The organism is Saccharopolyspora sp. 7B, from assembly GCF_020177435.1.
GTDB lineage: Bacteria > Actinomycetota > Actinomycetes > Mycobacteriales > Pseudonocardiaceae > Saccharopolyspora_C > Saccharopolyspora_C gregorii.
Map to the genome: position 1 here is coordinate 1 of NZ_JAIUKC010000064.1, position 44,135 is coordinate 44,135.

Here is a 44,135-nt window from a genome sequence, read left to right on the forward strand (position 1 = left end):
GCTTGGGCGGGGCCAGCGGTCCGGGGGCCGCGCGCCGCCGCCCCCGCCCCCCCCCGGGGCCCGGGGGGGCCCGGGGCGGCGGGCCGGGGGGGGGGGGGGCCCGCCCCCCGCCCCCCCCGGGGGGGGCGCGCGGGACTCGGAGGTCAGGCGGCCGCGCAGGTGCGCTCGTCGAGGACCCGCAGGGGCACCTTCAGGGGATCGCGGTTCAGGCCGTGCCCGCGCACGAACCAGTGGTGCAGCCACACCGTGGAGGCCAGCAGCACGAACGCCTGGTTCTCCTTGGTGCCGATGCGTTCCGGCGGGGCGTCGTAGACGCGGTTGACGAACTTGCGCACGAACCGCGCGTCCAGGGCGGGGATCTCGCCGAGCACGTCCGGGTCCAGCAGCAGGTCCCGGTAGTCGGGCCGGGAACGCACGAACACCGCGGAATCCGGTGCGCGGTAGGGGAACTTGCCCTTCTTCACGATGCGTTCCGGCAGCACGTCCGCGTAGGCCAGCTTCAGCAGGTGCTTCTCGTCGTAGGGGTCGCCGAAGCGCCCGTTGACCGAGTTCGCGCGGCGCACCACCGCCGGATCCAGGAACGGGCAGCGGTTCTCCACGCCGTGCGCCAGCGCCATCCGCTCGCCCTGGGTGGACAGCAGGTAGCCGGCCAGCAGGGTGCGGAACTCCAGCCACTGCGCCTTCCGCACCGGGTCCAGTTCGGCGTAGCCGGGTTCCTCGGCGACGAGCCGTTCCACCGCGGCCAGCGGATCGCCGGGTTCGGCGAGCAGCCGGGCCGCGAACCGGCCGTTCTGGAACCGCATCTGGTGCGAGAACAGGCCGGGCCGCTGCTCGGTGGAGAACTGCTGGTAGAGCCCCAGCATCCGGCGCTGCTCGTCGGCGCCGCTGAAGTGCGCCAGGTACGGGTGGAGCCGCCCCATCCGCTCCCGGCGGGTCTCGTCGTCGAGCGCGTCCCACTCGGACAGCAGCCGGGTGTCCTTGAAGATGCCGTAGCCGAGGAACGCCTCGTCGGCGCCTTCGCCGCTGAGCACCACCTTGATGCCCTCGCGCCGGACCTGCCGGGACAGCAGGTGCATCGGCACGAACGCGGTGCGGAACGCGGGCACTTCGGCGTGCCGGACGGCGTCGGGGAACGCTTCGGCGACGTCGGCGTCGGTGACGCGCAGCTTCGAGTGGTGGGTGCCGAGGTGCGCGGTGAGCTCGTCCTGCTCGGCGGACTCGTCGAACTCGGCGTCCTCGAACTCGATCGAGAACGTCCGAAGTGGATGGTCGGTGCGGCGGGCGGCGAGGTGCGCGATGATCGACGAGTCGAGCCCGCCGGAGGCGTACACGCCGACCTCCACGTCGCTGCGCAGCCGCACGTCCACCGCGCGTTCCAGGTCGCCGCGCACCAGCTCCACGGCCTCCTGCTCCGATTCCGGCGCCGGGCAGGCGGTCAGGTCCAGCGGCGCCCACCGGCCGCGCCGCTCCTGGTCGCCGCGCACCGACAGGTACTCGCCCATCGGGATCTGCTCGATCCCGCGGTAGCCGCTGTGCGCGGGCAGCGGCGTCCAGGTCGCGTAGAGCGAGGCCAGCTGGTCCGGGTCGAACTCGAAGCGGAACCCCGGGTACGCCAGGAACGCCTTCATCTCGGAGGCGAACAGCAGCGCGCCGTCGTGCCGGGCCACGAACAGCGGCCGCTTGCCGTACCGGTCCCGCGCCAGGTGCAGCTCATCGGTGACCGCGTCGTGCACGGCGAACGCGAACGCGCCGTTGAACTTCGGCAGGCAGTCCGGGCCCCACTCCGCCCACGCGTTCAGCACCACCTCGGTGTCCGACCCGGTGTGGAACGCGGCACCGCGCGCCCGCAGCTCGGCGCGCAGCTCCCGGTAGTTGTAGAGCTCGCCGTTGTAGCACAACCGGAATCGCCGGTCGGCGCTGAGCACGGGCTGCTGGCCACCGGCGAGGTCGATGATGCTCAGCCGCACCGTGCCCATCGCGATCCGGTCGTCGAGCAGGCAGCCCGCCTCGTCCGGGCCGCGGTGCTCGATCTGGGCGAGCATGTCGTGCATCAGGTCCGCGTACTCCCGCGGAGGGCGCGGGCTGCCGTAGAACCCGGCGATGCCGCACATGGCGTCACCGGCTTTCGAGCGCCCGCTCGCGGGCACCGTCGACGAAGGCGGCGATGCCGTTGAGCGACACCATGACGTTGCCGAGCAGCTCGTCCTCCTCGAACTGCACGCCGTAGCGCTCCTCGATGTGCGCCATCAGCGAGATGTAGCCGAAGGAGTCGAGGATCCCGGCCTTGAACAGGTCGGTGTCCTCGGTGGTCTCGGCGTCGAACTCGAACAGGAACTGCTCTTCGAGGTAGTCCTTCAACTCGTCCTTCATCGCGGTCCTCCGCATCGTCGTCGTGGTCGTCCCGGAACCGGCCGCTACGCGGCGAACGCGGAACCGGCGATCCGGGCCAGCGCGGGCCACTGCTCCCGGATGAAGAAGTGGCCGCCGGGGAACCGGTGGGTGCGCAGCGGCCGGGTGCTCTCCCGCTGCCAGGCGCCGAGGTCGTCCCCGGTGAACCACTCGTCCTCGCCGCTGAGCGCGGTGATGGGCACGTCCAGCGGTGGCACCCGCGGGTGCCGGTAGGCGCCGAGCGCGGTGAAGTCGGCGCGCAGGATGCGCTCGTAGAACGCCATCAGGTCCGCGTGCTCGCGCAGTTCGGCGGGCAGTCCGCCGAGGCGGTCCAGGTGTGCCCAGAACTCGGCGGTGGGCAGCCGCCAGGTGTCGCGCTCCCGGCTGGGGATGGACGGCCCGCTCTCGCCGGAGACGAGCAGGTGCGCGGGCTCGGGCAGGCCTTCGTCCCGGATCCGGTGGCACAGCAGGAAGGCGAGCCGCGCGCCGAGGCTGTGCCCGTACAGCGCGTACGGCCGGTCCAGCCGGTCGCGCAACTGCGCCAGCAGGTCTTCGACGATGGCGCCGGGGTCGGCCAGCAGCGGTTCGGAGATCCGGGCGCCGTGCCCGGGCCGTTCCAGCACCGCCACGTCCAGGTCGGTGCGCTCGGCGAGCCCGGCGTAGGCGCGTTCGTCGCCACCGGCGTAGGCGACGCAGAACAGCCGGGGCCGCGGTTCCGCGGCTTCCGGGGTGGCCTCGATCTGGCGGACCATGCGGGTGAGCACCTGGGTGTCGCCGACTTCCCGGCAGTCGTCCAGCGTGGTGTGCCGCAGCAGGTAGCGGACGCTGTCGAGCCAGCGCACCGACCCGGCGATCTGCTCGCTGATGGTGGCGGCGAGGTCCCGCTCGGCGTAGGGGCGGGCGGTGAGGTTGGCGATGACGGTGGCGCGCAGCGGCGCGAACCGGAATCCCTTGAGGAACGCGGCGAACTCGTCGCGGGCGGGTGCCATGTGCCGGGAGTGGAAGGCGGCGGAGACCTTCAGCCGCGCGACCCGCACGTCCTGCTCGCCGAGGACCTGCTGCGCGCGCTCGATCCGCTCCCGCGCCCCGGAGAGCACCAGCTGCGCATCGGTGTTGATGTTCGCGAGGTCCAGGTCGGTGAGCCCGTGCTCCACGAGCAGCGCGCGCAGTTCGGCGCGCGAGGTGCCCAGCACGGCGAGCATCGCACCACCATCGGCGCGGGACATCAGCTCACCGCGCTTGAGCACCAGCTTCAGCCCGGTCTCGAAGTCGAAGGCACCGGCCGCGTGCAGCGCGTTGTACTCGCCGAGGCTGTGCCCCAGCAGGTAATCCCCTGCCGGCGCACCGCGTTCCAGCGAGTCCACGTAGGACAACGCGTTCACCACGTACAGCGCGGGCTGGGTGCAGCGGGTGTCGTCCAGGCGACCGTCCGGGTTCCGCGCGCACAGCTCGGGCAGGTCGTAGCCGAGCACGTCGCAGGCGCGGGCGGTGAGCTCGGGGTGGCGCTCGAACAGCTCGGCGCCCATCCCGGTGCGCTGCGAGCCCTGGCCGGGGAACAGCACCGCGCTCACGCCGCCTCCACCACGCGGGTCCGGTGCACCGGCTCGGCTGTTCGCATCACGCGCCTCCTGAATGAGCGATCACCCCGATCGGGATCAATCTGGAGACCACGCTAGAGACGGCGCGGAACCACTCGCAATCTTCAGAACCACCATTCCGGCACGTCTAAGGAAATCACCAGGCGCACTTCTAGGGAAATCACCAGCAACTCCGCCGAATCGCCCGGAGACCACCGGCCGCCCGAGCTTCGCGCCTTCTCGGAGCACCGGGACCGGCGGAGAGCGCCTGCCGGCTCCCGAGCCTCCGGCGGACGGGCCCGCGGCAGGGGGCGACCCCGCTCACCTGCGCCCGTTTCCGCGCGGGGCGGCGGAATCCGGATGCGCACCGCGGTTCCGGCCCACCGCCCGCGACGCGCGACCCGGAGATCTCCGCCCATTCGGGCCCGCGGCATTCCCGGACCGGGACGAGGTGAGGATCGCACGTTCCGGGTGCGCCGATCCCAGGAGCGACCGGGCTCGATCAGCGGGCGGGCACAATTGCGGTCGAATCGCCCTACCGGCGGCGACACCGACCTTTTCCGCTCTCCAATTCCTTTCCATCCCAGGACCGGCCGAAACCGGCGGACGAGACCGTCGCGCCGAATGGAGCCGTCGCGGACTCGGCCGAACGGCCGCGGCGAACGGGAAATGAAGATCACAGGAAGATCCCGCAGCGAGACCATTCCGTTCCGGTAATCGTGAGCAACGGCCATCGTCGCTGGAAGCGCTTCCGGCGACGCTCGGTCATCCGATGTTCCCGGCACCGATCCCCGCGGTCTCCGCAGTTCACGGCGCCGAGAGGGGCGCGTTGGCAGCGCGGTCCGGGCTTGCTACCGTCGATCGAGGTCGCATTCCGGAACGCACTCAGCGAGGAGTGCACCTGGATTCTCCGCTTCGCCGAGCGGAAAACCGATGGCCCCACCGGCCGCAGGAGCGACGCGTCCCGCGGCACTCCGCTCGCCGATGGTCCCCTGACTCCCCGTCGTACCCCTTCCTGCCCGGAGGACAGCCCGTGAGTTCCGGTCCGCCGGACGAGCCGCCGCGCCGAGCGGCCGGACGCTTCCGGGTGCCGCCGCGCGGGAACGACGCCCGCCGCCGGAGCCGGTGCACCGCCGGTGCGGGTTGGCGCCACGACCTGCCCGCGCACGCCCGGTGCGCCCGTCCGACCCGCGCAGCGGCCTGCCGCGCTCCCGCGAGCTCACTCCCCGGAGGAACACCACATGATCGTCGAACTGCACCTGCTCCAGTCCGTCCCGGCCACCGAGCTCGGCCGGGACGAGGGGGAAGGGCCGCGGCGCGCGACCTTCGGCAACGTCGCGCGCGAGCAGCTCCCCTCCCGGTACCTGCGCCGGTCGGCGCGCGCCCTGCTGGCCGAGCAGGACCTGGCCCTCGCCTCCGCCGGCGTCTCCACCCGGCGGCTGATCGCCGACGCGGGACGCTGGATCGACGCGGCGAGCTGCGCCGACGATCCCGGCGCGGACACCGGGGACCTGGTGCGGGAGGCGTTCTACGAACTGGGCCTCGGCCTCGCGAGCGGCGAGCTGACCCCGTCGGTGGCGTTCACCGCGGACCGGGCGGGTGAGCGCCTCGCCCGGTTCTGCCTGGAGAACCGCGAGGACTACGCCGACCGCGCCACCCGCCGCAAGAAGATCATCGCCAACGCGGCGGATCCCGAGCAGGCGCGGCAGGACGAACTGGCGCTGGCGAACGTGAAGACTGCCGCGCAGCAGCGGGAGGCCGCCGAGCGCGTGCTCGCCCCCCGGCAGGCGATCGACGTGGCTCTGTTCGGCGGCACGATCTCCGACGAGGACGAGTTCACCGCCGAACCCGCCTGCGAAGTCGCCGACGCCCTGTCCACCCACGCCGCCGGGACCACCGCGGAGTCCGCGGAGCTCGCGGCGGCCTGCTACTACCGCTACGCCCGCCTGGACCTGGCGAAGCTCACCGCGAACCTCGGCGGGGACCGCGCCCAGGCCGAACGGGCCGCGCACGGCTGGCTGCGGGCGCTGGTGCGCGCCGTCCCCGATGCGCGCCCGAACGAGACCGCCGCCCGCACCCTGCCGGAGGTGGTGTTCGCGGTGGTGCGCGAGCACGGCTCCTGGAACCTGGTCAACGCGTTCCTCGACCCCATCGCCGGCGCCGATCCGCTGGCCGGCTCGGCGCGGCGGCTCGTGGAGTACTTCGGCCAGGTCCGCGCCTTCTACGACACCGGCGAGATCCGCGAGGTCCTCGGCGCCTCGGTCACCGGGGAGCTGCCGCTGGAACGCACCCGGCAGCCCGCCACCCTCGACGACCTCGCCACCCGAGCCATCACCGCGGCCCTGGGCTGACGGCTCACCGCAGCGGGCCGCCGGTGAGGTAGCGGGTGAGCATCGTGGTCAGCTCGTCCTCGAAGGCGGGGATGTCGATCGGGTCGGCCGACGAGATCAGCTGGTGCACCACGAGTTCCACAGTGGACACGACGAGCCGTGCCGCGGTCCGCGGATCGCCGACCCGCACCTCGGAGTACCGCGCGATGAGTTCGCGGGCGCGGGTGACGTGCTCCTGCTCCAGCCGCTCGATCTTCTCCAACAGCTCTCGCGACCGCGGCGCCTGCTCGAACATGACGCGCAGCAGCTTCGGGTCGTCCAGGTGGTTCGCGATGGCGGCCCGCACGAACCCGCGCACCTCTTCCTCGACGGAGGCCGGCCGCTGCGCGGCAAGGTGGGCTCGGGTCGCCGCGATGCCCTCGTCGAGGTGCTTGGTCAGCAGCTCAACCAGGATCGCGTCCTTGTTCGGGAAGTACTGGTAGAGCGAGCCGATCGAGATCCGGGCGCGCTCGGCGATCCGATTCGTGGTGCCCGCCGCGTAGCCGTGCTCGGTGAAAACGTGAGCAGCCGCGGTGAGGATGCGTTCCCTGGTGAGCTCCGCGCGCACCTGGCGCGGCGTCTTCCGAGGTCGCAGACGTCGTTCTCCGGAGCTCACGGAACCTCCCTGGGCAGGCGCGAAAGCGAGTGGCGCACGAACCGAACAATTGCTCATAATCATGGCACGACCTGCGAAGACATCGCCACCAGCGCTGCGGAAGGAGCCCCGGATGACGCTCGCTGGCACCCGGCCACGACGAGTACCGATGGCGGAGCTGCGCGCCCGGCTCGGCGAACCCGACGACGTGGTCAAGGCCCTCAAGGGCGGCGACCGGGTCGACGCGCACGCGCACCGGTTCATCGCGCACTCCCCGTACCTGTCGATGTCGACCTCGGACGCGCGGGGCCGCGCCGACTGCTCCCCGCGCGGCGACTACCCCGGGTTCGTGAAGGTCCTCGACGAGCGCACGCTCGCCATCCCGGACCGGCCGGGCAACAAGATCGCGGACTCGTTCCGCAACCTCGCCGAGAACGACGGCATCGGCCTGCTGTTCCTCGTGCCCGGCGTGGTGGAGGTGCTGCGCATCAACGGGAGCGGCTACCCCACCGACGATCCGGACGTGCTCGCCCGGATGCGCGTGGAGGGCAAGGAGGCGATGTTCGCGATCGTCGTGGAGGTGGAGCAGGTGTTCTTCCACTGCGGCCGCGCCCTGCTGCGCTCCCGGCTCTGGGACCCGGAGATCCAGTCCCTCGCCGCCGAGATCCCCTCCCCCGGCGAGATCGCCGCCGCCCAGTCCGGCCTCGGCATCGACCCCGCCCACCTGGAACACGAACTCCAGCAGGGCTACCGGCAGCTCTACTGACGTGGGGAACGGCCCACCCCGGGCGGGTGGGCCGCTCCGCTAGTCGGCTCGGAGCATCCGGCGTTCGCGCACGGCTTCGGTGACGGGATGGCGCGCGCCGTAGACGCGCTCGTGGTCGGCCAGCACCCAGTCGAGCAGTGCGGCGGCGCCCGCCGCATCCCCGCTGTCCCCGAGCGAGAGAGCGGCCAGTTCCCTGGTGCGCAGCGCGTCGGGATCGTCGGGTCCGGCGGTCGCGGCCCAGCCGAGCGCGGTCTCGCGGTACAGCTGTGCCGCGGCCGCCGCCTCCCCACCTCGAGCGCACCAGTAGGCGAGCCGCTCGTGCGCGGCGAGCTCCTGCGCGGTGCGCGGGCTCGGGCGCGGGCGCGGGTACCTCTCGACCAGGATTCCCCGCGCGGCGGCCAGCGACGCAGCGCCTGCCACGTCGCCGCTGTTGCCGCGGTGCTCCACGACGACGGACCAGGCGTCGAGCGGCCGCAGGTGCGTCGCCCCGAACAACGCGGTGCTCCGCTCCGCCCAGTCTTCGAACGCCTGCACCGCCTCGGCTCGGTCACCGGCAGCATCGAGGTTGATCGCGATGGACAGGCAGTGGTGCGCGATCTCGTTCCGATCAGGGTCACTGGTCATGTCCTTCAAGCCGAGGAGTCGGCGGTGCACCTCGGCTGCCGCGGCGTGGTTCCCGTTGCGGGCGTGCCAGCACGCGAGCCGGTCGAGCAACCGGATCACGTCCCGGTGACGGGCGCCGAGCAAGTCCTCCGCCACTGCGGTCGCTTCCAGGAGGGCCGACTCCGCTCCGGCGGGATCCCCGGCCAGTCCGTGCCATTCGGCCGCGACGCCTCGGGCGACCACGGCGTTGCCCGGGCCGCGATCGACCTCCAGGGCAGCGACGACCCCGTCGAGCGTGGCGGCCGCGGCGGCAGCGCTGCCAGGGGTCCCGCGGGTTCCCGGTGCGGGCTCGTCGAGGTCCGGATGGTCCGGACCGAACGCATCCACCCGGTCCACCGCGAGCCGGTCGAATTCGATCATCGCGCGGCGCGGATCGTCGGCCACGGCCCACATCTCCGCCAGGTCCCGGCGCACGCGCAGCGTGTCCGGGTGGGCCGCGCCGAGCACCCGTGTCGCGTTCCGTTCGAGCAACTCGAGGTCCGCCACCGCCGCCGCGGGGTCCGATGCCGCGCCGCAGATCGCCCGCAGGTGCCGGACGTCCAACGTCTCCGGGTGGTCCGGGCCCACGATGCTGCTGAGCCTGATCACCAGTTCGTCGTACGTGCGCCGGGCCGCGGCGAAGTCGCCCGCGGCGGCCCACGACTGCGCGGCCGAGTCCGCGGCCCAGATCGTGCTGGACGCGATCGGGCCGTAAACCCGCGCGTGGTCGGCCGCGAGCGCCGCGTACTGCTCCGCTGCGCCGACCGCATCTCCGTTCGCGCGGCGCCACGTCGCCAGCGCCCCGTCCACGCCCAGCTTCGTCGGATCGTCGGCGTCGAGTGCGCGCGCGCAGTCCACTGCGAGCTCCTCGGCGAGTGCCACCGCGCCCGCGGCATCCCCGGCCCAGCCGGTCCAATCCACCAGTGCGTAGCGGGTGCGCAGCACGTCCGGGTGGTCCACCGCCTGGAAGGCGAGCTGTGCGTCCCGCACGCGCCGGTACTCCGCCGCGGCCGCCGCCGGATCTCCGCCCCAGCCGCGGAACTGCGCGAGGCTCAGGTGGTACGGCGTCCGCCGCGGATCCTGTTCGTCGTACGCGGCGCGGACGTCGGCGAGCAGTGCGGCGCTGGTCCGCACCGCGTCCTCGGACCGGCCCGCGGCGGACTGCCACCAGGCCAGCTCGGCGCGGAGTTCGAACGAGGCCACCCCCGCCCAGTCGGCCTCGGTGGCGAGCCGCTCGGCCAGCGCGGTCAACCGGTCCGCCGCGGCGTGCGGGTCGCCGTTCTCCCCGAGCCGCACGGCCGCCTTCCGCTCGACGTGCACGGTCTGCACGTCCGCGGGGCCGACGGTGCGGGTGAGGTCGGACGCCAGCTGGTCGAGTTCCTGCTGCCCTCCCACCGGATCGCCGCACCAGCCCCGGAGGTACGCCGCGTGGTCGCGGGCCGCGAACGTCTGGTGGTGTTCCGCGCCGCATTCGCGTTCCAGCTCCCGGACCAACTCGTGCTGCGCGGCGAGCGAGCCTGCGCAATCACCCGACGTGCACCGCAGCCCCGCGATCTCCTGGGCCGCGAACACCGAATCGGCGTGGGGGGCGCGCAGCGCGCGGCGCAGCACCGGCAGCAGGTCCTCGAGCTCCATCAGCGCGCCGGTGGTGTCGAACCCCGACCGGAGCCGGGCGGCGTGCAGCCGAGCTCGCAGCGTGTCGGGGGCCGAGTGGCCGAGCGCGCGGGTGCGGTCGACGACCACCCGCGCCAGCAGCTCCAGATTCGCCGCCGGATCTCCTCCCGGCACGCCCGCGAGGTCTTCGCGGCAGTCCGCAGCGACCGGATGTTGCGTGCCGAGTGCCGCTTCTGCCCGGGTGATCAGCTCGCTGAGCTCCGCCCGCGCCCGGTCCGGGTCCCCGTGGGTGAGCACGCCGATCCGGTGGCGGTGCACCTGGATTTCGGTCGTGCCCGGTTCATCGGATTCCGGTGCTCGTTCGCTCAGCAGCGCGTCCCATTCGCCGTGCGCCGCCGCGGCATCGCCCAGCTCGTGCCGACGCTTCGCCACGTCCAGGGATGCCGCGACGGTGTCCGGATGCCCGGGCCCGAGCCGACGTGACCGGGAGTCGCGGGCGTGCGCGGCGACCTCCACCGCCGCGGCGGCGGCACCGAGTCCGTCGAGGACGTCGAGCAGCGCCTCCCGGCATTCGACGGTCTGGTCGTGGTCCGGTCCGGGTTCGATGTTCGCTGCGGTCAGCGCCGATTCCAGGGCGGCACGAGTGGCTTCCGGATCACGATCTCGTTCCGCGTCCGCCATGGTGCGCAGCAACTTGGTCGAGAGGTCGTCGGGGCCGCGCAGGTCGGTGCACCGCGTCGCCATCCGGCGGAGGAAGTCCGCCTGGGCGGCGCCGAGCCCGTGGTCTCCGAGGCTCTGCACCACTTCCCCGACAGCGTCGTGCACCTCGGGCCGGATCAGGTGGTCTCCGAGACCGAGCAGGAACTCGATGTTGGCCCGGAACATCCGATGCCCGGCGGCGTCCGCGTCGGCGACGATCTCGACGAGGCCGTCGGCGATCGTGGTGACGACCGGGCCTCGCTCCGCCTCCGGCAGGTCCTCCCACCGGACGCGGCGCGTGCCCCGGTAGCACCGGATGATGTCTTGCTTCTCGGTGAGCAGCTCCAGGTCGCACAGGACGCGGAGTGCCGCCGACACGTCGTTCGGGCTCGGGTCCACATCGGAGTCCTGGCGCAGGTGGCGCAGCACGGGCTCGCTGGTGATGAGTTCGACCGGGACCCCGTGGTCGTCGATGGCGGACAGGAGATCCGCCAGCCGGCTCGCGAGCGGATCCGTGCGGCTCGCGAGCGCGAGCGCGCTGCGCGTGGGGAAGGCGCTCGGCGAGCCGCCTTCGGCCTGGAACCGCTCGAAGTACTCCTGGTGGCCGATCGGGTTCTGCCGGAGGTAGGCGGCGATCATCGCGAGCGCGAGCGGATCGTCGCCCCACGTCCGGGAGACGGCCGACATGCCGTCGCTCGTACCGCCGGTTCCCCTCGCCGTCAGGTGCCGCTCCGGATCGATCGGCCCGGGCAGCTCGATCGCCGTGACGTCGGGCAGCACCTCGGCGATCTCGTCCGGTCCGATCCGCGACGTGGCGAGCACTCGACCACCCGCAGGCGGGACCAGTCCTTCGAGGACCTCCGGGCTCGCGATGTCGTGCAACACCACCACCCAGTGGGAAGCGGATGCCGTCAGGTGCTCCAGGAAGCGCACGGCGTCCCGCTCCGGGCCACGACCGGAGCGCAGCCCCAGTTTCGCCGCCGCCGTCGCGTAGGTGGACAGGATCGATTCACGCGATCCGGCCTCCACCCACACCAGCAGGTCCACCTTGCCGGTATTCCAGGCTCGCTCCACCTGGTCGACGACGGTGGCGGTCTTCCCGAATCCGTTGCCGTGGAACAGCGTCGTCCCCGTGGCCAGGAGTCCCGGCTCGTCCACCGCGACCATCGGCACGTACCCGACAGCCTCCGGTGGCACCGCGCCCACTCGCTCCCATTGGCCCAATACGAAAGAATTCGCGCGCGCGTCCATCATCTCGCTCAACACCACACCCACCGGTCGTTCGGAATCCGGTCGATCTTGCCAATCCGCGCCCCGGCGCGGGGGCGAACCCGCACGAAGAGACGCATGCCACGGTGAGCTCCGCGGGTCGGCGGCTGGTCCGCGCGCGCTGAAGGCGCCGGGACGGTGATACCGGAAGCTGTCCTGACCCGGGCACGTCACCCTGCCGGCGGCCCCGCCCCGCACGCGCGCGGCCTTGCGCGGGCCGAGATCACGCCGGGTGCGGACGGTCTCCCACCGGCTCGCCCGGCGCCGTCGGCAGCGCACCCGGTCGGCCCTGTCGTGCCGCACCTGCCGCCGACCATCATTCGAGCGGCACCGCTGGACGTCGGGACCGGCCCGATCGCGGCGGTCGCACGGCGGGGGGAACGATGTCGCGGCGCACGCACGACGACGGCTGGGTCGAGGACGAACTCCAGGACGGATCGCCGATCCGCTACCGGATCCACCTGGACCGGATCTCCGAGATACCTCCGGAAGCACTGCGCGTCCTGACCGATGCGGCCAGGAGCGAGGGCGTGGCGGTCGCCGACTACATCCGCCGCGTCGCCGAGATGCCGAAGCGGGAGCTGCACGTCCACCGAGATCGGATCAGACGCGGCGAAGGCGGCGACGGGCTGGCCCTGCGCTACGAGGCCTGGCTGGAAGCGCGCAGGACGGTCCACGGCGACATGCAGTTCCTGTCGAAGGGCGCGCAGCGCGGCGACCGGCCGTTCTGGCTCTGACCGAGACCCGCGGACGAAGATCGGCGACGCGCGCCGGAGCGGTGCGGCATGATCCACCGGTGTCGATCGGCGCATCGCCGTCAGAGTTTTCGGAGACCTTCCAGGACACGGGCGTAGAGGGTCGTCGTCAGGGCCGGATCGTGGTGGAGGTCGCCGGTCAGGTGGCGGACGTAGCCGGTGCGGGCTGGTTTCGCGAGATCGCCCGGGCAAGGCCGGTTCGGTGCGGATCGTGGTGGTGCCTTCATCCGGGTTCCCGGGATCGTTGGTGGGTTCTGGCCCAGTGACGGGCTTTTCGGGCCACGTCGTTGTCCAGGACGACGTCGCCGCCGCATTGCAGTGGTCCAAGGCGAAGGTCAGCCGCTTCGAGAACGCCGACCAGATCCCCGGCCCCGCCGAAGTCCTCGCGCTCGCCGCCATCTACGGCGTCAACGAGGCGGAACGGGACCAGTACGTCGCGCTCTCGCTCCAACACGCCAGCGCGGCTGGTGGCAGAGCTACGGCGACAGCCTGGCGAACAACTTCAGCGAATACGTCGGACTCGATGCGGAAGCCGATCACGTCCACGAATTCGCCGTCGACCTGATCCCCGGATTGCTCCAAACCGAGAGGTACGCGAAGGCACTCATGCAGGCGTGGCTGCCGCAGGTCGACGAATCCGTGGCGCGGGATCGGGCGAACATGCGCGCCGAACGGCAGCAGACGCTTTACGCGGACAACCCTGTTTCAGTCTCCGCGGTCGTGGGCGAAGCCGCGCTGCGTCAACTGGTCGGCGGCGCGGACACCATGATCGACCAGCTGGAACACCTGAACGCGATGAGCGAACTGGCCAACGTCACCGTCCAGGTGCTCCCGTTCTCCGCTGGCGCGGTGCCCGCACTCGGCGCGCCCTTCATCCTGTTGAGCTTCGCGGAGAAGGAAGAACCCGACATCGCTTACGCGGACTACATGACCGGGTGCGTCTATCTGGAGGATGCCTCCGAGGTCGAGTCCTATAGCCTGAATTTCGGCGCTCTACAGGACACAGCGCTGTCCCCGGCCGCGTCGACGGAGTTCATCGAGTCGATCGCCGGGGAGCTGCGAGCACGATAGGGAGCGAAGCATGAACGCCCCGGACTTCAGCCAGGCGACGTGGCGCAAGAGCACGGGGAGCAACGGCGGCGGCGCGGCGTGCGTCGAGATCGCCTCGATCCCGGGTCTGACCGGCGTCCGAGACAGCAAGCTGGGCGACACCAGCCCGGTGCTGCCCTTCGGCGAAGGCACCTGGTCGACCTTCCTCACCTCGGTCAAGCACGGCACCTTCGACCGCTGACGGCTCAAACCCATCCGGAATCTCCCGGATGGGCGTCGCCCTCTCGCGGCTCGGCTAGGCCGGGCCACCGCCAGGAAACCAAGGGTCCTGCGCTCAGAGGAGTTCACGTGATCCAGCTGAACAGGCAGACCTCGGAGGACTCCGGCCCAGCGGAAACGGTGTGGCGCAAGAGTTCCCGCAGCACCCCGAACGGCCAGTGCGTCGAAATCGCCGCACTCCCCGGCCGCACCGCCGTCCGCGACAGCAAACTCGGCGACCAGAGCCCGGTACTCCCCTTCACCACCCCGGCCTGGACCACCTTCCTCACCAACCTCAAAACCGGCACCTACGACCACTGACCCACAGCCCGCAGGACCCGAACCAAAACGCACACACCCCCACCTAAACCCCCAGTTCAAAAAGGGTAATCCCCGCGCACGCGGGGATGGACCGCTCGGTGAATACCGGGTATTCACCTGTGAAGAGTGAGCCCCGCGCGTGCAGGGTGACCCGCGCCCCGCCCCGAACCGAAGGATGAAGCGCGGCGGTTTCGTTGTCGTCAGCCGGCGTTGGCGAGCGGCGTGATCCGGTCGAGCTCTTCCCCGAGCCGGTCCTTCTCGATCTCCAGGTCGTAGTGCTCCTGGAGGTTGAGGAAGAACCTCTCGCTGGTACCGAGGTAGCGGGCCAGCCGCAGCGCGGTGTTCGCGGTGATGCCGCGGTCGCCGTGCACGATCTCGTTGATCCGCCGGGCGGGGACGCCGATGTCCTTGGCGAGCCGGTACTGACTGATGCCGAGGGGCTGGAGGAACTCTTCGTTGAGGATCTCGCCGGGGTGGACCGGGTCCATGGTGGTGTCGGTGTTCATCCTGGCCCTCCTGTCAGTGGTAGTCGACGATCTCGACATCGTGGGCGTCGCCGCCGTGCCAGGTGAAGCAGATGCGCCACTGCTGGTTGCTGCGGATGCTGTGCTGTTCGAGTCGATTACCCGGCGGGATGCGAAGGTCGTTGACGTGCTCGGCAGCGTGCATCACAGCAAGTTCACGTGGCGTCCATTTGAACGCCCGGCCCTTGAGGCTGTCGCGCACTCCCCACCGTCAGCGCCATTCGATAGTAAGCCCCAAGCACGTCGGGTGATCCCTCGCAGTGGCTGATCGATGTCACTGCCATTTCCGGGGTAAGCCCCGCGCATGCGGGGCTTACCCCGGGCGCACCTCCACCGGCGAAAATCGGTTTGTCTTGTTGTGGGGCGCTGTTACGGTGCTGGTCGGTGGCCGGGTCGCGGCCGGTGGTGAAGGAGTGGTCGACGTGGTGAGCGAGGACGACATCTCCGGGTGAGCTCGGAGTGCCGTGCGCCTCCGCTGCCCGGATCCGGGTGGTTCGGAGGGCGCGTCGTCGTACCCCACCACTGTTCGTTCCTCGGGCCGCTGCCCAGTGCTCCGCCGATTCACCGGTTCTCCCTTGGTCCGCCGGTGTTCGCGTGATCGGGAGCACGACCGCGGTGCGCCCGCCTGACGCGGGAGAGCTCGCCATGGCCGATGCGTTGATCACCTGTTCCCACCTCACCTTCTCCTGGCCGGACGACACGCCGGTGTTCGACGACCTGTCGTGCACGGCGGGTCCGGGCCGCACCGGGCTGGTCGCGCCGAACGGCGCGGGCAAGAGCACGTTGCTGCGGTTGATCGCCGGGGAGCTCGCGCCGCGCTCGGGCACGGCGGCCGCGCACGGCGTGGTCGGTTACCTGCCCCAGACGCTGCCGTTGCGCGGTGATCGCACCGTCGCGGACGTGCTGGAGATCGCGCCGGTGCTGCGCGCGCTGCGGGCCATCGAAGCCGGCGACGTGGACGAGGCGCACTTCGCCGACGTCGGCTCCGACTGGGACGTCGAGGAACGCGCCCGCGCCGAACTCGGCCGCCTCGGGCTCGGCGACATCGCGCTGGACCGGCCGCTGCGCACCTGCAGCGGCGGGCAGGCGGTGGCGATCGGGCTCGCCGCGCAACTGCTCAAGCGGCCGGACGTGCTGCTGCTGGACGAGCCGACGAACAACCTCGACCGGGACGCGCGCGACCGGCTGCACCGGGTGCTCGCCGAGTTCGGCGGCTGTCTGCTGCTGGTCAGCCACGACCGGGAACTGCTGGACCGGATGGACCGCATCGCCGAGCTCGACCGCGGCGAGATCCGCTGGTACGGCGGGAACTTCACCGCCTACGAACAGGCGCGGCTCGCCGAACGCGACGTTGCCGAGCGCAACGTGCGCAACGCCGAACAAGAGCTCAAGCGCGAGAAGCGGGAACGGCAGCAGGCCCGCGAACGCGCCGACCGGCGGGCGAGCAACGCGGCCCGCAACGCCGATTCCGCCGGGCTGCCGAAGATCCTCGCCGGGGCGCGCAAGCGGCGCGCGCAGGAATCCGCCGGCCGCGCCGACGACACCCACGGGCAGCGCGTCGACGACGCCCGCCGCAGGCTCGACGAGGCGAACCGGGCGGTGCGCGAGGACGACGTGCTCGCGCTGACGCTGCCCGGCACGCGCGTGCCCGCCGGGCGAACCCTGTTCCACGGCACCGGAATCCGGCTGGACCTGGGCGGTCACGCGCTGTTCGGCGACGGGATCGACCTCGCCATCCGCGGCCCCGAGCGCATCGCGCTCAGCGGCGGCAACGGGTCCGGCAAGTCGACGCTGCTGCGGCTGATCAGCGGCGACCTCGCGCCGGACGGCGGGGAGATCGCCCGGTTCGACGGGCGGATCGCGTCCCTGTCGCAGCGGCTCGACCTGCTCGACCTGGACCGATCCACCGCTGAGAACCTGCGGGACGCCGCCCCGGAACTGCCGCGGACCCGGTTCATGCACGTGCTGGCGCGATTCCTGTTCGCCGGCGACCGGATGCACCTGCCCGTCGGCGCGCTCTCCGGCGGTGAACGGTTGCGGGCGACGCTGGCGTGCGTGCTGTGCGCGGAACCGGCGCCGCAACTGCTGCTGCTCGACGAACCCACCAACAACCTCGACCTGGTCAGCACCGGGCAGCTCGTCGAAGCGCTGAACGCCTACGAAGGGGCGCTGGTCGTCGTCAGCCACGACGAGCGCTTCCTCTCCGAGGTCGACGTGCCGCGGCGGCTGCACCTGTCCGGCGGCGAACTGCGCGACACCGGCGGGAGATGACCCGCACCGCCCGACCGGAGGCGCGGTGGAAATGTCCCGCTGGAATGTCGAAAGCGAAGCAGGCGGGAAATCACCTCGCCACCCGCGCGAAAGTCACTCCGGAGCAGGAATTTCACTACCCGTTGGGGCGTACCCGGATACCGCCGGTTCGCGTAGCGTGGACATAACTGGGAAAACGACGAATTCCGGACGCGTCGATGGGGAGATGCGCGCTGCCCGGAATCGCGGAGCACGACGCACCTGACCGGCCGCACGGCCGCTCCTAATCGCGGCGAGAACACCCCTGCGAAAGCGGCTCCCGTCCGGCGGGGAATACCGCGGAGTGCTCGTTGCACTGCGCGGCCGCATCGTGCGAATTCGATGTGCCATGCCGATTCGGAGGAGGAAAGGTGCGGACCAGCGTTTCCGGCGACGAAGCCACGCGGAATCCGATCGTGCTCATCGCGCACGGCGTCCCCGCCTACCGGTGCGGCCTCGCCCTCGGCTTGCGGAACTCCGCGCCCGACGCGTTCGAGGTGCGCGAGTCGACCCCGGCGGACGCGGCCGAGCGCACCGGCTGGGACGCCTGCCTCGTCGAAGTGCCGTGCCGCGACCTCGCCGCCCTCGCCGCGCTCCGCCGCGCCCGGCCGGACGGCGTGCTGATCGCGCTGCTCGACGCGGCCGGGCCGGACGACTACCGGGCCGCGCTGCGCCTCGGCGCCGACAGCGCCGCCGCCCAGGACGCCGACCTCGACGAGATCATCTCGGTGCTGCGGCTGGCGTTGCGCGGCGACGTGCTGCTGCCGCGCGGCGTCGCCCGCGCCCTGTGCACCGGGCCGAGCCGCCCACCCGGCGCGGTGCAGCTCACCGGCGTCGACCGCGACCTGCTCACCCGGCTCGCCATGGGCAACCCCGTCGCCGACATCGCCAAGTCCACCGGTTATTCCGAACGGCAGATGTACCGGCTGGTGCGGGAGATCTACCACCGGCTCGGGTCCCGCAACCGCAGCGAAGCGATCGCCACCGCCACCCGGTGGGGACTGATCACCGGCGAGGACGCCGACCACCCCGAACCGGAACCCGCGCCCCGGCCACCACCGTGCGGCAGCAGGCGCTGAACCGAACGCGCGGACACCGGCACCGGAGAGCCGGCATCCGCCCCACGGCGGATCCGGCGGCCACGCCGCGACCGGGTACCGCTCACCGGAACCCGCGCACCCGCAGGAAGAAGGAGCCCCGTGCTACAAGCATTCCGGTCCACCCGGCGCAGCGAGGACTCGGACGACGACGAGATCCCCGAACCGGACCAGGCGGCCGAACCGGGCCGCCGCGTCGGCGTCCGCGACCTCGTCCAGGTCGCGCGCGGGCACCAGCGCGCGATCGCGCTCGCCCTGGTGCTCTCCCTGCTGGGCGCCGCGCTCGGCCTGGTGCAGCCGCTGCTGGCCGGGCGCGCCATCGACTCGTTCTCCCGGCAGCAGCCGTACCTGCCGCTGATCGGGCTGCTGGCCGTGGTGTTCCTCAGCGAAGCGGTGATCACCGCGCTCGGCGCCTACGCGCTGGAGCGCTCCGGCGAGGGCATCGTGCTGGGGCTGCGGCAGCGCGTGGTGCGCACCCTGCTGCGGCTGCCGATGCGCGGCTACGAGCAGCGCCGCCTCGGCGACCTGCTCTCCCGCACCACCAGCGACACCACCCTGCTGCGCGACACCCTCGCCTACGACCTGTCCGAGGTCGTCGTCGGCGTGTTCGTGGTGGTCGGCGGCACCGCCATGATGATCTGGCTGGACGCCGCCATGTTCCTCATCGTGCTGGCCATCATCGGCACCATCGGGGCGCTGACCACGTTGCTGCTCACCGGGATCCGCCGGTCCGTGGAGGACGCGCAGGACAGCCTCGGCGGCATGACCGCGGAACTGGAGCGGGCGCTCTCGGCGATCCGCACCGTGCGGGTGCTGCGCGCCGAAGACCGCGAGCAGGACCGCATCGGCGGCCTGGCGCAGCAGGTGTACCGGCAGAACCTCGGCGCGGCCAGGCGGGACGCGGTGGTGAACCCGGCGATGACGCTGGCCATGCACGCCTCGTTGATCGCGGTGCTCGTCGTCGGCGGCATCCGCGTGGTCAGCGGCGCTTCCTCGCTCGCCGACCTGGTCGGATTCCTGCTGTACGTCACCTACATCGCCGCACCGATGGCGAACATCTTCGACGTGCTCGCCACCCTGCAGCGCGGGATGGCCGCGCTGCAACGGGTCGACGACGTCACCCGGATGCCGGTCGAGGAGGACCGCGCGCCGATCACCGCGGTGCCGCGCGAACCGGCCGCCTCCGACGTGCCCGCGGTGGAACTGCGCGACGTGTGGTTCGGCTACGAACCGGACCGGCCGGTGCTGCGCGGCGTCTCGTTCGCGGTGCCGCGCCACACGCACACCGCGCTGGTCGGGCCGTCCGGAGCCGGCAAGTCCACGATCTTCGCGCTGCTGGCCCGGTTCTACGACCAGGACCGCGGGAAGATCCTGCTCGACGGCCGCGACACCCGGGAGCTGAGCCGCACCGACTGCCGCGCGCGGCTCAGCCTCGTCGAGCAGCACTGCCCGATCATGCACGGCACGCTCGGCGAGAACATCGCCTACGGCCGACCCGACGCCGAATCCGGGGAAATCGAGCGGGTCGTGGCGCTGGCCGCGCTGGAACCACTCGTGCGACGGCTGCCGCACGGCCTCGACACCCCCGTCGGCGACCACGGCGACCTGCTCTCCGGCGGAGAACGGCAGCGCGTCGCGCTCGCCAGGGCGCTGCTGCCCCGGCCTCGGCTGCTGCTGCTGGACGAACCGACCTCGCAGCTCGACAGCGCGAACGAGGCGGCGCTGACCGAGACCATCGCGAAGGTCTCCGCCGAATGCACGCTGCTCGTCATCGCGCACCGGCCGTCCACCATCCGGTCCGCGGATTCGGTGGTGGCGCTGGAATCGGGCGAGATCGCGGAGAACAGCACCGTGCGACCCGGGTGATCCGACGCCGGTCCGCCGCGGTCCGCCGCGGTCCGCCCGCTCCACCCGATCCGTGCCGCCTTCCGAACTTCCGATCCGCTCGATCCGCCAGCCTCGCCGGATCCGTCCGGCGAGGCTTTTCGCGCGCCCGGCGAGAATCGGATGCGGCGAATGGCGAAAAACCACCCGAACGAGATCAGCACGGACGCTCTACGACACTGACCAGACGGAATATCCACCCCCGACGACAGCGCGCGGCAGTTCCTCGGCAGCCTTTTCCCGGCCCGCGACATGGTTTCCCACCCCGCCCCGCGGATAACATCGGAATGCGTTGATCAGCGTGCACCACACCGAATCCGGGCAACACCGATTCCCAGGAGTGGCCATGTATTCCAAGCCCACCATCCTCAAGGTCGGCGAGTTCCAGAAGCTGACCCAGCACAGCCGTCCGGTGCGCAAGGACAAGGGACACCGCCGTCGGCCGCGGCACATCCTGCTCTGAGCAGCGGGGGCGAGCCGTGCGCACTGCGGCTCGCGCCACCCCTCGTCGACCCGGCTGGAGGCGCGCATCCCATGAACGGCGGCAACCCATGAACGGCGAATGGCTCGTGGTCCTGCCCGACCACCCCGAATCCGCCTCGATAGCCGACTCCCTGCGCCCGGCCCGCCGGGTGCAGCACCACTCGGGGCTGCCCTGGCTGGTCGGCGACTGGAATCCCGCGGACCTGCGGGTCGGCTCGGCGGGCGGCAGCAGGGTCGCGGCGCTCGGCGTGTGCGCGGCCGACACCGCGGAGCTGGACCGGATCGCACGGCGCGCCGGCTCGGTCACCGACCTGGACCGGACCACGTTCGACGTCCCCGGCTGCTACCACCTGTTCGCCTCCGTCCGCGGCAAGGTCCGCGCGCAGGGCACCCTCTCCGGGCTGCGCAAGCTGATGCACACCCGGATCGGCGGGGTGACCGCCGCCGCCACCAGGGCCGACGTGCTCGGCCCGCTCGCCGGATCCACTGTGGACCCGCAGCGGCTGCTGCTGCGGCTGCTGCTCTCGGAGGTCGCGCTGCACACCGTGCACGCGCCGCTGTGGGCCGGGGTGCAGGCGGTCGACGAGGACGACTGCCTGGTGCTCGACGAACGCGGCCGCCCCCGGGCGCACCGCCGCTGGACACCGCCACCGGCCGAACTCCCGCTGGCCGAGGCCGCCGTCGGACTGCGCGACGCGCTGGATCGGGCGGTGCGAGCGCGCACCGGATCGGGGCTGGTGCTCAGCAGCGACCTCTCCGGTGGGCTGGACTCCACGACGCTGTGCTTCCTCGCCGCCCGCGAGGACCGGCCGCTGACGACGCTGACGACGCTGGCCGCAGACCTCGGCGACGACGACCCGGAATGGGCCGACCTGGCCGCCGAATCACTGCCCCGCATCAACCGGCTGCAGTACGAGTTCGGCGAGCTGCCCACGCACTACGAAGACCTGCTGGAACCCGGGCTGCCGTGGGACGAACCGTTCCCCGGCATCGAGGACCGCCGGACCTACCGGGCGCTGGCGGCGGAGCTCGGCGCGGCCGGATCGGAACTGCACCTCAGCGGCGACGGCGGGGACGAGGTGCTGCCCGGCGGATCGGCCGGGGTGTTCGACTTCCTGCTCCGCCACCCGTGGACCGCGTTCGCCCAGCTGCGCGGTTACCGCGCGCTGGAGCACTGGACGTGGGCCGACATCGCGCGGATGGCGTGGGAACAGCGGCGCACCTACCCGGCGTGGCTGGCGGACCGGGCGCGCACCGTGATCGCGTCCCCGCTGGACGACGAAGGGGCCTCGGCGCTGCTGCAGCTGCCGCCGTGGGCGACGCCGGACGCGGTGGACGCGGTGCGGGACCTGCTGATCGCCGAAGCCGAGTCGGCGCGGGACGTGCCGTGGACCGAACACCACACGACCTGGGGCATCCGGCAGTGCGCCGGGCTGGTGCGCGGCACCGTGCCCGTCTACGCCGCAGGAGGCGTCCGGTTGTCCTCGCCGTACTTGGACGACGCCGTGATCGCCGCCTGCGCCGCGGCCCGGCCGCACGAACGCCGCTCGCCGTGGCGGTACAAGCCGCTGCTGGTGGAGGCGATGCGCGGGCTCGTCCCGGAACGATCGCTGCGGCGGTCCACGAAGGCGGAGGGCTCCAACCTGGAGCACAGCGGTATCCGGCGGAACGTCGCCGCGCTCGCCGCCCTGTGCGAGGACTCCCGGCTGGCCGCGCTCGGCCTGATCGACGCCGACCGGCTGCGGTCGGTGTGCACCGGCCTGCAGCTGCGGCTGTTCACCCCGTACGCGATGTCCACGACGTTCGGCTGCGAGCGCTGGCTGCGCGATCTCGAAGCGGAGACCGCACCGGAGCTCGTCGAGCAGGAGGTGTCCTGATGGGAGTGCGGTTGCACCACGAGGTGTCGCTGGCGGGCACCGACGAAGGATCGGTGCTGCTGGACCAGCGGTCCGGGGAGTACTGGCAGCTCAACGGATCCGCGGCGACCGCGCTGCGGATGCTGCTCGACGGCGCCGGGGAGCACGAGGTCGCGGCGGCGCTGGTCGCCGACAGCCCACCCGGTGACGTCGGCCTGGACGAGGCGCTGCGCGATGTGCGCGAACTGACCGAACAACTGGCGGCGGCCCGGTTGGCGGTGCGCTCGTGAGCACCCCCGAAGCGCTGTTCCGCAGCGCCGCCCGCCCGCCGCTGCGGGACCGGCTGGCGGCACGGTTCGCCGTCGTCGTCGCGCTGGGCCTGTCCCGGCTGCCGCCGCGCCGGATTCGCGCGGTGCTAACGGTGATCCGCGGCCGGGCTCGGCCAGCCGAGCACGATCGAGCACTCGCGATCCGGCAGGCCGTGGTGGCGGTGAGCCTGACCTGCGCCGGCAAGGGCTGCCTGCCGCGGTCGATCGCCATCGCCCTGCTGTGCCGCTGCCGCGGGCAGTGGCCGACCTGGCGGGTGGGGGCGCGCACCGACCCGTTCGGCGCGCACGCCTGGGTGGAGGCCGACGACATCGCGGTCGGCGAGAACGCGAGCATCGACTCGTTCCACCCTCTGCTGACCGTGCCGCCGCTCGCGCGGTGAACTCTCCGGACGTGCGCCGGTGCCCCGACCGCTGCTTCCCGCCGCCCTCGGTCAGCGTCGCTCCGGATCGAGCCTGGTCGCGAGGTAACCGGTGAGCAGCGCGGTGATCTCCTCCACCGCGTCCTCCCGGTCCACCTCGGGCGGGTCCAGCACGTAGCTGATCGCCAGGTTCTCCACGGTCCGCACCAGCACCCAGGCCACCGCGTCGGCCCGGGCACCGCCGGGGAGGTACCCCAGCAGGGCGGTGGTGACGAGCTCGTCGATGCGGTGCTTGAAGTCGGCGCGGCGGGTGTCGGCGTTCGGCGGCAGCTGCTCGTAGAGCACCCGCAGCAGGCCCGCGTTCTCCTCGAACGCGGTGATGAGCGCGAGCACGTTGCCGCGCACCGCGTCCGGCAGCGAGCCGCCCGCGAGGTTGGCGACGAACGCGCGCGAAATGCGAGTGCGCAGCCGGTCGGCGCAGCGGTCCACGACCTCGCCGAGCAGCACGTGCTTGTCCGGGAAGTACTGGTACAGCGACCCAGGGCTGATGCCCGCCGCCGCGGCGATGCGCCCGGTGCTCGCCCGGTCGTAGCCGTGCTCCAGCAGCACCTCGTACCCGGCGTCGAGGATGCGCCGCACCATCGCGCGGGAGCGCTCCTGGCTGGGCTCGCGCCGCATCGGACGCCGGGTTCGAGCGGCCACGGGCACCTCCGGAAACGCGAATTGAACGCGAATGAATCTTCGTGTCAGCATCATCGGCATGACCTCACCTGTGACGCAACGCACTCCCGGGGCGGTGTACCCGGACCGGTTCTTCGGCGCCCCGGAGCGCTCCCGGCGGATCGGGCGGGTGCTGCGGCTGGCCGCCCGGGTGGACGAGCTCGACGAGGAGCTGGTGGACCGCATCGGGCGGCGGATGTTCACCCGCGACGAGCCCGGGGCGCGGCTGGTGCGCGCGATGGGCCGCGAGGTCCCCGCCGAGCAGCGGGTGACGATGGCGCAGTTCGCCCGTGCGCTGGACGACGGGGTGCCGCCGGACGCGCCTGCGGCGTTGCGCGAGTTCTTCGCCGTGGTGGAGCGGACCCCCGACTGGGTCGATCCCGACCTGGTGGAGCGCGGGGCGCGCGCCATCCGCCGGATGGGGCGCAACGTGGACGACGTGCTGCTGCAGCTGTCGCTGATCGGCGGCTACCGGTTCGGCGGCCCACCGGACCTGCTGGTGGCGACCGGCGGGCTGACCGGCGCGACCGCGATGCGCCGGCTCGGCGAGACGAAGAAGTGGGCGCTGGCCACCAGCCGCCCCGGCGGAATGCGCCGCGACGGCGAGGGATTCCGGCTGACCGTGCACGTCCGCGCCATGCACGCGTTGATCAACCACCGCTTCGAGACGAACGGGCGGTGGGACGTGCAGCGCTGGGGGCTGCCGATCAACCAGGCCGACCAGGCGGCGACGCTGGGACTGTTCAACGGCACGCTGCTGCTGGGGGTGCGGGCGCTCGGCTGGCTGGTCACCCCGGCGGAATCGCGGGCGATCATGCACGCCTGGAAGTACGTGGGCTGGCTGCTGGGCGTGGACGAGGACTTCCTGTTCGACACCGAACGCGAGCAGAACCGGTTCAACTACCACGTGCTGCGCGTGCAGGACGACGTGACACCGGCCGGCGCGGCGCTGTCCGGTGCGCTGGTCGACGGCCAGCCGACGCTGGGGCGCGGTCCGCTGGCCGGGCGGTACGCGCGGCTTCGGCTGCTGAGCATGCTGCGCTTCTTCCTCGGCAAGCAGGGCCTGCGGGACCTGGCGCTGCCGGTGACGCCGAGCTGGGCGATTCCCCCGATCTGGGCGGCGAACCTGGTGAAGTCGGGGCTCGTCGCGCGCAGCCGGCGCGGGCGCCGCCACCTGGAACGGGCCGGGGACCGCTTCGCCGACCGGGACCTGCGGCGCACCTTCGCCGGCGCCCGGCCCGAGATCGGCGCGCTGCCCGGCTGACCCGGCGCCCCCACCGCCCGATCGTCGCTCAGGACCGGACTACCAGCGGCGGAGGTGGTCGCGGAGCCTCCGGGCCGTGCGAGCCATCAAGAACTCGGCCTCCGGCTGGGTGGCGGCGGGCACCCGGGACTCGGTGAGCGCGGCGATCGCGAACCGGTGCCCGTCGTCGTGCTCGACGACGCCGACCTCGTGCCGCAGGTTCAGCAGCGTGCCCGTCTTCGACGACCACGTGGTCGCGTCCGAGCTGAAGTCCGGGGCCAGCCGGTGCCGCAGCAGGTTCGCGCCCAGCAGCTCCCGCGTCCGCTCGGCGACCGGTTCGGCGATGCGGTCGGGCCGCCACAACTCCTGCAGCAGGTCCACGAAATCCCGTGCCGACCCGGAATTCGCGCGCGTCACGTCGAGCTGCGCGAGCGGATGCCCGCGATCCGCGGTGCGGGCGCCGATGGCCAGCGCGTGGGCCAGGTGCACGTCGGCGGCGGCGAAGCGCTCGGCGGGCGTCTCCGACAGGTCGCCGACCAGGTGGCGGGCGGTGATGCCGCGCAGCCCCCACTCCCGCAGCATCCGGGTGACCTCGGCCGGCGAGGTGAGCGCGAACAGCGCGTCGGCCGCCACGTTGTCGCTGAGCGCCACCGCCAGGTACATCAGGTCGTCCAGCGCCACCCGCGCCGGATGCCGGAACCGGCTCAGCCCGGTCGGTCCGGGCGTGGTGATGGCCCCGGGCCGCACCAGCACCTCGGCGGCGCCGTCCAGTTCGCCGCGGCGGACGCGTTCCAGGGTCGCCGCCACCAGCGGGATCTTGATCAGGGAGGCGACGGGGTGGGCGACGTCCGGTTCGATGCCGATCTCGCGCCCGGAATCGAGGTCCCGCACCAGGAACGAGCCGCGCAGCCCGCCGTCGTCGAGTTCGGCGAGCAGTTCGCCGATCAGTGCTTCCGCGTTCACCCGTTCTCCAGTCCGGTTCCGTCCACCGCGCCGAGGCAGCAGGCGACGTCCGCCCGCAGCGCCGTCCGCAGCAGGTCCGCGTCGTACCCGGCCTCCGCGGTGATCCCGTAGCCGCGCGCCAGCGGCAGTTCCGCGACCGGGTGCCACAAGAACCCGAACTCGACGGCCTGCTCGGCCGAGCACAGCAGCAGGTCCGCCGATCCGAGCGCCTCGGCGGCGCCCGCGCTCAGCGACTCTGCCACAGCGACCTGCGCGGGCCGGAGCCCCACCGCGTCGCGCACCCGCAACAACCGGTCCCGCACGTGCGGCACGTCGTCCTCCGGCTGGATCCACACCCGGCGCCGCGGCGAGCGCTCGGCGCGGCCGGCGCGCAACGAATCCAGGTGCACCGGCCCGCGGTGCCGCTCGGTCGTACCGGCGACGCCGAGCGGCACCGACCACTCGGCCTCGTCCGCGGGCACCGCCACCAGCGCGGCCCGCACGTCGAGGGTGCGCACCAGGTCCACCCGTTCGGCCGGGTCGGCGCGCCGGAACTCCAGGAACAGCTCGTGGGTGCGCGCCGCCGCGTCCAGCTCGGCCAGCGCGCGGGTGGTGCAGGTCGCGGGCACCGCCAGCCGCACCGGGCGCAGCCGGGCCCGCTTCGCGTCCTGCTCCAGGGCGTCGGCCGAGCGCACCAGCTGCCGGGCCCGCGGCAGCAGGTCCCGGCCGAACGGGGTCAGCAGCACGCGCCGCGCCGAGCGGTCGAACAGCCGCTCCCCGAGATGCCGCTCCAGCGCGGTGATGCGGCGGCTCGCCACCGGTTGCGGGATGCCCGCGGCGGCCGAACCGCCGGTGAAGCTGCCCACTTCGCTGACGCTGACGAACGCCCGGCACCCACCCACCAAGTCCACGACCGCAGTGTATGCCGGATCCGCATGAGAACCTCGGTTTCCGTCTTGGACAGCATGGCCGCGGAGTGGTGAGACTGGTCGCGCCGACGGCCGCACCGGCTCGTCGGGCAGTGACGAAAGGGAAGACCCGTGCTCAAGCAGCGTTTCCACCAGGTCGCGGTCGCCGCGCTGGCCGCGCTCACCCTCACGGGGTGCACCGGCGGCGTGAGCGCCGCGCCCGCCACCTCGGCCGCCACTCCCCCCGCGTCCGCCGCCACCGCGCGGCAGGCCGAGTTCGACGAGCTGGAGCGGCGGTTCGACGCGCGCCTCGGGGTGTACGCGCTGGACACCGGGACCGGCCGGGAGGTCGTGCACCGCGCCGACGAGCGGTTCGCGTTCGCCTCCACGCACAAGGCGCTGTCCTCCGGCGAGGTGCTGCGGCGCAACTCCCCCGCCGACCTGGACCGCCGCATCACCTACTCGCAGGCCGACCTGGTCGAGAACTCGCCGGTCACCGAGCAGCACGTGGCCGACGGCCTCACCCTGCGCGAGGTGATCGACGCCGCGATCCGCTACAGCGACAACACCGCGGCGAACCTGCTGTTCCGCGAACTCGGCGGACCGGCCGAGTTCACCGCCGCGCTGCGCGGGCTGGGCGACACCACGACCCGCTCGGACCGGACCGAGACCGACCTGAACCGGACCTCCCCCGGCGACCCGCGGGACACCAGCACGCCGCGCGCGCTCGCCGCGAGCCTGCGCGCCTACACCACCGGGGACGTGCTGGCGCCGGAGCAGCGGGCGCTGCTCAACGAGATGATGGGCGCCAACACGCTCACCACCGACCTCATCCCGGCCGGGGTGCCCGCGGGCTGGCGCGTCGGCGACAAGTCCGGTGCCGCGGACCACGGCACCCGCAACGACATCGCGGTGATCCACCCGCCGAACCGGGCGCCGATCATGCTGTCGGTGCTGTCGGACCGCGCGGCGGTGGACGCCGACTACGACGACGCGCTGATCGTCGAAGCCACGAAGATCGCAGTGAACGCCCTGGGCTGACCAAGTCCGAAGTGGACGACCGCAGCAGAACGCTCCCCCCACCACCAGGCGGAGGGAGCGTTCCCAACCCAAAGAAAAACCAGCCGCTACCAGGCCCCATCGTCCTTCCTGTCAGCGGCGAAGCCGCTGAGCAAACGACCACCTGAGACACCGGCACCGCCGCGGGTTCTCAGCGGGATTCTCGCTGCGGGATCTTTTTCCCGAGTGGCTCCGCCACGAGGGAAAAAGCTGTCCTCGCGAGAATCCCGCTGAGGTTCCGCCACCCACCCCCTCCGAAGAAGGAGCCGGAAAACCTCAGCCGGCGAGTTCACGCAGGCGCGGTGCTACGTCTGCTCCGAACGTCTCCAAGAACCGCGTCTGATCCGATCCCGGCGCGTGGAACACCAGGTGGTCGAAACCGGCGTCCAGGTAGGCCTTCACCTCGGCGAGCACTTCTTCCGGATCGGAGGCCACGATCCAGCGGGTCGCGACCTGCTCGATCGGCAGTTCCTCGCCAGCCTTCTCCATCTCCTCCGGATCCGCCAGGCTGTGCTTGACCTCGGCGGGCAGCGACAGCGGCGCCCAGAACCGGGTGTTCTGCAGGGCGCGCTCGCGATCCGGGTCGTAGGAGAGCTTGATCTCGATCATCTTCTCCATGTCGGCGGCGTTCTTGCCGCCGGCCTCCGCACCGGCCTCCACCGCGGGCAGCAGCTTGTCGGTGTAGAGCTCCATGCCCTTGCCGCTGGTGCAGATGAAGCCGTCGCCGACGCGGCCCGCGTACTTGGCGACCATCGGCCCGCCCGCGGCCACGTAGATCGGCACCCCGCCTTCGGGGCGGTCGTAGATGGTGGCGTTGGAGGTGCGGTAGTACTCGCCCTCGTAGCTGACCCGGTCCTCCCGCCACAGGGTGCGGATGAGGTCGATGGCCTCGCGGAAGCGGCGGAACCGCTCCTTGAACTCGGGCCACTCGCGGGCGGTCACCGCGGTCTCGTTCAGCGCCTCACCGGTGCCGACGCCGAGCATGACCCGGCCCGGGTACAGCGACCCGAGCGTGCCGAACGCCTGCGCCACCACGGCGGGCTCGTAGCGGAACGTCGGGGTGAGCACGCTGGTGCCCAGCTGGACGCGCGAGGTGCGCTCGCCGACGGCGCTCATCCAGGACAGGGCGAACGGCGCGTGGCCCTGGTTGTGCCGCCACGGCTGGAAGTGGTCGGAGACCATCACGCTGTCCAGGCCGTTCTCCTCGGCCTGCACCGCGAACTCCACCAGATCGCGCGGGGCGAACTGCTCGGCGGAGGCCTTGTACCCGATCTTGATGCTCATGCTGGTTCGCTTACCTCACCCATCGCCACGGTCACGGGAACTTCGTGGCACTCGTCGTTGAACGCCGCGGGTCGGAGCGCCGTCGCGCGGGTCCTCGCAGCGCCGTGCGGGCGCGACGACCTCGAACGCGTCGGGACCGGCGCCGACCGGTCCGCTGCGGCGGACCTCCGGCGCGGATCGGTCGATGCGGCACGACACCGACCACATCACTCCGCAACCGCTTCGCCGCGCACCCTATTCCGCGCGGGTCCGGGCGTGGCGGCCACCAGGGCTCCGGCCGTCCGGGCGGCGCGCGGGGGTGCCGCGGTTCGGTCGACGGGCGGGAACCGGGTCATGGTGGCCTTTCAGCGGCGCCGGATGCGCTTGTTCGGACAGTCCCACAGGGTGTCACGAGCGGCGGCGCGCCCGGGCGGCGAGCACGGCCGCGTGCTGTGGAACCGATCACAGCGCCGCCGCGGTGCTCACCGTCCGCGCTCGCGCGACGACGGCGGGTGCGGCACCGGCACCCGTTGCGGTGGAACGGATCCGCTCCGCGACCGGATGGCCGGCGGCTCCTCCGCGCGGACCGCGGTGCCCGGCGCGCGGCCGAGCACCGCGGTCGTACCGGCGCGAGGCACCGGAGGGGCCGCCGGCATCCCCGGCCCGGCCCGAGCGCGCGGGACGAGCCGAGCTCCCGGGCTCAGCGGTACCGGGGAAGCCGCCGAGCCAGCACGATCCCGAGCACCGTGAGCACCCCGCACAGCACCAGGGTCAACGACAGCGGCACCGAGGAACCGCCGGACGAACCGACCAGTGCCAGCGCGCCGATCGGCAGCAGCCCGCCCGCGACGGCCGTGCCGAACGAGATGCACAGCCCGGTGCCGGTGTAGCGGGCGTCCACCGGGAACAACTCGGACAGCAGCGAGGGCACCGCACCGTTGAACGCCGCGTAGCAGAGCGTGCCGACGAGCATCGCCAGCAGCATCGCGCCGAACCCGCCGCCGTCGATCAGCCAGAATGCCGGGAAGGCCCACAGCACCAGCACGATCCCGGACCCCGCGGTGAGCCGTTCCCGGCCCCACCGGTCCGCGTGCACCGCGAACACCACCGTCAGCACGACCAGCAGCAGCGAGGCGAGCACCAGGCCCAGCTGCACGTCCACCGCGCTGAGCGCGGGCACGTACTGCTTCGTGTACGCCACCAGCCCGGTCATCAGCACGTACAGGAAGGAGCAGGACGCCGACCACATCAGCGATCCGGCCAGCAGCGCGAGCCCGTGGTCGCGGAACACCGCGCGCACCGTGGGCCGGGCGCTGCGCTGCCCGCTCTCCCGCTCGGCGAGTTCCGCGAGGAACGCGGGGGTCTCCTCCAGGCGCCTGCGCAGCACCAGGCCGAGCGCGATGAGCAGCGCGCTGGCCAGGAACGGCAGCCGCCACGCCCAGGACAGGAACGCGTCCTCGCTGACCCACAGGTTCACCACCAGGATCACCGAGCTGGCCAGCCCGATGCCGAGCACCGTGCCCAGCTGCACGAACGCGCCGTAGAGCGACTTCCGCTTCGCCGGGGCGTGTTCGACGGCGACGAGCACCGCCCCGCCCCACTCGCCGCCGACGGCGAGGCCCTGCAGCAGGCGGCAGACGACCAGCAGCACCGGCGCCCAGAACCCGGCGACCGCGAACGGCGGCAGCAGTCCGATGGCGACGGTCGAACCGCCCATCACGAGCATCGAGGTCAGCAGCGCGGTGCGCCTGCCGCGGCTGTCGCCGAGCTTGCCGAACAGCAGCGCGCCCAACGGGCGCATCCCGAACGCGACGGCGTGCGTGGCGAGCGCGGCGAGCGTGCCCATCCACGGGGAGGCGCCGGGGAAGAACAGCGGCCCGAACACCAACGCCGCCATGAAGGAGTAGATGATGAAATCGAAGATCTCGATGAGCGTGCCGAGCAACGACGAGCCGGCGATGCGGGCCGCCGACAGCGGACGTCCTGCGGTGGCGGGTCTGTTCGCGCACGCGGGTTCCGCGGCCGTTCCGGACATGGGGGTACCGCCTAGGGGTGAGGGGTGGGGAGGGTCAGGCCGCGCGCAGGGCTTCGGCGTAGTCGGCCGCGCCGCCCGCGCCGCCGATCGCCAGCACCCCGTCCATCGTGGACCGGGCGTCGCCCCCGAGGTTGTCGGCGAACTTCGCGCGAATGTCCGCATCGGACAGCGGGCGTTCGGTGTGGCCGCGGTTGACGTCCTCGCGGCGGTGCAGCCTGCGTCCGCCGGTGAGCACGATCTCCACTTCGGCCGAATAGGCCTGCGGGAAGCGGCTGTTCGGATCGTCGGCGATCTCCACGCGCTGCGCGAGGCGCAGGATCTCCTGGTCCGCCAACGCTTCGTCGGTGAACTCGGCGAGGGTGAGCCGGTCGCGGGCCAGGCAGGCCCCGGCGATGAACGGGAGGCTGAACTTGGCGTCGTAGTCGTCCTGCGGAGCGCGCTTGCGCTCGATCGGCTCGCACACGGCGGCGGCGGGCGTCTCGTGGATGTGGCAGCGCACCACGTCGACCTCGGCGGCGCTGAAGCCCTCGGCCTGCTTCAGGTGCAGGATCGCGTCGGCGAACGCGTGGGTGAAGTGGCAGCTCGGGTACGGCTTCACCGCGGTGGCCAGCAGTTCCCAGCGTTCGCCGAGCCCGTCGAGCGCTTCGGTGGCGTCCCAGCCGTCCGGGCCGAGGTGCGTGGCGTAGAGCCCGTATCGCCCCTCGTAGACCTGCTCGGGCCCGGGCCAGCCGACGGCGGCGAAGGAGGCGGCGGTGAGCGCGCTGGTCGCCGCCCACCCGGGGTGCAGCCGCTTGGTCCACGCGCCGTCGGCGAGGAATTCCAAGATGCCCGAGGCCATCGAGCCGACGATCCGCTGCGCTTCGGCGATGCCGTCGGCGTCCAGCCCGGCCAGCTTCCCCGCGCTCACCGCGGACCCGAAGGCCCCGGCGAGTCCGGTGGGGTGGAAGCCGCCCGCGTGGAAACCGCCGTGCGCGACGGTGCCCACCCGCGCGGTGATCTCGATGCCGAGGACGTAGGCCAGCAGCAGGTCCTCGGCGGAGCGCCGGTGCTTGAGGGCGGCGGCGATGCTCACCGGCAGCGCGCTCGCCGAGACGTGGGTGACCGCGGGCAGGTGCGTGTCGTCGAAGTCGAGGCCGTGCACCAGAACCGCGTTGAGCAGGGCGGCTTCGCGCAGGGCGAGCCGGTCCGGGAGCCCGATGACCGGCTGGTCGCCGGGACCGAGTTCGGCGGCGGCGCGCCGGGCGCGCCGGGTGAACTCCTCGTCGACCGCGGCCAAGGCGACGCCGACGGAGTCGAGCGCGAGGTGCCGTGCGCGGCGCAGCACTTCGTCGGGTACGTCCCGCAGCGTGGTGCGCGCGGCGAATTCCCCGAGCACGTCCGCGATGGCAGGCATGGGCGCCTCCTCGGCCTCGTCATTGATGACCCGGCGGATGCGCGGCCGCATCCGGCCCGCACAGTGTGCAACCACCCACCGCGCCACCACAAGACAAAAGTCTGACGTTTTCGCCGAGGCGGTTCGAGGAGTCCTCGGAGGACTAGTCCTCCATGCGTTCGTAGAGGGGCTTGAGGCCCAGGAGGTGTTCGCGCACCAGGGTTTCGGCGATGTCGGCCTCGCCACCGGCGACCGCCTCGTAGATCTTCACGTGGTCCTCGTCGATGCCGTCCCAGGCCGGGCGCGAGATCCGGTCCCGGTGCATCCGGCCGCGCAGCACCGCGTTGATCGGGCTGCACATCACGTGCAGCAGCGGGTTGCCGCTGATCGACACCAGCGTGGTGTGGAAGTCCCAGTGCACGGTGAAGCCTTCGTCCGGATCGAGGTGCCCGGTGCCCTCGACGGTCCGGCGCAGTTCCGCGAGGCCGTCCTCGTCCGCGCGCTCGGCGGCCAGGCGCGCCGCGTGCGGCTCCAGCAGCAGCCGCGCCTCGATCAGGTTGTCCACCGACATGCCGCGCGAGTTGACCAGCAATCCGAGGCTGCCGCCGAGGTTGTCGGCGATGCGCCCGGCATCCGGGGCGGCCACGAAGCTGCCGCCGGTGACGCCGCGAGTGGTGTCGATCAGGTGCTGGCTGGCGAGCTGGCGCAGCGCCTCGCGCACGGTGCTGCGGCTGACGCCGAACATGCTCCCGAGCTCGGTCTCGCTGGGCAGCCGCGACCCGGAGGGCAGCGCGCCGCTGACGATCTGGTCGCGCAGCTGCTCGGCGACCTGCCGGTACGCCGCCTGCACCGGGCGCACCCGCAGCTTCGCGGATTCGCCGCCTCCTGGCCGGGTGGCCGCCATGATGCCTCGCTCCTCCTCGCGCCGGACCGGGTTCCGGCCGCTCCCGGTCAGCGTACGGGACCGCACCGGACCGGCCGGAACACTGGGAACTCAATTGTCTGACGTATTGCGCGGCGGCGCTCGGCGGCCGCATACTCCGAGGCGTTCCCGGCGCGGCGGCCGACCCCCGGACCGCGTCCGCGACAGGCACGAACAGGAGGTGCGGCGGTGGCCGTGCACGGAGGTCAGCAAGGGCGCTACTTCGAGGACTTCGTCGTCGGAGACATCTACCGGCACCCGCTGGGGCGCACCATCAGCGAGGCGGACAACACCTGGTTCACCCTGCTCACGATGAACACGCACCCGGCGCACTTCGACGCGCACTACGCGTCGAAGACGCCGTTCGAGAAGGTGCTGGTCAACTCGGGCCTGACCATCGCGATGCTGCTGGGCCAGAGCGTCAGCGACATCAGCCAGCGGGCGGTGGCGAACCTGGCGATGAACAACATCCAGCTCACCCACCCCGTCTACGTCGGCGACACCCTCTACGGGGAGTCGATCTGCACCGGCAAGCGGGAATCGAAGTCGCGCCCGTACGCGGGCCTGGTCAACGTGCACACCCGCGCGCTCAACGCCGAGGGCGACGAGTGCCTGTCGTTCGACCGCACCGTGCTGATCTACAAGCGGGACCAGGCCGAGGCCATCGACTCCTTCCCCACCGCCAAGAACGGCCCGCTGTCGCTGGACGACGACGGAGGTGCGCGGTGAACCGGCTGCCGCTGGCCGACGTGCGGATCCTCGCCGTCGAGCAGTACGGGGCGGGGCCGTTCGGCTCGGTGCACCTGGCCGACCTGGGCGCGGAGGTCATCAAGATCGAGGACCCGCGGTTCGGCGGCGACGTCGGCCGCCTGACCCCGCCGTACGCCGAGGACGGCGATTCGCTGTTCTTCGAGGCGTTCAACCGCAACAAGCGCTCCGTCGTGCTCGACCTCACCAGCCCCGCCGGCCGCGAGGTCTTCGAGAAGCTGGTGGGCGTCAGCGACGCGGTGTACTCGAACCTGCGCGGTGACGTGCCCGCGAAGATGGGCATCCGCTACGACGACCTCAAGCACCTGAACCCGGCGATCGTGTGCTGCTCGCTGTCCGGCTACGGCATGACCGGGCCGCGCGCGAAGCAACCCGGCTACGACTACATGCTGCAGGGCCTGGCCGGCTGGATGTCGGTGACCGGCGAGCCGGACGGGCCGCCCACCAAGTCCGGACTGTCCATGGTGGACTACTCGGGCGGCCTGGTGGCCGCGATCTCGCTGCTGTCGGCGATCCACGGCGCGCGGCGCGACGGCGTCGGCTTGGACTGCGACGTGAGCCTGTACGACACGGCGATCGGCATGCTCACCTACCTCGCCACCTGGCACCTCAACGCCGAGTTCGAACCGAAGCGCACGCACCACTCGGCGCACCCGAGCCTGGTGCCGTTCCAGAACTTCCCCACCGCCGACTCGTGGATCGTGATCGGCTGCGCGAAGCAGAAGTTCTGGGAGAAGTTCGTCGACGTGCTCGGCTCCCCCGCCTGGGCCGCCGAAGCGCGGTTCGCCACCACCTCGGACCGCTACGCGCACTCCGCGGACTGCGTGCGGCTCATCGAGCAGGAGCTGGCGCGGCGCGGCACCGCCGAGTGGCTGGGGCTGCTGGAGGCCGCCGGTGTCCCGTGCGCGCCGATCAACACGATCCCGCAGGCGTTGCGGGAGGAGCACACCGAAGCCCGCGGCATGGTCGTCACCACCGAGCACCCGCGGTTCGGCGAGGTCAAGCAGGTCGCCTCCCCGGTGCGCGCGGGTGAGCCCAGGACCGACCACCAGCGTGCGCCCTTCCTCGGCGAGCACACCTCGTCCACATTGGACGATCTGCTCGGGCTGGACGCGGCGGAGTTCCAGCGGTTGGCCGGCGAAGGTGCTTTCGGAGCGAATGGAGACGCGCCGTGGATTTCGAGCTGAACGAGGACCAGGCCCAGTTCCAGCAGGTGCTGCGGGACTTCGTGGACGCGGAGGTCGTGCCGGTCGCGCAGGAGTGGGAGCGCGCAGGCCGCTACCCCGCCGAGATCGTGGCGAAGATGGCCGACCTCGGCCTGTTCGGGCTGCTGATCCCCGAGGAGTACGGCGGGGTGGACGCGGACTTCGTGTCGTTCACCCTCGTGTTCGAGGAGATCGCCCGCGGCTGGATGGGCGTGGCGGGCATCCTCGGCAGCCACTCGGTGTCCACCTGGATGCTCAGCAGGCACGGCACCGAGGAGCAGAAGCGCACGTACCTGCCCGAGCTGGCGACCGGCGTGCGCCGCACCGGCATCGCGCTGACCGAACCGGACGCGGGCACCGACCTGCAGGGCATCCGCACCACCGCCGAGCGCGACGGCGACCACTACGTCATCAACGGCAGCAAGATGTGGATCACCAACGCCCGGTACGCCGACCCGCTGCCGGTGCTGGTGAAGACCGACCGCACCGCCTCGCCCGCGCACAAGGGCATGAGCGTGCTGCTCGTCGACGCGGGCACCCCCGGGTTCACCGTCACCAAGGACATCCCGAAGCTCGGCTACAAGGGCACCGAATCCTGCGAGGTCGTGTTCGAGGACGTGCGGGTGCCCGCGGCGAACCTGCTCGGCGGCGTCGAAGGGCGCGGGATGCAGCAGGTGCTCTCGGCACTGGAGACCGGGCGGCTCAACATCGCCGGGCGCAGCCTCGGCATCGCGCAGCGCTCCTACGACGAGGCGCTGTCCTACGCGGGCGAGCGCAAGGCCTTCGGCAAGCCCATCGCCGAGTTCCAGGCCATCCAGATCCGCATCGCCGAGATGGCCACCCAGCTGCAGGCCGCGCGGCTGCTGTCCTACTGGTCGGCGAGCAAGCTCGACCGCGGCGAACGCGCCGACCTGGAGACGGGGATGGCGAAGCTGTTCGCCTCCGAGGTCGCGCTGCAGGCCGCGCAGGACTCGATGCGGGTGCACGGCGGCTACGGCTACTCGGCGGAGTTCGAGATCGAACGGCTCTACCGCGACTCGATCCTGATGACCATCGGCGAGGGCACCAGCGACATCATGCGCACCGTCATCGCGAAATCCCTCTCCGCCGGGAAGGGGAAGGTCGGATGGTGAGCACGCGCAGCTGGCTGTTCTGCCCCGCCGACCGGCCCGAGCGGCTGCGCCGGGCCGCCGACACCGCCGACGCGGCCGTCGCCGACCTGGAGGACGCGGTGCACGTCGACGGCAAGGCCGCCGCCCGCGAGCAGCTCGTCCCGGTGCTGCGCGAGGACCCGGTGCGGGCCTGCCGGATCTGGGTGCGGGTCAACGGCGACGAGCACCTGGCCGCCGACCTCGCCGCGCTCGCCGGACTGCCGGTCGCGGGGATCGTGGTGCCCAAGGCCGAGCCGGAGCTGCTGCGGGCCGTCGCCGAACGGGTGGACGTTCCGCTGCTGGCGCTCGTCGAGACCGCGGACGGCCTGTGGCGGGTGCGGGAATCGGCCGCGGTGCCGCAGGTGCGGGCGCTGACCCTCGGCGAGTACGACCTGGCCGACGACCTCGGCACCTGCTCCCCGGAGGTGGACGCGGAACCGCTGCGGTGGGCGCGCTCCCGCGTCGTGGCGGCCGCGGCCGCCGCCGGGCTCGACCCGCCGCCCGCGCCGGTGTCCGCGGACCTCGCCGACCTCGACTCGTACGCGACCGAAACAGGACGGTTGCAGCACTTCGGGTTCTTCGGCCGGATGTGCGTCCACCCGAAGCAGGTAGCGCGGGTGCACGCCGCGCTGCGCCCCGCCGCCGACGAGGTGGACCGGGCGCGGAAGGTGGTGCTGGCCGCCGACGCCGCCGAACGCGACGGCCGGGCCGTGCTCGTGGTGGACGGCCGCATGATCGACGCGCCGGTGGTGCGCCGCGCGCGGCGCGTCCTCGACCTGGCCACCGCCGACCTGGCGACCGGTCACGGGTAGGCGCGGCGTTCCAGCAGCGGCGTGAGCCGGTGGTCCACGAGGTCGCGCATCACCAGCGCCGTGTCGGTGCGCTCCACGCCGGGGATCGCGAGCACCTGTCCGGCGATCCGGTACAGGTCATCGGTGTCGCGGGCGACGACCTGCACGAACAGGTCGGCGGGGCCGCTGATCCCCGCCACCTCCAGCACCTCGGGGATGGCGCGCAGCTCCGCGGCCACCGGCCCCAGCAGGCTCTGCGTGACCTGCACCGTCATCAGCGCGCGCAGCGGGTAGCCGAGGGCGCGGGGGTCGACGCGGCGCTCGAACGAGCCGAGCACGCCCCGCTCCTCCAACCTGCTCACCCGGCTCTGCACCGTGTTGCGGGACAGGCCGGTCTCCGCGGCGAGCGCGCTGATCGTGGCGCGCGGGGCGCGGGACAGCGCCAGCAGCAGCCGGGCGTCCACGGCGTCGACCGGGTCCTGATTTGGCACCTTGCTCAGCTCCTTCCGGACGATCACGGGCGGACTTGAGCATTCTGCTGCATCACGCCGCGCTGACTTGTGCAGAAAACGAAGTGTTGGTGGAGTTCCCACCATTCATGCCCAGCGGTGGCCGCGGGTCACCCGGTTCGTGAGGAGTTCGACCGATGGCCGACGACGCAGTCGCCCAGCACAGCGGTACGCGCGAGCAGGAGGCGCTCGCCGAGATCGAACGGCGGGTGCTGTGGCTGTCCACCGCGATCATCCACGAGGCGAACCGGAACCGGCCGAACCCCTCGGGTCTGAAGGTCGGCGGGCACCAGGCGTCCTGCGCCTCGATGGTGTCGATCATGACGGCGCTGTGGTTCCACGAGCTCGGCCCCGACGACCGGGTGTCGGTGAAACCGCACGCCTCCCCCGTGCTGCACGCCATCAACTACCTCATCGGCGAGCTCGACGAGCGCTACCTGCCGACGCTGCGCGAATTCGGCGGCCTGCAGAGCTATCCGAGCCGCTCCAAGGACCCCGACCCGGTCGACTACTCGACCGGGTCCGTCGGCATCGGCGCCACCGCCCCGATCTGGGGTGCGCTGGCCCGCCGCTACGTGCGCTCCACCACCGGGGGCGGCGGCACCGGGCGGCAGTTCTCCCTCGTCGGCGACGCCGAACTGGACGAGGGCGCCGTGTGGGAGGCGCTGCTGGACCCGGCCGTCGCCGAGCTCGGCGAGCTGGTGTGGGTCGTCGACCTCAACCGGCAGTCCCTGGACCGGGTGGTGCCGAACATCGCCGCCGGGCGACTGCGCGGCATGTTCGCCGCCGCGGGCTGGCAGACCTTGGAGCTCAAGTACGGGCGGCTGCTGGAGGAGCTGTTCGCCCGCCCCGGCGGCGACGCGCTGCGGGACCGCATCGACACCATGACGAACCCGGAGTACCAGCGGCTGCTGCGCTGCGACGCCGCGCAGCTGCGGGACCGGATGCCCGGTGACGGCCCGGCGCGCGAGGCCATCGGCGCCCTGATCGCCGAGCTGGACGACGCGACGCTGCTGGCCGCGATCCGCAACCTCGGCGGCCACGACCTGGGCGCGCTCGGCGAGGTGTTCGGCGAGATCGACGACACCCGGCCCACGGTGATCTTCGCCTACACCGTGAAGGGGCACGGGCTGCCCACCGAGGGGCACCCGCAGAACCACTCCTCGCTGCTCACCCACGAGCAATTCGCCGAGCTCGCGCCCCGGCTGGGCGCCGAGGTGGACCGGCCGTGGCAGCGGTTCGACGCCGGCACCGCCGCCGGCCGGTTGTGCGCCGAGGCGGGGGCCCGGCTGCGCCGCGAACCGGTGCCGGCCACCGCGCCGCCCGCGCTGCCGCTCGACATCGGCCGCACCCCCACCGGCACCGCGACCACGCAGGCCGCGCTGGGACGGGTGCTGCTGGACCTCACCCGTCAGTCCCCGGAGACGGCGCGGCGCGTCGTGACCGTGTGCCCGGACGTCAGCTCCACCACGAACCTCGGCGGCTGGGTGAACAAGGTCGGGGTGTGGTCCTCGCGGCAGCGCCGGGACTGGTTCGCCGACGACGCCGAGACCATCCTGCACTGGCGGGAACAACCCACCGGCCAGCACGTGGAACTGGGCATCGCCGAGACGAACCTGGTGGGGCTGCTGGGCGAGCTCGGCTCGACCTGGAGCAGGTGGGGCGAGCCGCTGCTGCCGATCGGCGTGCTCTACGACCCGTTCGTGGAACGCGCGCTGGAGCCGTGGGCGTTCGGCATCTACAGCGGCGGTCAGTCCATCCTCGTCGGCACGCCCTCCGGGGTGAGCCTGGCGCCGGAAGGCGGCGCGCACCAGTCCGTGAAGACCCCGTCCATCGGGCTCGAACAACCCGGCTGCACCAGCTACGAACCGGCGTTCGCGCAGGACGTGGAGTGGGCGCTGCTCGCCTCGCTGGCGCAGCTCGGCAAGCCGGGCGGCACCTCCGCCTACCTGCGGTTGTCGACCCGGCCGCTGGACCAGAACCTCGCCGCGGTCCCGGCCGATCCGGCGGCGCGGGAACGCCGCAGGCGGCAGGTCGTCGCCGGGGCGTACCCGCTGCGCAGCACCCCGGACCCGAAGCTCACCATCGCCGCGATGGGCGTGACCGTGCCGGAGGCGCTGGCCGCCGCCGACCGCCTCGGCCAGGCCGGGGTGGACACCGACGTGGTGTGCGTGACCAGCCCCGACCTGCTGTTCCGCGCGCTACGGGCACGGCAGGGGCGCCAGGACGGGTCGAGCTGGATCTTGGACCAGGCGTTCCCCGCGCACCGGGCGGCACCGCTGGTGACGATCGGCGACGGGCACCCGCACACCCTCGCGTTCCTGGCGACGGTGAACCGGGTGCCGAGCACCACCCTCGGCGTCACCGACTTCGGCCAGTCCGGTTCCCCGGAGGACGTCTACCGCCACCACGGCCTGGACACCGACACCATCGTCCGAGCCGGGCTCGACCTGCTGGCCTGATCCACGTCGGCTGGGCCGAATCCACAGCGGAGGAGATCCGGTCCCCGAACTCGTCCCGCCGGTTCCCCGTCAGCGGCGAAGCCGTCGAGCCGCCGACCACCCGAGAAACCGGACCCCCGCGAGTTCTCAGCGGTTCCCTCGCGAAGACGGCGATGTCGCCGCGGTGCTGCACGAGAAATGGATCCCGCAGCGAGGGAACCGCTGAGAAGTCCGCCACCCGATCCCCGGGGGCAACCGAGCGGCGGGGTCACTCATGCGGCGTCGATGAGCCACCAGTTCTTGTCCTGGTCGCTGTTCGGCTCCAAGACGACGACCTCGTTGAGCGCGTTGCCGTAGTACGGCGCCACGACCTGTTCGGTCGACCGGGACACGATCTTGTACTCGTTTCCGCCGAACGACCTGCTCGGCAGGGACCACTGGAACTCGGGGACGTGCCTGCACTCGCCCTGGGTGAGCGCGGTCTTCCCGTAGTACTGGCCGCCCGGCTTGAGGCACTTCCCGGTCTTGTCGTTGCGGATCAGGTAGTAACCGCCGGAGTTCTCCACCGACCAGCGGTCACCGTCGGCGGTGCTCGCCGAATTCCACGCGTACATCCAGATTCCGTCGTTCGAGTTGTTCCCGTAGTTCTGCGGGAGCAGGCTCCCATCGGTGGCCGAGTTGATGATGCGCAATTCCGCGGACGCCGCACCGGCCGCACCGGCGAGCATTCCGGACAGCGCGGTCAGCACCGCGGCCGCGAGGACGCCGAACCGGACGAGAACACGTTGCATGGCACACCTTTCCCAGAAGTAGGCGAGCCGATCCGGCCGCCACCATCTTGATCGGCGACCGGCAACCGGAACTCGATCACACGAACGGGCGGACGATTCGATTTCCGGAGCCGTTCGACAATGGAAATGAACACTTCGAATTCCGCATCGGGGAGGACCCATCTGTTCCGCAGCTGGCGGCCATCGAGAACGGTCGTTGGACCGGGGCGGACATCGGCCGAACACTCGGAGCGAGCGCACCGGACGCATTCCGGAGCGCCGACACCCCCGAGAGGAATCCCGACATGCCTTCGAGCGATCTGGCCCGGTTGATGCGCTGCTTCGCCGCGCGGACGCTGCTGCTCGCGCTCGCGCTGGGGCTCGCGGGCGCGCAGCTGCTGGCCCTGCTGGCGCTGCTGGCGGCGACCGGCCTGCTGGCCTGGTCCGGTGCTCCCGCGTCCACCGCCCGTCTTCGACCCTGCGCGGCGGATCGTGGTTCTTCCTGCTCCGCAACGGAAGTCGAGGGATAGGCCGTCAGCCGACGAGGTGCGCGAGCAGCGCCCGAGCGGCCGGGTTGGTGAGCTCCGCGGAGCGCCCGACCAGGCGGATCGGCCGGACCAGCGCCGGTTCCGCCAGCCGCGCGTGCGGCAGGCCGGAGCGCTCGGCGACGACGTCCGGCACGATGCTCACCCCGAGCCCCGCCGCCACCAGGGCGATCAGCAGCGGGACGTGCGTGGCCTCGCAGACCCGGTTGAGCCGCACCCCGGCGTCGGCGAACCCGCGCGCGATCATCGCCTGCAGGCTGCTGCCGAGGAATTCGACGAACGGTTCGTCCCCGCACTCGGTCAGCCGCACCCGGTCGCGACCGGCCAGCCGGTGCCCGGGGTGGCAGACCAACGCCATGCGCTGGGTCCACTCGCCGAAGCGGACGAGCTCCGCGTCGAACGGGCCCTCCCCGGCCACGTACGCCAGGTCCAGCTCACCGGCCACCACCGCGTTCGCCAGGTCCGGCATGATCCCTTCGCGCACGTGGATGCGCACCCCCGGGTACCGCAGCCGGAACTCACCGAGCTCGGCGGGCAGGTCGAGCACCGTCAACGTCTGGATGGTGCCGATCGACACCCGCCCCCGCGACAGGCCCTGCACCGCGGCCACCTCGCCGCGGGCCGCGACCACGTCGGCGGTGATCCGCCGCGCCGTCGGCAGCAGCGCGCGGCCCGCCTCGGTGAGCAGCACCTTGCGGCTGGTGCGCTCGAACAGCGCGGAGCCCAGCTCCACTTCGAGCTTGCGGACGGACGCGCTCAGCGCGGACTGCACGACGTGCACCTCGCGCGCCGCCCCGGTGAAGCTGCCGTGCCGCGCGACCGCGAGGAAGTGCTCCAACTGCCGCAGCTCCATCGGCCCACGGTAGCGCCACCCGCCGGGACGAGCGCCGAGATGGTGGTCACGGCGGGGCGTTCCTCGACCGCCGCCGGCCCGTCCTTCGTGGACCTTCCGGGAAGCCGCCGCGGGGCGAACGCCGTCGACGTCCGGTTCGATCCCGGTGCCGCGGCCGGCTGCCGTGCGAGGACGCGCTCCCGAGCACCGACGCGCTCGCCGCTCCCCGTTGCTCCAGGTGGCGCAATTCGGCGCGTTCGGCCACGTGGCCGCGGGTTCGGGGGTTAGCGTGCCGGGCCCGACCTCGCGGCCGATCGCCGTGGGGGCGCGACGCCCGCCGGTGCGGGCGGCCCGCGAGGTCGGGAGCGACGCGGGGGAACACCTGGGGCCCGCGTCGACCTCGATCGGAAGGAGCATCCACATGATCAGCCGACGATGGCGCGGAGCGGCCGCGGCACTCGCCGCCGGACTGGTCCTGAGCATCCCGGCCACCGCGCAGGCGGCCGGTGACGCGGCACCCGTGGCCGAGCAGCCGACGATGCTGCTGGTGCACGGGTTCAACACCGACCCGCCGACGTCCTGCAACAGCTCCACCTGGAAGACCGCGCTGGAGTACTACCAGCACCCGGGCGGCCGGGACCGCGGCTCGCTGCGGACGATCGGCTACTACGCGGGCGATTCCGCGCACTGCGACGACGTGATCGGCGACGGGGAGGCCACCAAGAACCGGCCCATCCAGGAGATCGCGAAGGACTTCGCCAACCACATCCACGCGAACTACACGGCGAAGGGGAAGCAGGTCGACATCGTCGCGCACTCGATGGGCGGGCTGATCACCCGCGTCGCGATCCTCGGCACCCGGGAGGGCTGGAGCGGGTTCCCGTCGGAGGTGGACGTGCGCAACGTCGTCACCCTCGGCACCCCGCACCAGGGATTGCGCGACGGCTGCACCAAGGACGAGTTCGAGGCGAAGAAGTGCAGCAGGCAGTGGCACCAGATGACGCCGACGAAGGACGGCGGCTCCGGGTTCATCGACAAGCTGCACGAATCCGCGAAGGGGAAGGACGACCGCGGCCTGGACGACCCGTGGGCGAAGGACATCGACTGGAGCCTCGCCGGGTCCACTGAGGACGGAACCGTCTCGTACCCCTCCGCGATCGACAAGGGGTACTTCGCGCACCAGAAGTACGGCTTCGACGAGGACCTCGACGGCGACGGGTCGAACGAGTGCTCCGACCCGGAGATCAGCCACGGCGCGCTGCGCTCCACCAAGGGAGCCGGCGGGTTCTGCCTGCGCTACTGGCACCACGGTGCCGGCGGCGGGCCGCACACCACGGAGAACGGCTGGTCCCCGCTGAAGGTGGCGTTCAAGGCCGCCACGCACATCGGTGATGACCTGCCGAAGTGACTCCCGGGGCCGGGGGGGGGGGGGGGGGGGGGGCCCCCGCCCCCGGGGGGGGGGGGCGCCCGCGCCCCCCCCCGCCGCCCCCCCCCCCCCCCGCCCCCCCCCGGGGGGCGCCCCCCCCCGCCGCGCA

At 72.3% G+C, this 44,135-nt stretch carries 40 protein-coding genes; 23 read left to right on the forward strand and 17 right to left on the reverse strand.

What is annotated here, in order from left to right; all coding sequences use genetic code 11:
• Window positions 1-143 precede the first annotated feature (143 nt).
• From asnB to fabD, 3 genes are read right to left on the reverse strand one after another with little or no spacing between them, the layout of a single operon-like run.
• Window positions 144-2,111: an asparagine synthase (glutamine-hydrolyzing) gene (gene asnB, locus LCD33_RS12165; protein ID WP_224967288.1), complete on the reverse strand. Its 1,968-nt coding sequence runs from the start codon at window positions 2,109-2,111 to the stop codon at window positions 144-146.
• 4 nt (window positions 2,112-2,115) lie between these two features.
• A complete protein-coding gene (locus tag LCD33_RS12170) occupies window positions 2,116-2,370 on the reverse strand; it encodes an acyl carrier protein (protein ID WP_224959465.1) in 255 nt (84 codons plus the stop codon).
• 44 nt (window positions 2,371-2,414) lie between these two features.
• Window positions 2,415-3,959, reverse strand: a complete 1,545-nt coding sequence (fabD, locus tag LCD33_RS12175; RefSeq protein WP_224959463.1) for an ACP S-malonyltransferase — start codon at window positions 3,957-3,959, stop codon at window positions 2,415-2,417.
• A gap of 1,247 nt (window positions 3,960-5,206) precedes the next feature.
• Between fabD and LCD33_RS12180 the strand changes: the two genes are divergently transcribed.
• Window positions 5,207-6,316: a type I-E CRISPR-associated protein Cas7/Cse4/CasC gene (locus LCD33_RS12180; protein WP_224967289.1), complete on the forward strand. Its 1,110-nt coding sequence runs from the start codon at window positions 5,207-5,209 to the stop codon at window positions 6,314-6,316.
• A gap of 4 nt (window positions 6,317-6,320) precedes the next feature.
• Here the strand turns inward: LCD33_RS12180 and LCD33_RS12185 are convergent, their stop codons facing one another.
• Window positions 6,321-6,950 (reverse strand): TetR/AcrR family transcriptional regulator, encoded by a 630-nt coding sequence (locus LCD33_RS12185; RefSeq protein WP_224959461.1) that lies wholly within the window; start codon window positions 6,948-6,950, stop codon window positions 6,321-6,323.
• Between the two features lie 112 nt (window positions 6,951-7,062).
• On the opposite strand from LCD33_RS12185, the gene LCD33_RS12190 reads away from it, so the two are divergent.
• Complete coding sequence (locus LCD33_RS12190; protein WP_224959460.1) at window positions 7,063-7,695, forward strand: MSMEG_1061 family FMN-dependent PPOX-type flavoprotein; 633 nt, start codon at window positions 7,063-7,065, stop codon at window positions 7,693-7,695.
• 39 nt (window positions 7,696-7,734) lie between these two features.
• Here the strand turns inward: LCD33_RS12190 and LCD33_RS12195 are convergent, their stop codons facing one another.
• Window positions 7,735-11,847 carry a tetratricopeptide repeat protein gene (locus LCD33_RS12195; protein ID WP_224967291.1) on the reverse strand — a complete coding sequence of 1,371 codons (4,113 nt, stop codon included), beginning with the start codon at window positions 11,845-11,847 and terminating at the stop codon, window positions 7,735-7,737.
• 455 nt (window positions 11,848-12,302) lie between these two features.
• Between LCD33_RS12195 and LCD33_RS12200 the strand changes: the two genes are divergently transcribed.
• From LCD33_RS12200 to LCD33_RS12220, 5 genes are all read left to right on the forward strand, one after another.
• Window positions 12,303-12,656 (forward strand): hypothetical protein, encoded by a 354-nt coding sequence (locus LCD33_RS12200; RefSeq protein WP_224959458.1) that lies wholly within the window; start codon window positions 12,303-12,305, stop codon window positions 12,654-12,656.
• 280 nt (window positions 12,657-12,936) lie between these two features.
• Entirely contained in the window at window positions 12,937-13,239 is a 303-nt protein-coding gene (locus LCD33_RS12205; RefSeq protein WP_224977862.1) for a helix-turn-helix transcriptional regulator, read from the forward strand.
• Window positions 13,236-13,745 (forward strand): DUF5753 domain-containing protein, encoded by a 510-nt coding sequence (locus tag LCD33_RS12210; protein ID WP_255617382.1) that lies wholly within the window; start codon window positions 13,236-13,238, stop codon window positions 13,743-13,745. The genes LCD33_RS12205 and LCD33_RS12210 overlap by 4 nt, the downstream gene beginning before the upstream one ends.
• Before the next feature lie 10 nt (window positions 13,746-13,755).
• The gene (locus LCD33_RS12215) at window positions 13,756-13,965 is read left to right on the forward strand and encodes a DUF397 domain-containing protein (RefSeq protein ID WP_224977863.1); all 210 of its coding nucleotides are present in this window, start codon (window positions 13,756-13,758) and stop codon (window positions 13,963-13,965) included.
• Window positions 13,966-14,072: 107 nt separating this feature from the next.
• The gene (locus LCD33_RS12220; protein ID WP_224967293.1) at window positions 14,073-14,303 is read left to right on the forward strand and encodes a DUF397 domain-containing protein; all 231 of its coding nucleotides are present in this window, start codon (window positions 14,073-14,075) and stop codon (window positions 14,301-14,303) included.
• A gap of 200 nt (window positions 14,304-14,503) precedes the next feature.
• Here the strand turns inward: LCD33_RS12220 and LCD33_RS12225 are convergent, their stop codons facing one another.
• Together LCD33_RS12225 and LCD33_RS12230 are read right to left on the reverse strand one after the other, a co-directional pair.
• Entirely contained in the window at window positions 14,504-14,809 is a 306-nt protein-coding gene (locus tag LCD33_RS12225; RefSeq protein ID WP_224967294.1) for a HigA family addiction module antitoxin, read from the reverse strand.
• Window positions 14,810-14,822: 13 nt separating this feature from the next.
• Complete coding sequence (locus LCD33_RS12230) at window positions 14,823-15,029, reverse strand: type II toxin-antitoxin system RelE/ParE family toxin (protein WP_308011267.1); 207 nt, start codon at window positions 15,027-15,029, stop codon at window positions 14,823-14,825.
• A gap of 443 nt (window positions 15,030-15,472) precedes the next feature.
• Between LCD33_RS12230 and LCD33_RS12235 the strand changes: the two genes are divergently transcribed.
• The 7 genes from LCD33_RS12235 (at window position 15,473) to LCD33_RS12265 (ending at window position 23,145) form a co-directional block, all read left to right on the forward strand.
• Window positions 15,473-17,098: an ABC-F family ATP-binding cassette domain-containing protein gene (locus LCD33_RS12235; protein ID WP_224967295.1), complete on the forward strand. Its 1,626-nt coding sequence runs from the start codon at window positions 15,473-15,475 to the stop codon at window positions 17,096-17,098.
• A gap of 389 nt (window positions 17,099-17,487) precedes the next feature.
• Window positions 17,488-18,195 carry a hypothetical protein gene (locus tag LCD33_RS12240; RefSeq protein ID WP_224967296.1) on the forward strand — a complete coding sequence of 236 codons (708 nt, stop codon included), beginning with the start codon at window positions 17,488-17,490 and terminating at the stop codon, window positions 18,193-18,195.
• 120 nt (window positions 18,196-18,315) lie between these two features.
• Window positions 18,316-20,079: an ABC transporter ATP-binding protein gene (locus tag LCD33_RS12245; protein ID WP_224962309.1), complete on the forward strand. Its 1,764-nt coding sequence runs from the start codon at window positions 18,316-18,318 to the stop codon at window positions 20,077-20,079.
• Window positions 20,080-20,443: 364 nt separating this feature from the next.
• Complete coding sequence (locus tag LCD33_RS12250; RefSeq protein ID WP_224962311.1) at window positions 20,444-20,560, forward strand: lasso RiPP family leader peptide-containing protein; 117 nt, start codon at window positions 20,444-20,446, stop codon at window positions 20,558-20,560.
• A gap of 88 nt (window positions 20,561-20,648) precedes the next feature.
• Entirely contained in the window at window positions 20,649-22,457 is a 1,809-nt protein-coding gene (locus tag LCD33_RS12255) for an asparagine synthase-related protein (protein ID WP_224962313.1), read from the forward strand.
• Window positions 22,457-22,726, forward strand: a complete 270-nt coding sequence (locus LCD33_RS12260; RefSeq protein WP_224962315.1) for a lasso peptide biosynthesis PqqD family chaperone — start codon at window positions 22,457-22,459, stop codon at window positions 22,724-22,726. Before LCD33_RS12255 ends, LCD33_RS12260 begins: the two co-directional genes overlap by 1 nt.
• Window positions 22,723-23,145, forward strand: a complete 423-nt coding sequence (locus tag LCD33_RS12265; RefSeq protein ID WP_224962317.1) for a lasso peptide biosynthesis B2 protein — start codon at window positions 22,723-22,725, stop codon at window positions 23,143-23,145. The genes LCD33_RS12260 and LCD33_RS12265 overlap by 4 nt, the downstream gene beginning before the upstream one ends.
• A gap of 51 nt (window positions 23,146-23,196) precedes the next feature.
• On the opposite strand, the gene LCD33_RS12270 is transcribed toward LCD33_RS12265, so the two are convergent.
• Window positions 23,197-23,826, reverse strand: coding sequence for a TetR/AcrR family transcriptional regulator (locus tag LCD33_RS12270; protein WP_224962319.1), 630 nt, complete (start codon window positions 23,824-23,826; stop codon window positions 23,197-23,199).
• Between the two features lie 58 nt (window positions 23,827-23,884).
• Here LCD33_RS12270 and LCD33_RS12275 point away from each other — a divergent pair, with 58 nt between their 5' ends.
• Window positions 23,885-25,108, forward strand: a complete 1,224-nt coding sequence (locus LCD33_RS12275) for an oxygenase MpaB family protein (protein WP_224962321.1) — start codon at window positions 23,885-23,887, stop codon at window positions 25,106-25,108.
• Between the two features lie 39 nt (window positions 25,109-25,147).
• On the opposite strand, the gene LCD33_RS12280 is transcribed toward LCD33_RS12275, so the two are convergent.
• Window positions 25,148-26,050, reverse strand: coding sequence for a serine hydrolase (locus tag LCD33_RS12280; protein ID WP_224962323.1), 903 nt, complete (start codon window positions 26,048-26,050; stop codon window positions 25,148-25,150).
• Window positions 26,047-26,940 (reverse strand): LysR family transcriptional regulator, encoded by an 894-nt coding sequence (locus LCD33_RS12285; protein WP_224977864.1) that lies wholly within the window; start codon window positions 26,938-26,940, stop codon window positions 26,047-26,049. The genes LCD33_RS12280 and LCD33_RS12285 overlap by 4 nt, the downstream gene beginning before the upstream one ends.
• Window positions 26,941-27,069: 129 nt before the next feature.
• Between LCD33_RS12285 and bla the strand changes: the two genes are divergently transcribed.
• Window positions 27,070-27,978, forward strand: a complete 909-nt coding sequence (bla, locus tag LCD33_RS12290) for a class A beta-lactamase (protein WP_224977865.1) — start codon at window positions 27,070-27,072, stop codon at window positions 27,976-27,978.
• A 294-nt stretch (window positions 27,979-28,272) separates the two neighbouring features.
• Here bla and fgd read toward each other — a convergent pair whose 3' ends face one another.
• From fgd to LCD33_RS12310, 4 genes are all read right to left on the reverse strand, one after another.
• Complete coding sequence (fgd, locus tag LCD33_RS12295; RefSeq protein WP_224958659.1) at window positions 28,273-29,280, reverse strand: glucose-6-phosphate dehydrogenase (coenzyme-F420); 1,008 nt, start codon at window positions 29,278-29,280, stop codon at window positions 28,273-28,275.
• A 679-nt stretch (window positions 29,281-29,959) separates the two neighbouring features.
• A complete protein-coding gene (locus LCD33_RS12300) occupies window positions 29,960-31,294 on the reverse strand; it encodes an MFS transporter (RefSeq protein ID WP_224958657.1) in 1,335 nt (444 codons plus the stop codon).
• 34 nt (window positions 31,295-31,328) lie between these two features.
• Window positions 31,329-32,687 (reverse strand): MmgE/PrpD family protein, encoded by a 1,359-nt coding sequence (locus LCD33_RS12305; protein ID WP_224977866.1) that lies wholly within the window; start codon window positions 32,685-32,687, stop codon window positions 31,329-31,331.
• A 142-nt stretch (window positions 32,688-32,829) separates the two neighbouring features.
• Complete coding sequence (locus LCD33_RS12310; protein WP_224958655.1) at window positions 32,830-33,570, reverse strand: FadR/GntR family transcriptional regulator; 741 nt, start codon at window positions 33,568-33,570, stop codon at window positions 32,830-32,832.
• Window positions 33,571-33,777: 207 nt separating this feature from the next.
• Here LCD33_RS12310 and LCD33_RS12315 point away from each other — a divergent pair, with 207 nt between their 5' ends.
• Genes LCD33_RS12315 through LCD33_RS12330 form a run of 4 tightly spaced genes read left to right on the forward strand, consistent with a single transcriptional unit; the run spans window position 33,778 to window position 37,524 of the window.
• Window positions 33,778-34,317: a MaoC family dehydratase gene (locus LCD33_RS12315; protein WP_224958654.1), complete on the forward strand. Its 540-nt coding sequence runs from the start codon at window positions 33,778-33,780 to the stop codon at window positions 34,315-34,317.
• A complete protein-coding gene (locus tag LCD33_RS12320) occupies window positions 34,314-35,543 on the forward strand; it encodes a CaiB/BaiF CoA-transferase family protein (RefSeq protein ID WP_224958653.1) in 1,230 nt (409 codons plus the stop codon). The genes LCD33_RS12315 and LCD33_RS12320 overlap by 4 nt, the downstream gene beginning before the upstream one ends.
• Complete coding sequence (locus LCD33_RS12325) at window positions 35,528-36,694, forward strand: acyl-CoA dehydrogenase family protein (RefSeq protein ID WP_224958652.1); 1,167 nt, start codon at window positions 35,528-35,530, stop codon at window positions 36,692-36,694. Before LCD33_RS12320 ends, LCD33_RS12325 begins: the two co-directional genes overlap by 16 nt.
• On the forward strand, window positions 36,688-37,524 hold the full coding sequence (locus tag LCD33_RS12330) for a CoA ester lyase (protein ID WP_224967301.1): 837 nt from the start codon (window positions 36,688-36,690) through the stop codon (window positions 37,522-37,524). Before LCD33_RS12325 ends, LCD33_RS12330 begins: the two co-directional genes overlap by 7 nt.
• Here the strand turns inward: LCD33_RS12330 and LCD33_RS12335 are convergent.
• Window positions 37,515-38,021 (reverse strand): Lrp/AsnC family transcriptional regulator, encoded by a 507-nt coding sequence (locus LCD33_RS12335; protein WP_224958650.1) that lies wholly within the window; start codon window positions 38,019-38,021, stop codon window positions 37,515-37,517. The genes LCD33_RS12330 and LCD33_RS12335 overlap by 10 nt on opposite strands.
• A 128-nt stretch (window positions 38,022-38,149) precedes the next feature.
• Here LCD33_RS12335 and LCD33_RS12340 point away from each other — a divergent pair, with 128 nt between their 5' ends.
• Window positions 38,150-40,474, forward strand: a complete 2,325-nt coding sequence (locus LCD33_RS12340; protein WP_224967302.1) for a pyruvate dehydrogenase — start codon at window positions 38,150-38,152, stop codon at window positions 40,472-40,474.
• 251 nt (window positions 40,475-40,725) lie between these two features.
• Here LCD33_RS12340 and LCD33_RS12345 read toward each other — a convergent pair whose 3' ends face one another.
• Window positions 40,726-41,244: an RICIN domain-containing protein gene (locus LCD33_RS12345; RefSeq protein WP_224967303.1), complete on the reverse strand. Its 519-nt coding sequence runs from the start codon at window positions 41,242-41,244 to the stop codon at window positions 40,726-40,728.
• A 284-nt stretch (window positions 41,245-41,528) separates the two neighbouring features.
• Between LCD33_RS12345 and LCD33_RS12350 the strand changes: the two genes are divergently transcribed.
• The gene (locus LCD33_RS12350) at window positions 41,529-41,753 is read left to right on the forward strand and encodes a hypothetical protein (protein WP_224967304.1); all 225 of its coding nucleotides are present in this window, start codon (window positions 41,529-41,531) and stop codon (window positions 41,751-41,753) included.
• Between the two features lie 4 nt (window positions 41,754-41,757).
• Here the strand turns inward: LCD33_RS12350 and LCD33_RS12355 are convergent, their stop codons facing one another.
• Window positions 41,758-42,621, reverse strand: coding sequence for a LysR family transcriptional regulator (locus tag LCD33_RS12355; protein WP_224958643.1), 864 nt, complete (start codon window positions 42,619-42,621; stop codon window positions 41,758-41,760).
• A 400-nt stretch (window positions 42,622-43,021) separates the two neighbouring features.
• Between LCD33_RS12355 and LCD33_RS12360 the strand changes: the two genes are divergently transcribed.
• Window positions 43,022-44,008 carry a triacylglycerol lipase gene (locus tag LCD33_RS12360; RefSeq protein WP_224977867.1) on the forward strand — a complete coding sequence of 329 codons (987 nt, stop codon included), beginning with the start codon at window positions 43,022-43,024 and terminating at the stop codon, window positions 44,006-44,008.
• Window positions 44,009-44,135 lie beyond the last annotated feature (127 nt).

Coding starts and splice junctions, on each gene's coding strand:
- LCD33_RS12200 (WP_224959458.1), top strand. CDS start 12,303: ATGTCGCGGCGCACGCACGACGACGGCTGGGTCGAGGACGAACTCCAG.
- LCD33_RS12190 (WP_224959460.1), top strand. CDS start 7,063: ATGACGCTCGCTGGCACCCGGCCACGACGAGTACCGATGGCGGAGCTG.
- LCD33_RS12350 (WP_224967304.1), top strand. CDS start 41,529: ATGCCTTCGAGCGATCTGGCCCGGTTGATGCGCTGCTTCGCCGCGCGG.
- LCD33_RS12340 (WP_224967302.1), top strand. CDS start 38,150: ATGGCCGACGACGCAGTCGCCCAGCACAGCGGTACGCGCGAGCAGGAG.
- LCD33_RS12260 (WP_224962315.1), top strand. CDS start 22,457: ATGGGAGTGCGGTTGCACCACGAGGTGTCGCTGGCGGGCACCGACGAA.
- LCD33_RS12305 (WP_224977866.1), bottom strand. CDS start 32,687: ATGCCTGCCATCGCGGACGTGCTCGGGGAATTCGCCGCGCGCACCACG.
- LCD33_RS12225 (WP_224967294.1), bottom strand. CDS start 14,809: ATGAACACCGACACCACCATGGACCCGGTCCACCCCGGCGAGATCCTC.
- LCD33_RS12345 (WP_224967303.1), bottom strand. CDS start 41,244: ATGCAACGTGTTCTCGTCCGGTTCGGCGTCCTCGCGGCCGCGGTGCTG.
- LCD33_RS12275 (WP_224962321.1), top strand. CDS start 23,885: ATGACCTCACCTGTGACGCAACGCACTCCCGGGGCGGTGTACCCGGAC.
- LCD33_RS12250 (WP_224962311.1), top strand. CDS start 20,444: ATGTATTCCAAGCCCACCATCCTCAAGGTCGGCGAGTTCCAGAAGCTG.
- LCD33_RS12215 (WP_224977863.1), top strand. CDS start 13,756: ATGAACGCCCCGGACTTCAGCCAGGCGACGTGGCGCAAGAGCACGGGG.
- LCD33_RS12360 (WP_224977867.1), top strand. CDS start 43,022: ATGATCAGCCGACGATGGCGCGGAGCGGCCGCGGCACTCGCCGCCGGA.
- LCD33_RS12330 (WP_224967301.1), top strand. CDS start 36,688: ATGGTGAGCACGCGCAGCTGGCTGTTCTGCCCCGCCGACCGGCCCGAG.
- LCD33_RS12170 (WP_224959465.1), bottom strand. CDS start 2,370: ATGAAGGACGAGTTGAAGGACTACCTCGAAGAGCAGTTCCTGTTCGAG.
- LCD33_RS12355 (WP_224958643.1), bottom strand. CDS start 42,621: ATGGAGCTGCGGCAGTTGGAGCACTTCCTCGCGGTCGCGCGGCACGGC.
- LCD33_RS12255 (WP_224962313.1), top strand. CDS start 20,649: ATGAACGGCGAATGGCTCGTGGTCCTGCCCGACCACCCCGAATCCGCC.
- LCD33_RS12180 (WP_224967289.1), top strand. CDS start 5,207: ATGATCGTCGAACTGCACCTGCTCCAGTCCGTCCCGGCCACCGAGCTC.
- fgd (WP_224958659.1), bottom strand. CDS start 29,280: ATGAGCATCAAGATCGGGTACAAGGCCTCCGCCGAGCAGTTCGCCCCG.
- LCD33_RS12300 (WP_224958657.1), bottom strand. CDS start 31,294: ATGTCCGGAACGGCCGCGGAACCCGCGTGCGCGAACAGACCCGCCACC.
- LCD33_RS12235 (WP_224967295.1), top strand. CDS start 15,473: ATGGCCGATGCGTTGATCACCTGTTCCCACCTCACCTTCTCCTGGCCG.
- asnB (WP_224967288.1), bottom strand. CDS start 2,111: ATGTGCGGCATCGCCGGGTTCTACGGCAGCCCGCGCCCTCCGCGGGAG.
- LCD33_RS12310 (WP_224958655.1), bottom strand. CDS start 33,570: ATGGCGGCCACCCGGCCAGGAGGCGGCGAATCCGCGAAGCTGCGGGTG.